At 53.1% G+C, this 57671-nt stretch carries 46 protein-coding genes, 1 tRNA gene and 1 riboswitch (2 of these 48 cut by a window edge); of the genes, 30 read left to right on the top strand and 17 right to left on the bottom strand.

The window, feature by feature from the left end:
* From ACLHIL_RS02450 to ACLHIL_RS02435, 4 genes are all read left to right on the top strand, one after another.
* On the top strand, window positions 1-100 hold the 3' portion of the coding sequence (locus tag ACLHIL_RS02450; RefSeq protein WP_411296356.1) for a siderophore-interacting protein. Its footprint begins 695 nt before the window's first position; only the last 100 of its 795 coding nucleotides appear in the window; its start codon lies off the left edge, out of view; its stop codon occupies window positions 98-100.
* Between the two features lie 59 nt (window positions 101-159).
* The gene (gene coaE / locus ACLHIL_RS02445) at window positions 160-1224 is read left to right on the top strand and encodes a dephospho-CoA kinase (protein ID WP_411296355.1); all 1065 of its coding nucleotides are present in this window, start codon (window positions 160-162) and stop codon (window positions 1222-1224) included.
* A 37-nt stretch (window positions 1225-1261) separates the two neighbouring features.
* A complete protein-coding gene (gene uvrB, locus ACLHIL_RS02440) occupies window positions 1262-3313 on the top strand; it encodes an excinuclease ABC subunit UvrB (protein ID WP_411296354.1) in 2052 nt (683 codons plus the stop codon).
* A 358-nt stretch (window positions 3314-3671) separates the two neighbouring features.
* Window positions 3672-4775 (top strand): TerC/Alx family metal homeostasis membrane protein, encoded by a 1104-nt coding sequence (locus tag ACLHIL_RS02435; RefSeq protein WP_411296363.1) that lies wholly within the window; start codon window positions 3672-3674, stop codon window positions 4773-4775.
* 124 nt (window positions 4776-4899) lie between these two features.
* Here the strand turns inward: ACLHIL_RS02435 and ACLHIL_RS02430 are convergent, their stop codons facing one another.
* A complete protein-coding gene (locus ACLHIL_RS02430) occupies window positions 4900-5883 on the bottom strand; it encodes a bile acid:sodium symporter family protein (protein WP_411296353.1) in 984 nt (327 codons plus the stop codon).
* A 110-nt stretch (window positions 5884-5993) separates the two neighbouring features.
* On the opposite strand from ACLHIL_RS02430, the gene uvrA reads away from it, so the two are divergent.
* The 9 genes from uvrA (at window position 5994) to secG (ending at window position 17711) form a co-directional block, all read left to right on the top strand.
* The gene (gene uvrA / locus ACLHIL_RS02425; RefSeq protein WP_411296352.1) at window positions 5994-8864 is read left to right on the top strand and encodes an excinuclease ABC subunit UvrA; all 2871 of its coding nucleotides are present in this window, start codon (window positions 5994-5996) and stop codon (window positions 8862-8864) included.
* Window positions 8857-10950, top strand: coding sequence for an excinuclease ABC subunit UvrC (gene uvrC / locus ACLHIL_RS02420; RefSeq protein WP_411296351.1), 2094 nt, complete (start codon window positions 8857-8859; stop codon window positions 10948-10950). The genes uvrA and uvrC overlap by 8 nt, the downstream gene beginning before the upstream one ends.
* Window positions 10951-10990: 40 nt before the next feature.
* Entirely contained in the window at window positions 10991-11944 is a 954-nt protein-coding gene (gene rapZ / locus ACLHIL_RS02415) for an RNase adapter RapZ (RefSeq protein WP_411296350.1), read from the top strand.
* Window positions 11945-11946: 2 nt separating this feature from the next.
* Window positions 11947-12888 carry a gluconeogenesis factor YvcK family protein gene (locus ACLHIL_RS02410; RefSeq protein ID WP_411296349.1) on the top strand — a complete coding sequence of 314 codons (942 nt, stop codon included), beginning with the start codon at window positions 11947-11949 and terminating at the stop codon, window positions 12886-12888.
* Between the two features lie 66 nt (window positions 12889-12954).
* Window positions 12955-13935: a DNA-binding protein WhiA gene (gene whiA, locus ACLHIL_RS02405; RefSeq protein WP_411296348.1), complete on the top strand. Its 981-nt coding sequence runs from the start codon at window positions 12955-12957 to the stop codon at window positions 13933-13935.
* Window positions 13936-14247: 312 nt separating this feature from the next.
* The gene (gene gap, locus ACLHIL_RS02400) at window positions 14248-15252 is read left to right on the top strand and encodes a type I glyceraldehyde-3-phosphate dehydrogenase (RefSeq protein WP_411296347.1); all 1005 of its coding nucleotides are present in this window, start codon (window positions 14248-14250) and stop codon (window positions 15250-15252) included.
* A gap of 125 nt (window positions 15253-15377) precedes the next feature.
* Complete coding sequence (locus tag ACLHIL_RS02395) at window positions 15378-16571, top strand: phosphoglycerate kinase (protein ID WP_411296346.1); 1194 nt, start codon at window positions 15378-15380, stop codon at window positions 16569-16571.
* Window positions 16572-17348 carry a triose-phosphate isomerase gene (gene tpiA / locus ACLHIL_RS02390; RefSeq protein WP_411296345.1) on the top strand — a complete coding sequence of 259 codons (777 nt, stop codon included), beginning with the start codon at window positions 16572-16574 and terminating at the stop codon, window positions 17346-17348.
* Between the two features lie 117 nt (window positions 17349-17465).
* Complete coding sequence (gene secG / locus ACLHIL_RS02385; RefSeq protein WP_411296344.1) at window positions 17466-17711, top strand: preprotein translocase subunit SecG; 246 nt, start codon at window positions 17466-17468, stop codon at window positions 17709-17711.
* 248 nt (window positions 17712-17959) lie between these two features.
* On the opposite strand, the gene tal is transcribed toward secG, so the two are convergent.
* Both tal and tkt read right to left on the bottom strand, forming a co-directional pair.
* Window positions 17960-19057 (bottom strand): transaldolase, encoded by a 1098-nt coding sequence (gene tal, locus ACLHIL_RS02380; RefSeq protein ID WP_411296343.1) that lies wholly within the window; start codon window positions 19055-19057, stop codon window positions 17960-17962.
* A 91-nt stretch (window positions 19058-19148) separates the two neighbouring features.
* Window positions 19149-21242: a transketolase gene (gene tkt, locus ACLHIL_RS02375; protein WP_411296342.1), complete on the bottom strand. Its 2094-nt coding sequence runs from the start codon at window positions 21240-21242 to the stop codon at window positions 19149-19151.
* A gap of 98 nt (window positions 21243-21340) precedes the next feature.
* Here tkt and xerD point away from each other — a divergent pair, with 98 nt between their 5' ends.
* The 10 genes from xerD to ACLHIL_RS02325 all read left to right on the top strand — a co-directional run bounded on the left by xerD (window position 21341) and on the right by ACLHIL_RS02325 (window position 32399).
* The gene (xerD, locus tag ACLHIL_RS02370) at window positions 21341-22309 is read left to right on the top strand and encodes a site-specific tyrosine recombinase XerD (RefSeq protein WP_411296362.1); all 969 of its coding nucleotides are present in this window, start codon (window positions 21341-21343) and stop codon (window positions 22307-22309) included.
* 17 nt (window positions 22310-22326) lie between these two features.
* Window positions 22327-23181 carry a ParA family protein gene (locus tag ACLHIL_RS02365; protein ID WP_411296341.1) on the top strand — a complete coding sequence of 285 codons (855 nt, stop codon included), beginning with the start codon at window positions 22327-22329 and terminating at the stop codon, window positions 23179-23181.
* Window positions 23181-23948 (top strand): segregation and condensation protein A, encoded by a 768-nt coding sequence (locus ACLHIL_RS02360; RefSeq protein ID WP_411296340.1) that lies wholly within the window; start codon window positions 23181-23183, stop codon window positions 23946-23948. Before ACLHIL_RS02365 ends, ACLHIL_RS02360 begins: the two co-directional genes overlap by 1 nt.
* The gene (gene scpB, locus ACLHIL_RS02355) at window positions 23941-24492 is read left to right on the top strand and encodes an SMC-Scp complex subunit ScpB (RefSeq protein WP_411296339.1); all 552 of its coding nucleotides are present in this window, start codon (window positions 23941-23943) and stop codon (window positions 24490-24492) included. The genes ACLHIL_RS02360 and scpB overlap by 8 nt, the downstream gene beginning before the upstream one ends.
* Complete coding sequence (locus ACLHIL_RS02350; RefSeq protein WP_411296338.1) at window positions 24489-25244, top strand: pseudouridine synthase; 756 nt, start codon at window positions 24489-24491, stop codon at window positions 25242-25244. The genes scpB and ACLHIL_RS02350 overlap by 4 nt, the downstream gene beginning before the upstream one ends.
* Window positions 25244-27025, top strand: a complete 1782-nt coding sequence (locus ACLHIL_RS02345) for a prephenate dehydrogenase (protein WP_411296337.1) — start codon at window positions 25244-25246, stop codon at window positions 27023-27025. The genes ACLHIL_RS02350 and ACLHIL_RS02345 overlap by 1 nt, the downstream gene beginning before the upstream one ends.
* A 25-nt stretch (window positions 27026-27050) precedes the next feature.
* The gene (gene der, locus ACLHIL_RS02340; RefSeq protein ID WP_411296361.1) at window positions 27051-28463 is read left to right on the top strand and encodes a ribosome biogenesis GTPase Der; all 1413 of its coding nucleotides are present in this window, start codon (window positions 27051-27053) and stop codon (window positions 28461-28463) included.
* A 35-nt stretch (window positions 28464-28498) separates the two neighbouring features.
* Entirely contained in the window at window positions 28499-28813 is a 315-nt protein-coding gene (locus tag ACLHIL_RS02335; RefSeq protein ID WP_411296336.1) for a DMT family transporter, read from the top strand.
* Window positions 28813-29157, top strand: coding sequence for a DMT family transporter (locus tag ACLHIL_RS02330; RefSeq protein ID WP_411296335.1), 345 nt, complete (start codon window positions 28813-28815; stop codon window positions 29155-29157). The genes ACLHIL_RS02335 and ACLHIL_RS02330 overlap by 1 nt, the downstream gene beginning before the upstream one ends.
* Window positions 29158-29378: 221 nt before the next feature.
* The gene (locus ACLHIL_RS02325) at window positions 29379-32399 is read left to right on the top strand and encodes a family 43 glycosylhydrolase (RefSeq protein ID WP_411296334.1); all 3021 of its coding nucleotides are present in this window, start codon (window positions 29379-29381) and stop codon (window positions 32397-32399) included.
* A gap of 127 nt (window positions 32400-32526) precedes the next feature.
* On the opposite strand, the gene ACLHIL_RS02320 is transcribed toward ACLHIL_RS02325, so the two are convergent.
* On the bottom strand, window positions 32527-32901 hold the full coding sequence (locus ACLHIL_RS02320; protein WP_411296333.1) for a hypothetical protein: 375 nt from the start codon (window positions 32899-32901) through the stop codon (window positions 32527-32529).
* 370 nt (window positions 32902-33271) lie between these two features.
* On the opposite strand from ACLHIL_RS02320, the gene ACLHIL_RS02315 reads away from it, so the two are divergent.
* Window positions 33272-36817 (top strand): beta-N-acetylglucosaminidase domain-containing protein, encoded by a 3546-nt coding sequence (locus ACLHIL_RS02315; protein WP_411296332.1) that lies wholly within the window; start codon window positions 33272-33274, stop codon window positions 36815-36817.
* A gap of 503 nt (window positions 36818-37320) precedes the next feature.
* On the opposite strand, the gene ACLHIL_RS02310 is transcribed toward ACLHIL_RS02315, so the two are convergent.
* Window positions 37321-37394, bottom strand: a tRNA-Pro gene (locus ACLHIL_RS02310).
* Between the two features lie 115 nt (window positions 37395-37509).
* Here ACLHIL_RS02310 and pepN point away from each other — a divergent pair.
* The 5 genes from pepN (at window position 37510) to ACLHIL_RS02285 (ending at window position 43220) form a co-directional block, all read left to right on the top strand.
* Window positions 37510-40056: an aminopeptidase N gene (pepN, locus tag ACLHIL_RS02305; protein WP_411296331.1), complete on the top strand. Its 2547-nt coding sequence runs from the start codon at window positions 37510-37512 to the stop codon at window positions 40054-40056.
* Between the two features lie 111 nt (window positions 40057-40167).
* On the top strand, window positions 40168-40617 hold the full coding sequence (locus ACLHIL_RS02300; protein WP_411296330.1) for an FHA domain-containing protein: 450 nt from the start codon (window positions 40168-40170) through the stop codon (window positions 40615-40617).
* On the top strand, window positions 40617-41372 hold the full coding sequence (locus tag ACLHIL_RS02295) for a MerR family transcriptional regulator (protein WP_411296329.1): 756 nt from the start codon (window positions 40617-40619) through the stop codon (window positions 41370-41372). Before ACLHIL_RS02300 ends, ACLHIL_RS02295 begins: the two co-directional genes overlap by 1 nt.
* 174 nt (window positions 41373-41546) lie before the next feature.
* Complete coding sequence (locus ACLHIL_RS02290; RefSeq protein ID WP_411296360.1) at window positions 41547-42062, top strand: MerR family transcriptional regulator; 516 nt, start codon at window positions 41547-41549, stop codon at window positions 42060-42062.
* Between the two features lie 804 nt (window positions 42063-42866).
* A complete protein-coding gene (locus tag ACLHIL_RS02285) occupies window positions 42867-43220 on the top strand; it encodes an RNA polymerase-binding protein RbpA (protein ID WP_411296328.1) in 354 nt (117 codons plus the stop codon).
* Between the two features lie 196 nt (window positions 43221-43416).
* Here ACLHIL_RS02285 and ACLHIL_RS02280 read toward each other — a convergent pair whose 3' ends face one another.
* The 5 genes from ACLHIL_RS02280 to ACLHIL_RS02260 all read right to left on the bottom strand — a co-directional run bounded on the left by ACLHIL_RS02280 (window position 43417) and on the right by ACLHIL_RS02260 (window position 50645).
* Complete coding sequence (locus ACLHIL_RS02280; RefSeq protein WP_411296327.1) at window positions 43417-44163, bottom strand: polyprenol monophosphomannose synthase; 747 nt, start codon at window positions 44161-44163, stop codon at window positions 43417-43419.
* 1 nt (window position 44164) lies between these two features.
* Window positions 44165-45691, bottom strand: coding sequence for an apolipoprotein N-acyltransferase (lnt, locus tag ACLHIL_RS02275; RefSeq protein WP_411296326.1), 1527 nt, complete (start codon window positions 45689-45691; stop codon window positions 44165-44167).
* A 358-nt stretch (window positions 45692-46049) separates the two neighbouring features.
* Entirely contained in the window at window positions 46050-48692 is a 2643-nt protein-coding gene (locus ACLHIL_RS02270) for a DEAD/DEAH box helicase (protein ID WP_411296325.1), read from the bottom strand.
* Window positions 48692-49696, bottom strand: a complete 1005-nt coding sequence (locus ACLHIL_RS02265) for a WYL domain-containing protein (RefSeq protein WP_411296324.1) — start codon at window positions 49694-49696, stop codon at window positions 48692-48694. The genes ACLHIL_RS02270 and ACLHIL_RS02265 overlap by 1 nt, the downstream gene beginning before the upstream one ends.
* The gene (locus ACLHIL_RS02260) at window positions 49689-50645 is read right to left on the bottom strand and encodes a helix-turn-helix transcriptional regulator (RefSeq protein ID WP_411296323.1); all 957 of its coding nucleotides are present in this window, start codon (window positions 50643-50645) and stop codon (window positions 49689-49691) included. Before ACLHIL_RS02260 ends, ACLHIL_RS02265 begins: the two co-directional genes overlap by 8 nt.
* 29 nt (window positions 50646-50674) lie before the next feature.
* Between ACLHIL_RS02260 and ACLHIL_RS02255 the strand changes: the two genes are divergently transcribed.
* The gene (locus tag ACLHIL_RS02255; RefSeq protein WP_411296359.1) at window positions 50675-51775 is read left to right on the top strand and encodes a DUF3866 family protein; all 1101 of its coding nucleotides are present in this window, start codon (window positions 50675-50677) and stop codon (window positions 51773-51775) included.
* 3 nt (window positions 51776-51778) lie between these two features.
* Here ACLHIL_RS02255 and hisG read toward each other — a convergent pair whose 3' ends face one another.
* From hisG to fmt, 7 genes are all read right to left on the bottom strand, one after another.
* Window positions 51779-52624: an ATP phosphoribosyltransferase gene (hisG, locus tag ACLHIL_RS02250; protein ID WP_411296322.1), complete on the bottom strand. Its 846-nt coding sequence runs from the start codon at window positions 52622-52624 to the stop codon at window positions 51779-51781.
* A 14-nt stretch (window positions 52625-52638) separates the two neighbouring features.
* A complete protein-coding gene (locus tag ACLHIL_RS02245; protein ID WP_411296321.1) occupies window positions 52639-52902 on the bottom strand; it encodes a phosphoribosyl-ATP diphosphatase in 264 nt (87 codons plus the stop codon).
* A 27-nt stretch (window positions 52903-52929) separates the two neighbouring features.
* Window positions 52930-53952: an ABC transporter substrate-binding protein gene (locus tag ACLHIL_RS02240; RefSeq protein WP_411296320.1), complete on the bottom strand. Its 1023-nt coding sequence runs from the start codon at window positions 53950-53952 to the stop codon at window positions 52930-52932.
* Window positions 53949-54716, bottom strand: a complete 768-nt coding sequence (locus ACLHIL_RS02235; RefSeq protein WP_411296319.1) for an ABC transporter permease — start codon at window positions 54714-54716, stop codon at window positions 53949-53951. The genes ACLHIL_RS02240 and ACLHIL_RS02235 overlap by 4 nt, the downstream gene beginning before the upstream one ends.
* Before the next feature lie 58 nt (window positions 54717-54774).
* A riboswitch (FMN riboswitch) is annotated at window positions 54775-54894 on the bottom strand.
* 193 nt (window positions 54895-55087) lie between these two features.
* On the bottom strand, window positions 55088-55744 hold the full coding sequence (rpe, locus tag ACLHIL_RS02230) for a ribulose-phosphate 3-epimerase (protein ID WP_411296318.1): 657 nt from the start codon (window positions 55742-55744) through the stop codon (window positions 55088-55090).
* Between the two features lie 4 nt (window positions 55745-55748).
* Window positions 55749-57170, bottom strand: a complete 1422-nt coding sequence (locus ACLHIL_RS02225) for a transcription antitermination factor NusB (protein WP_411296317.1) — start codon at window positions 57168-57170, stop codon at window positions 55749-55751.
* On the bottom strand, window positions 57163-57671 hold the 3' portion of the coding sequence (gene fmt, locus ACLHIL_RS02220) for a methionyl-tRNA formyltransferase (RefSeq protein WP_411296316.1). The gene runs 430 nt beyond the window's last position; the window shows 509 of its 939 coding nt (coding positions 431-939); its start codon lies beyond the right edge, outside the window; its stop codon occupies window positions 57163-57165. The genes ACLHIL_RS02225 and fmt overlap by 8 nt, the downstream gene beginning before the upstream one ends.

The following is a 57671-nucleotide window of genomic DNA, read 5'->3' as shown; positions in this document are numbered from 1 at the left end:
CTGCCCGCAGCTTTCCCATGAGAATATTAGTGTAGAAGGGTATTGGAAACTGGGAGTCAGCGGGCATGACCATCATGCGCAGCTCGATCCGGAGGAATAAAGAACTCCTCGAAAAGTATTCTTCCTTCTTACAGCAATAACTGATAGGAAAACGGCGCAATGTTAACACTGGCGATCACCGGCGGTATCGGCTCAGGAAAATCTACTGTGGCTCAGATCTGGAAAGAAAACGGAGCTACAGTCATTGATGCCGACGCTATTGCCCGTCAGATCTTATTACCAGGATCTGAGGTCGTCGATCGTATCGTGGAGCATTGGGGAGCGGACATTCTCACTGCAGATGGGCACATCAATCGTCCAGAACTAGCCCGCCGGGTTTTTCAGGATCCAGCGGCCCGCCATCAGCTTGAGATGATAACGCATCCAGCTATTAACAAACGTGTCGATAATGAATTCGCTGCCGCAGTGCAACGAGATCCACACGGAGTGGTGATCTACGACGTGCCACTGCTCGTCGGTTCGCCTCGTCAGTTTTCCCTACATGCCAATATTGCGGTGAGCACGCGCGAAGATGTGCGGGTATCGCGTCTTATCACATATCGAGGAATATCTCGTGAGGATGCCTGTGCCCGTATCTCCTCCCAAGTATCTGATAGCCAACGTGAACAGATTGCTGACGTGGTGATTCACAATAACGGTAGCGTTGATGAGCTACGGGTCTGTGTACAATACCTCTGGCATGAATGGGTTGAGCCATTCCGCCAACGTCTAATGCAGCCGTGCCTGCCTATCCCACAGCGCTCCAAAGATGACGCATATTCTTGTGATGGCGAGCCGAATGCCTCGGGCAGTGGGGGGTCCTCGCCCACTGCTACATCTGGTTGCGCTGCTTCGCTGCCGAAGCGCCCATCGGCCAGCGTGGAATATATCGAGGACAATCCCAATACTCACGATACGGGTTTTAGCTATCTGCCTTTTGGTGCAGGTAGCGGCAGCTGTATCGCAATACGCCACGACGCCGATCTTCATATCCGCCGTCTACAGTCGTGCGGGGCGTCGGCGCATATTGACGGAGACGGTCAGATCCGCCTTGCACACCTAAGCGCAGCCCATGCGAAGAATCTGGGCTGGGTGCCCAGTTGTGCTGATTCGAGGGTATTCGTCAGTGCTAATCCGTTTTCCCTATGGCTTGCGCACAGTTGTCTATCATCTCCTAGCAAATAATTTTTTCGATACGACGTGCGGCTATTAGCCTAGAGATATGCGCCCTGTTTCAGATCTTATTCGTCATGATGCGCCTTTCCACGTCATCTCGGAGTACCGGCCCTCGGGGGATCAGCCTCAGGCTATTGCCGAGTTAACTGAACGCATATCTGGCGGGGAATCGGATGTCGTTCTTCTGGGCGCGACGGGCACCGGCAAATCGGCGACGACTGCCTGGATGATTGAGCAACTGCAACGCCCGACCTTGATTCTCGAACCGAATAAGACGCTCGCTGCGCAAATGGCAGCAGAATTTCGGGAATTATTGCCCAACAATGCTGTGGAATACTTTGTTTCATATTACGACTATTACCAGCCGGAAGCCTACGTTCCGCAAACGGATACGTATATTGAAAAAGATTCTTCTATTAATGACGAGGTGGAACGTCTGCGCCATTCCGCGACGAATTCCTTACTGACCCGTCGCGATGTCGTTGTTGTGGCGTCAGTGTCATGTATCTATGGTTTGGGAACTCCGCAAGAGTATGTTGATCGGATGGTCCAGTTGCATGTTGGCCAGCAGTTGGATCGTGACGGGCTGCTGAAGCAGTTTGTTGGCATGCAATATACCCGCAATGATATGGCTTTCACTCGCGGAACTTTCCGAGTGCGGGGAGATACCGTCGAGATTATTCCGGTGTACGAAGAGCTAGCTGTCCGGATTGAATTCTTTGGTGATGAGATTGACCAGATTATGTTGTTGCACCCGTTGACGGGCAATATTATTCGGCAGGTAGATCACGCATATATCTTCCCAGCCTCTCATTATGTTGCTGGCCCGCAGCGGATGGAACGGGCAATGCGCTCGATTCAAGCGGAACTTGATGAGCGCTTGGCTCAATTCCGTGACGCAGGAAAGCTATTAGAGGCTCAACGGTTGGAAATGCGCACATCATACGATTTAGAGATGATGCGTAATCTGGGATCATGCGCTGGTATTGAGAACTATTCGCGGCATATTGATGGGCGTGGGCCTGGAACGCCGCCTAACACCTTACTGGATTATTTTCCTGAGGATTTCCTACTGGTGATCGACGAATCTCATGTTACTGTCCCGCAGATTGGGGCAATGTATGAGGGGGATATGTCGCGTAAGCGCACATTGGTTGAGCATGGTTTCCGCCTGCCATCAGCGATGGATAACCGCCCGCTGAAGTGGGCAGAATTCTTAGAACGGATCGGTCAGACGGTCTATCTATCAGCCACTCCCGGACCCTATGAACTCAGCAAATCCGACGGTGTGGTAGAGCAGATCATCCGTCCAACTGGTCTGGTCGATCCGGAGGTTATCGTCAAGCCAACGAATGGGCAAATTGATGATTTGTTGGAGGAAATCCGAGTTCGGACGGAACGCGATGAGCGCGTATTAGTCACAACTCTGACGAAGAAAATGGCTGAAGATCTCACGGATTATCTCGTTGAACGTGGGGTGCGCGTAGAGTATCTCCATTCAGACGTCGATACCCTGCGCCGTGTGGAATTGTTGCGGGAATTGCGTTTGGGCAAATATGACGTGCTCGTAGGTATTAACCTATTGCGTGAGGGGCTCGATCTGCCAGAAGTATCACTGGTGGCAATCTTGGATGCAGATAAGCAAGGATTTTTGCGCTCCACAACCTCCCTGATTCAAACTATTGGCCGTGCAGCTCGTCATGTTTCGGGGCAGGTCCACATGTATGCCGACGAGATAACGCCAAATATGCGTCAGGCTATTGATGAAACGAACCGCCGTCGGGAAAAGCAACTTGAATTCAATCGGGTGAATGGTATTGATCCGCAACCCCTGCGTAAGAAAATCTCTGACGTTACAGATATGTTGGCGCGAGAAGATATTGATACGGCACAGTTATTAGAAGGTGGGTATCGGCGCGAGAGCACGCACAAGATTGCGCTACCGTCGCATGATGGCGAAGAGATTGAAACCCTGTTGCAGGATCTGACGGAGCAAATGCATGCAGCCGCAGAACAATTACACTTTGAGCTTGCCGCTCGATTGCGTGATGAGATTGAGGATGTTAAACGAGAGCTGCGGCAGATCCGCCAGCGTTAAGTGTCATGTGTGCTAACTGGCTATATTTCGGGGTATGCCGATATATAGATGTCGATCTTTAGTGCCGACGATAGATCGCCATGCCGGATCTTTCGCAGCTGAAAAGATGTCATTGACCGCACAGAGGAGGAATACTGCCGCTGAGATGGTAATGGGTTAGGATCGTTTCTGCGGAGGGGAGTATTCCCATGCAACATCGATTCGTCAGTACGGCCTATGCCCGGATCGTGGCCACTATGTGGCGGGAAGAGACCTCCGGTACTTCGTCGTTCGTGTACCGGAAGGTGTGTACCCTATGGTTATTTCGTCATTTATGTCAGCGGCTACTCATGGCGCAGCTCAAGCAGCGCAGGAATCAATGGTCGTTCATCCGTGGGAGTGGCTGGCATTAATTGGGCTAGTTGTCGCTATGATCGCGTGGGATCTTCTCGGTCATGTGCGTAAGCCGCATGACCCAACAATTAAAGAAGCTGCCCTGTGGTCCAGTTTTTATATCTCTTTGGCGGTTATCTTCGGTGTTGTCGTCTATCTCAAGCATAGCCCGGAGTTTGCCGCGCAATATTTTGCCGGATATTTAACTGAAATATCGCTTTCTATTGATAATATCTTCGTCTTTATTATCATTATTGCGGCCTTTAGAGTTCCCCGAATTTATCAGCAAAAGGTGCTGATGTGGGGCATTGTGGTGGCCTTGCTGATGCGTTTTGTCTTTATCATTGCCGCGGCGACGATTATCGAAAAATTCGCCTGGACGTTCTTCATCTTCGGAGCCTGGATGCTGTACACCGCCATCGTTCAGGTACGCGACGGTATCGAAGAAGAAAAGAACCGCAACAACCCCAATGCGCCCGCCGCCTCAGAGGAGTATGAACCAAATTTCGTTACTCGCTTAGCCTCTCGGGTGTTCCGCGTAACTGACGGCTACGTCGGGCAGCGTCTGGCAATTCGCCGTGGCGGTAAAACCTGGGTGACGCCACTGCTCATGTGCGTGATCTCCATTGGATCAATTGATCTGATGTTTGCGCTCGACTCCATTCCCGCTATTTACGGTCTGACGAGTGAGCCCTTCATCGTTTTTGCCGCAAACGCCTTTGCCCTTTCCGGATTGCGCCAGTTGTTCTTCCTAGTGGATGGCCTATTAGACCGACTTATCTATCTGCATTTTGGTCTAGCGATGATCCTTGGGTTTATCTCGCTGAAACTCATCTTGCATGCGTGCCACGGGGTTGACGTCCTCACTGCGATCCACGAACCTTCCCCGCTGGTATCGACGATGATTATCATGGTGATTATTATCGTCACCGTTATTGCTTCGATTATTGGGGCGCGCCACCATGCCCGACGGGTACAGCACGCCTCACAGATCGGCCCCTTTGAGCCAACCGCTATGGATCTCGGAGAGCAGGCGACGGGCAAGGAAAACCCTGATTCGGCAACAGAAACAACCGCTAACGTCAATTAGCCTAAAGAATCACCGCGTAGCATGAGAAAATCGCCATCATGCCACGCGGCGATTTTGCATATCGGTTCAGCAACACGAGGCACAAAGGCGGCGTCACCGCTAAGCGATGCGCCCACATTCAGGGCTACTGCGCTATTGGCTCTGCGTCGCGCCCTAACCGTCGGGCAATAATTGCGCAGGTGATGAGCTGAACCTGATGGAAAATAATCACCGGAACGGCGATAGCGCCAACGAGTGCCGGATCGAACAGGGCTTTAGCCATCGGCAATCCGCTTGCCAGAGATTTCTTCGACCCGCACATCAACAAAACAATCTTTTCAGCGCGCGACAGCCCGATAAGACGCCCCGCATACCAAGTACTTGCCAACATAATGGCCAACTGGATTGCTAACACAATGAGGAGCAGAACAAAACCGCCAGGGGTAACAGAGGTCCACGCGCCATCATTTGTTGCTTTAACAACGGCAGAAAAGACCACGAGAATAATCGTTGAGTTATCCGTTATTCGGGTAACTGCTCGGTGCGCACGCATCCACGTTCCAGCAAAAGGTTGGAGGCACTGCCCGACAATAAATGGCAACAGTAGCTTGATGAGCACGGATTCAATGCCTCCAGTTGAGGCATTATCTAGATGCATGAAAAGCAAGACCAGGGCTGGAGTGAGAAACATGCCCAAAATATTTGAAATCGTCGCAGAACATACCGCACTGGCAACATTGCCGCGCGCAATAGAAACAAAAGTGACGGAGGATTGAACAGTGGAGGGCAGGAGCGATAGATAAAGCAATCCGGTAGCGAACGCAGTACCGATAAGAGAGTGCGTCAGACCATATAACGCGAATCCAACCAGCGGGAACACCAGATACGTCGCTACTAAAACAGCAGCTTGTAAGGTGATATTGCGCAATCCGGCAATTACTTCAGAGGTCGGCAAACGCATTCCATAAACGAGGAAAACCATTCCCACAGCAATATCGCCGATCTCGGAAAGAACATCATTTGCACCGGCAGAAACGGGAAGAAGCAAGCCGAGAATGAGTGCCAAAATAATGCCGGTGAGCAAGAAATCCGGACGAAGATAGCGAGGTAATCGGAAACGCGAAGCCATGGTGCTACTGTAAATCAGATTACTGGCAGTGACGATATACGCATCGCGCCGGTGGCGGAATTCATGGTCATACAGTCGTATTCGGCGCGGCACTTTTCTAAACTGTGGGAGTGCATGAATATATCCACGTTCAAGGTGCTCGGGAACACAATTTACGCAATGTCTCAGTTGATATTCCACGTGGGACGCTAACGGTATTCACTGGCTTATCTGGTTCTGGCAAGTCATCCTTAGCCTTTGACACGATTTTCGCAGAAGGGCAGCGTCGCTATGTGGAATCGCTGTCGGCGTATGCGCGTCAATTCCTTGGGCAAATGGATAAACCCGATGTGGATTTCATTGAGGGATTGTCACCAGCAGTCTCCATCGATCAAAAGTCAACAAATCGCAACCCGCGCTCAACGGTGGGGACGATCACCGAAGTCTATGATTATTTGCGGCTACTCTACGCTCGAGCTGGAACGCAATATTGCCCGGTGTGTGGTGAACTTATCGCAGCGCAAAGTGCGCAGAAGATCGTGGATCGGCTGCTGGATTATCCGGAGGGGACTCGTTTTCACGTATTGGCGCCGGTGGTGCGTGGGCGAAAAGGGGAACATGAGGATGTTTTCCGCTCCTTAATAGCCGATGGATATTCGCGCGCTCGGGTGGACGGCGAACTGATTCGGCTTGATGAGATTCCGAAATTAGCAAAGACGAAGAAACATACCATTGAGGTCGTTGTCGATCGGTTAGTAATCCGCGAGGGAATCCGATCACGGCTCAATGACTCTGTGGAGACGGCGCTACGCCTAGCGCATGGGCGGCTAATTATCGAATGTGTCGATCTCGCCCCAGATGATCCGAGTCGGGAGCGCAAATTCTCGGAGTTTCGCTCCTGCCCAAACGATCACGTCCTCGATATTGAAGAAATCGAACCGCGCACATTCTCCTTTAACGCTCCCTACGGTTCGTGCCCAGAGTGCGATGGGATTGGCTTTAAGGTTCAGGTTGCCGCTGATTTGGTTGTTCCTGACGAGGATCTCAGCATTAATGAGGGCGCGATTGTGCCGTGGTCCGTCACTGCGTCGGCAACTGCTCGTGATTACCACATGCGCCAAGTTGCCGCCCTCGGGGAATCACTCGGTTTTGATCTGGATACCCCCTGGAAAGAGCTGCCAGAACAAGCCCGAGAGGCCTTGCTGTACGGCCAGGATTACACCGTGCGTATGCGTTATCGCAATCGGTGGGGGCGCGAAAAAATATACAGTTCAGGATTTGAGGGGGTACTACATTTCGTGCGCCGTAAGCACGATGAAACCTCCTCGGATTGGTCGCGCGAGCGCTATGCGGGCTTCATGCGGGATGTCACGTGCTCTGCCTGTGGGGGAGCACGGTTACGCCCAGAAGTATTGGCAGTTCGTATCGGGGAACTCAATATCTTTGAACTCACCGAGCTATCTATCGCCGATGCGTTAGAGTACATCCGCAATGTGACGTTAGGGCAGCGGGAACAGCAAATCGCCAATGCCGTTCTCAAAGAAATCATTGATCGACTCGATTTCCTCGTTACAGTTGGTCTGGATTATCTGACGTTGTCGCGATCCGCTGGGACCCTTTCAGGTGGCGAAGCTCAACGGATTCGCTTAGCCACCCAGATTGGCTCAGGGCTTGTGGGAGTGCTCTACGTTCTCGACGAACCATCCATCGGCTTACATCAACGCGATAACGAGAAACTTCTTTCGGCATTATTGCGGCTACGCGATCTAGGCAATACGCTCATCGTCGTTGAACATGACGAGGACACTATTCGCGCTGCGGATTATGTTGTGGATATTGGCCCAGGAGCGGGTGAACACGGTGGAAACGTCGTTTATAGCGGTACACCTGACGGATTAGCACAGGCCGCTGATTCCATCACTGGCGCATACTTAACGGGCGCTCGGGCCATTGCGGTGCCCAGCCAACGCCGCAGTATCGATCCAGAGAAGATGTTAACGGTACAGGGGGCGCGGGAAAATAATTTACGCACAATTGACGTGCAATTCCCCGTGGGGGTCTTTACCACCGTCACCGGAGTATCAGGTTCAGGCAAATCGTCCTTGGTGAACACGATTCTGTATCGGGTATTGGCGAATAAACTCAATCGTGCGCAAACCCTGCCGGGGCGGCACACGAAAGTCACTGGTCTGGAGCATGTCGGTAAAGTTGTCCATGTAGATCAATCACCGATTGGTCGGACGCCGCGCTCAAATCCAGCAACATATACCGGCATGTGGGACGATATTCGCAAGTTATTTGCGCAGACGGAAGAAGCAAAAGTTCGGGGTTATGCTCCGGGGCGCTTCTCCTTCAACGTCAAAGGCGGGCGGTGCGATTCGTGCGACGGAGATGGCACCTTGAAGATTGAGATGAACTTCTTGCCAGATGTGTACGTCCCCTGCGAAGTCTGCCACGGCACGCGATACAACCGCGAAACCCTTGAGGTTCACTATAAAGGCAAGAACGTCGCTGACGTATTGAATATGACCATTAGTGAAGCGCGAGAGTTCTTCTCGGCTATCCCACGGATCACCAAATATCTAGAGATGATGGAATCTGTGGGCTTGGGATATATCCGTCTTGGGCAGCCCGCAACCACGCTTTCTGGAGGCGAGGCACAGCGCGTCAAACTCGCCACTGAACTGCATAAACGCTCAACTGGCCGCACGGTCTACATGCTTGATGAACCGACGACGGGTTTGCATTTCGAAGATGTGCGCAAATTGCTTTCTGTCCTGCAAGAACTGACGGATAAAGGCAATACCGTCATCGTTATTGAACATAATCTGGACGTTATTAAATGTTCGGATTGGTTAATTGACCTCGGTCCAGAAGGCGGGCGCAATGGGGGAATGGTGATTGCCGAGGGGACCCCCGAGGATGTAGCACGTGTGGCGCAGTCGCATACCGGTCAATATATCCGGCCCATTTTGGAACGGGCAGGGACGCTCCATGGCTGATCCGGCTGACTATCGCCCGCGTACTGGTGATATTCCGACCCAGCCAGGGGTGTATCGCTTTCTCGATGACGAAGATCGCGTCCTATATGTGGGAAAAGCAAAGTCGCTGCGCAATCGGCTACAAAACTATTTTCAAGATCCGGCTGGATTACATCCGCGTACTCGACAGATGGTATTCAGCGCTTCTCGCGTTGAATGGGTGATTGTTGGCTCAGAAATTGAGGCATTAACGCTGGAGTACGCCTGGATTAAAGAGTTTTCTCCGCGTTTTAACGTTATGTATCGGGATGATAAGTCCTATCCCTATTTGGCGGTGACGCTGCGCGAGGAATATCCGCGCGTGATGGTCACTCGTGGTGCACACCAGCGCGGAAATCGCTATTACGGCCCATACACAAAAGTGTGGGCCGTGCGTGACTCGCTTGATCTGCTGTTGCGCGTTTTTCCCGTTCGCTCATGTACGTCCGGGGTATTTCGTCAGGCACAACGGGCAGGGCGGTCGTGCCTGCTGGGCTACATTGATAAATGTTCAGCCCCATGTATTGCTCGAGTCTCGGCGGAGGAACACCGCCAGATTGTTAACCAACTCGTCCATTTTCTTGACGGCACCGGCGAGGAATTGATTAGCGAAAAACGTCAAGGGATGGCTGCGGCTGCGGCGAGTCAACAGTATGAATTAGCCGCAAAACTACGTGATGAGGCTGCTGCGCTAGAGACTATTGCGGAGCGGAACGCCGTCGTATTCGATTCAGATGTGGATGCAGACGTCTTTGGTTTGCAGTATGACGAGTTGGAAGCCTCAGTTCAGGTATTTTTTGTGCGCGGTGGTCGTATTCGCGGGCAGCGTGGCTGGATTACAACGATTGAAGATGAAGATGCCGCAGGGCTTATTCAGCAGCTTTTACTCCAGGTTTATGGTGAATACGCTGCTGGGAATTCTCGGACGGCTCCGCGCAGTCATGCCCGCTCGGTTGACGATATTGCGCATACCGCGACGGCAGCTATTCCTCGCGAGATCTGGGTACCAGTGTTGCCGGTTGATGACGCCGCTGTGAGCCAGTGGCTCACTCAAATCCGAGGTGCGAAGGTGCAGATCCGTACCCCGCAGCGCGGGGTAAAAGCGAATCTGATGGGGACCGTTCACGAAAACGCGGTGCAGGCCTTACAGCGGCACAAACTCGCGCGCTCGGGTGATTTAACTGAGCGTTCGCAAGCCTTGGAGGAATTGCGTGTCGGTTTGGGGCTGCCCCGAGCGCCATTGCGGATTGAGGGCTACGATATTTCGCACACTCAGGGGACGAATCAAGTCGCATCGATGGTGGTTTTTGAAGATGGTTTAGCGAAAAAGAGCGACTATCGGCACTTTATTATCCGAGGAGCAGACGGTTCTGGTGCCCGAGATGACACAGCCGCTATGGATGAGGTGTTGCGTCGGCGCCTGCGTCGGCTCGTTGCAGATACATCGCTGAGTAATACTCAGGTTGATGGTGATGACCCACATGATCTGTTGCATATTGCGAGATCAGCAGATACGCATCTTGCAGTGGGAGATAGCCCAGCCCTGCCCCAGGAATCAACCGACCTATCTCAATCAACTGGGGCAGCTACATCGCCTGAAAATGCAGAAATATCCGAGGCAACCCCGCGCCGGTTCGCCTACCGACCAGATCTCATTGTGGTTGATGGGGGATTACCTCAGGTTAATGCGGCGCAACGAGTGGTTGACGAGCTTGGTGCAGATGTTTGCGTCATCGGTTTGGCTAAGCGATTAGAGGAGATATGGCTACCCGGCGAAGAGTTTCCGGTTATTCTTTCGCGCTCTTCGCCGGCCTTACGTTTGCTACAGTATCTGCGCGATGAATCCCACCGTTTTGCCATTACCTTCCATCGGAAGAAACGCTCTCAGGCGATGCGGCGCTCAGTATTGGATGACATTGCGGGCTTAGGGCCGGTAAAACAGCAGGCGTTACTCAAGCGCTTAAAATCGGTGAGTCGGATTAAGGCTGCCAGCGAAGATGATTTATGTGCCGTGCCCGGAATCGGCCCACAGCTAGCTCAAACGATTTACCAATTTTTCCACCCGTGAGGGGGGAGCGCACGGCGAAAAAGAATGGCACGATAGAACTATGGATATTATCCCGCACGAGCACATTAACGATACGAGCAAGATTCCACGGATTGTCCCGCAGCTTGACCGCGAAGCGGTGCTCCCTCCGGTGGATGTCCCAGAGATCATTATTATCACTGGTATGTCTGGGGCGGGGCGTACTCGAGCAGCAGCGACGCTGGAGGATCTCGGATGGTACGTCGTTGATAACTTGCCACCCCGTCTGCTTACGGCCTTAGCTGGGTTGATGAGCCCGGCAGCTGGGGGTGTGAGCCAGTTAGCTGCTGTGGTTGATGTGCGCTCTCGCGGATATTTCCGTGAATTTGTCGAAGTGCTTGATAGCTTACAAGAGCGCAATCTTGACTATCGCATTATTTTCTTGGACGCGACAGATGACGTTCTGGTGCGCCGATATGAGTCCGTGCGGCGTCCTCATCCACTGCAAGGCGATGGGCGACTGCTAGACGGTATCGTCCATGAACGGCATTTGCTTAAAGATCTCCAACAGCGGGCAGATATTTATATTGATACGAGTAATTTGTCGGTGCATGATTTAGCGCGAAAGCTTCGCTCTAGCTTGGAACACGCAAAAGATGCCGGGACGCATGTGACAGTGATGTCTTTTGGCTTCAAATACGGGATTCCGTTAGATGCCGATCACGTGGCAGATGTGCGGTTTTTGCCTAATCCCTACTGGGTGAGCGAATTGCGGCATCTCACTGGTAAGGATCAGCCGGTGGCAGATTTCGTCTTGCATATTGCTGGAGCGGAGGAATTCATCACTGGCTACACCAAGGTCTTGGAGCCAATTTTCTCGGGGTATCGGCATGAGCTTAAACCTTATGTCACGATTGCGTTCGGGTGCACGGGAGGAAAACACCGCTCAGTGGCAATGGCAGAAAAATGCGCCCAGATTATGCGCGATAATGGTCATTCCGTGCGAGTAATGCATCGCGATTTAGGTCGGGAGTAGCGATGCGTGAGCGACGTGGGGCGCATGGGGCGAAGGTCGTTGCCTTAGGCGGCGGGCATGGGCTCTATGCTAGTTTGCGGGCTTTGCGGCTACTGACGAGGAATCTCACTGCGGTTGTGACGGTTGCCGATGATGGTGGCAGCTCCGGGCGTCTGCGCGAAGAGTTCGATATTTTGCCTCCCGGCGATCTGCGCATGGCTTTGTCTGCCTTATGTGATGACGGGGAGTGGGGGTTGACCTGGCGCGATGTGCTGCAATATCGTTTTGCCTCCGATGGTCCTCTCAATGGGCATTCTCTAGGGAATCTGCTACTGACCGGGGTATGGGATTTACTTGGCGATTCCGTTGAGGGTCTCGATCTCGTTGGTCGCTTATTAGATACCAAAGGGCGCGTTGTCCCGATGGCGGCAACCCCGCTGCGCATTGAAGCTGACGTGCTAGATGGAACGCAGACCCGTCGCGTCGTCGGGCAAGTTGCCGTGGCCTCGTCGGATAACGAAATCTCGAAAGTGTACGTCTTTCCAGAGAATCCGCCAGCTTTCCCGCAAGCATTGAGCGCGGTTCATGAGGCTGATTGGGTAATTTTTGGTCCTGGATCGTGGTACACCTCCGTCATTCCGCATCTGCTGGTACCGCAATTGCATGAAGCGCTGCGCAATACTGCGGCTCGACGCGCGCTGGTTATTAATTTGGTTCGAGATAGCGAAACAAAAGGTCTATCTCCGGCCGATCATATTCGATCTTTCCATGAACATTCCCCAGATTTACGCCTGGATGCGATCATTGTGGACGAAGATTCGGTCACGGATTGGGAAGATCTTTCGCACGCGGCTTCTGAATGTGGGGCAACTATCCACAGTGCCTCGGTGCGCTCTCGCCATAATGAAGCGTGTCACGATAGCCTGCATTTGGCGGCCGTTTTTCGAGAGCTACTCGACTCCTAACACTGATTACCGATATATTAACGACTCGTGCGGATTACTTGCGCGTGTGAACTATGAGGAGGATGTATGCCCGCTCTGACTGGACTCGTGAAAGACGAACTGTCGACGGTTGTTCCGCAATCCACCTCGTCGCTATCTGCAGAAGTGGCGATCATATTCCGATTCTCTGGTGGTCTGCAGATCAATAATGGTGTCGTATCACTGCAGGCAGAACTTGAGCATCCGGCGGTTGCTCGCCATTTGTGCGAGCTAATCAAGCGGCTTTTCAGTATCGACGCCGATTTGGTAGTTGTGCAGAATCCGGTTCGCCCAGGTAATACCTATGTGGTGCGTATTACGACCAACGGGGAGCGTATTGCTCGCCGTTTAGGCCTGCTTGATCCGCATGGTCGTCCAGTTCGTGGTATCCCGCCGCAGATCGTTGCGGGATCGAAAGCTGATGCTGCTGCCGCGTGGCGTGGAGCGTTCCTTGCCCGAGGAAGCCTCATCGAACCTGGTCGTAATTCTTCTCTGGAAATCGTGTGCCCCTCCTTAGAAGCGGCCTATGGCATTGGAGGTTTGGCTCGTCGGATGGGAATTCCGTATCGGGCACGGGAGGCTCGTGGCGCTTTCCGCATCGATATTCGAGAAGGGGATGCGATCTCCGATATGTTGACCCGCATGGGCGGTAACGACGCAGTGCTGCGATGGGAAGAGCTGCGCACTGAACGAGAAGTATTGGGGCAGGCAAACCGATTAGCGAATTTTGATGACGCCAATATGCGCCGTAGTGCAGATGCGGCAGTAGTTGCGGTTATTCGAGTAAAGCGAGCCTTTGAGATTCTCGGTGATGATATTCCGAAGAATTTACGAGAAGCTGGGGAGTATCGCATCGAGTATCCGGATGATTCGCTTAATATGCTGGGAGATCGTCTCAAGCCGCCGGTGACGAAGGATGCGGTCGCCGGGCGTCTGCGTCGGCTCAATACGATGGCTGATAAGCGTGCTGCCGAATTAGGTATTCCAGATACGATGGAAGCCGTTAACCGGATGCAACGCGGGCAATAAGTTCCGAGAGCGCAGGTAAGCGCTTTTCACGATAAGAGTACCTGTTATCTGCATGCGGTGCGCTTACCGGTGGATCTGGCTCGCGTATCCTATGAGCATTACCAGTCAAAAGTGATATTTCATGAGATCGGCTATTTTGCTGAGTGTGAAACACGCGGCAGCAATTGCCTAAGGTCCCTATAGTTCACGACCTTTTCGAGGTAGAATCGGTACGAAACGATGGGCGTCAGTGAATACGCTGAAGTCATCGTTGCGGGAGATTCCCGTTCAGATATCGACGACGTGTGGCACGTCCACACTAGGAGGACAAGAGTGACCATTAAGGTTGGAATCAACGGATTTGGCCGCATCGGGCGTAACTTCACCCGTGCAGCTCTCAAGAAGGGCGCCGATTTTGAAATCGTGGCAGTGAACGATCTGACCGATAACAAGACGCTCGCTCACCTGCTCAAGTACGACTCAATCCTGGGCACGCTCGAGGAAGAAGTGACGTACACCGATGATGAGATCAAGGTTGGCGATCGCGTTATTAAGGCTCTCGCAGAGCGCGAGCCAGCCAAGCTGCCGTGGGGCGAGCTCGGCGTTGATATCGTCATCGAGTCCACCGGTCGTTTCACCGATGCTGAAGCAGCCAAGGCACACCTCGAAGCTGGTGCAAAGAAGGTTCTCATCTCCGCTCCGGCGAAGAATGAGGATGTCACCATCGTTATGGGCGTGAACCACGAAGATTACGATCCGGAGAAGCACAACATCATCTCCAACGCTTCGTGCACCACGAACTGCTTGGCTCCTTTGGCTAAGGTTCTTAACGACGAATTTGGCATCATCAAGGGTCTGATGACGACGGTTCACGCATACACCGCCGATCAGAACCTCCAGGATGGTCCGCACAAGGATCTGCGTCGCTCGCGTGCAGCCGCGCTGAGCATCGTTCCGACCTCCACCGGCGCCGCGAAGGCTGTTGCTCTCGTGCTGCCCGAGCTGAAGGGCAAGTTCGATGGTTACGCACTGCGCGTTCCGACCCCGACGGGTTCGGCCACCGATCTGACCTTCGAAGCAGAGAAGGAAGTCTCGGTTGAGGCTATCAACGCTGCTGTGAAGAAGGCTGCTGAGGGTCCGCTCAAGGGCATCCTGGTTTACACCGAGGATCCGATCGTCTCCAAGGACATCGAAGGTCACCCGGCTTCCTCGATCTTCGATGCTGGTCTGACCAAGGTTATCGATGGCCAGGTTAAGGTTGTCTCTTGGTACGACAACGAGTGGGGCTACTCGAACCGTCTTGTTGACCTGACCGAACTGGTCGGCTCCAAGCTCTAAGATCACATCAACAGTGCCGTCAGAGTGCCCGCACATGAAAAATGTGCGGGCACTCTCTCAGAAAGCTGTGGTCATTGTGCCAAAGTCGGCATAATGGCACTACCTAACCTGTAAGGAGAAAGCATTTGAGGACTATTGATTCGCTCGGCGATCTTGCCGGCAAGAAAGTATTTGTGCGTTCGGATTTCAATGTTCCGCTTGATGACGAGAAGAACATCACCGATGATGGCCGTATCAAGGCCGCGCTGCCGACGATTACTCGCCTGGTTGAAGCCGGGGCACGCGTGATTGTTGCTGCCCATCTTGGCCGTCCCAAGGGGCAGGTCAAGCCAGAGTTCTCGCTTGCTCCGGTAGCTAAGCGCTTAGGGGAGCTGCTTGGTAAAGAAGTGAAACTTGCCGAAGATACCGTCGGTCCGTCGGCCAAAGAGCTCACAGCAGCTATGGAAGATGGCGACGTCGTCCTGTTGGAAAACGTGCGCTTTGATCCTCGAGAAGACTCTAAAGATGATGCACAGCGCGAAGAGCTGGCCCGCGAATATGCCGCTCTTGCTCAAGCCTTTGTTTCTGACGGCTTCGGTGTAGTGCATCGCAAGCAGGCTTCCGTATATGACATCGCCAAGGAACTGCCATCTGCGGCGGGCGAATTAGTGTTCAAGGAAATTGATTCCCTGTCGAAGGCCACTAAGGATCCCCAGCGCCCTTACACGGTTGTGCTTGGCGGTTCGAAGGTGTCCGATAAGCTCGGAGTGATTGACAACCTGCTCGATAAAGCCGATCGTCTCCTCATTGGAGGCGGCATGGCCTACACATTCCTTAAGGCAATGGGCAATGAAGTCGGCACGTCTCTCCTAGAAGAAGACTTCGTGGAGAAGGCAGCAGAGTATTTGACGAAAGCAAAGGAAAAGGGCGTTAAGCTCCTGCTGCCGGTCGATAACGTTACTGCGCCAGAATTCAATGCAGATGCAGCAGCCTCCATCTACGATACTGGCGAAATGCCAGAAGAAGAGATGGGCTTGGATATTGGTCCGCGCACACGCGAACTGTATGCCAAGGCGATTACTGAATCGCAGACGATCGTATGGAACGGTCCTATGGGCGTCTTTGAGTTCCCCGCATTTGCTAAGGGAACGATGGCGATCGCAGAGGCTATGCAAAACGCAGACGGATTCACCATTGTTGGTGGTGGAGATTCCGCGGCTGCTGTACGCACTCTCGGTTTCGACGAAGAAAAGTTCGATCACATTTCCACCGGCGGCGGTGCCTCCCTCGAATATCTCGAGGGCAAGGAGCTGCCGGGTATCGCAGTTCTGGAGGATTAAATGACTCGCACCCCATTGATGGCTGGCAACTGGAAGATGAACCTCGATCACCTTGAGGCAACGTCGTTGGTGCAGAAGCTGGCATGGACGTTGAAAGACCTCAAGCATGATTTTGCTACGGTGGATACCGCAGTGATTGTTCCATTCACTGATATCCGCTCTGTGCAGACTCTGGTTGACTCTGAAGAGTTCGACATTAGCTACGGTGCTCAGGACGTCTCCATCCATGAGAAGGGGGCATACACCGGAGAAATCTCCACTGCTATGCTCACCAAACTGGGCTGTACCTATGTTGTTGTCGGTCATTCCGAGCGTCGCGAATACCACGGTGAAACCAATACACTAGTTGGCCAGAAAGCGAAGAAAGTGCTTGACGCTGGCATGACTCCGATCATGTGCTGCGGTGAAGCTCTGGATATCCGCAAGGAAAACAAGCAGGTGGAATACGTTCTCGGGCAGATCGCCGAGATGCTTGATGGTTTATCTGAAGCCGAAGTAGCAAAATCGGTCATCGCCTATGAGCCGATCTGGGCTATCGGAACGGGCGAAGTAGCTACCCCGGAAGATGCTCAGGAAGTCTGCGGCGCCATCCGTGAAAAGATTGCGGAACTCTACGATCAGGCAACTGCTGATGCAGTGCGTATCCAGTACGGTGGCTCGGTTAAGTCCAGCAACGTCAAGGATATTATGGCTCAGCCCGATGTAGACGGTGCCTTAGTGGGCGGTGCTTCTCTGGATGCTGACGAATTCGCCAAGATCGTCACCTACCAGGCCTAAATTCCGCAGATAAAGCGAGAGAGCTATCACATAAGGGGGCTGATATACCATATCAGCCCCCTTATGTACCGTAGACTAGAGCAGGAATTTTCGGTTCAGAGAAAGTCGTGATTCACAGTGAAGGTGCTTCTCATTATTTCGATCGTATTGCTCGTCATTTCGAGCTTGCTCTTGATCGCGTCGATCCTATTGCACAAGGGTCGAGGCGGGGGCATCTCCGATGTTTTCGGTGGTGGTATTTCCACCTCGATGCGCTCCTCTGGCGTAGCAGAACGTAACTTGAATCGCATCACCATCGTTGTCGCGTTAGTGTGGCTGGCTTCGATTGTGATGATTGGGCTTATTACCAAGGTTCAATACTGACGCTTCAGTAGCAATACCGTAAACGATAATTGGTGGGCGGGTGATCTGCACAGATCACCCGCCCACCAATTATCTATATGTAAACCGCTGTTGTGGGGCATATAGGAGCAGTTCGCTATTTTGTACCCAGACGCCCCACAACAGGCAGATGATCACCTTTTCGATCATCCATAGCGGCACAGAACAGCACATGTTAGGTAGGGAAGAGCCATGCGAAAACGAGAACGATCCGGCACAGCTCCTACACCTCAGCGCATTTCATCGTGGACCGTTTGAATGAGATCCTCCCATGCCACTTCAAATTTCTCTACGCCCTCGTCCTCTAACCTGTGACACGTCCCCGGTAGATCAACTCCCAGCAAGGTTAGCTGGTGAAGCGTATTATGTGCCTGCTCAATAGCTGGCTGGACAGTATCACCAGCATGCAGATCGGCGTGATCCTTAACTGCCCATAAAGTCGCTTCCGGCATCGTGTTGACCACCGCAGAAGTCACCAACTGATCCACATACATCGTCGGAGAATAAGCTGGATTCTTCACTCCGGTTGAGGCCCACAAGAGACGCTGCAAGCGTGCCCCCTGATTAGCGAGCGTCTGGAACCGATCTGAGGATTCTACGTCGCGGAACACCTCATACGCGGTACGTGCCGATGCGATGGCCGCTTTGCCACGCATGGCCAAGGCACTAGGCCCACCAATTTCCTCAAGTCGAGCATCAACTGCAGTATCAACCCGAGAAATAAAAAACGACGCCACTGAATGAATCTGCGATAGATCCCGCCCCGCCCGCGCGGCCAGCTCCAGCCCCTCAAGATAAGCCTCAAGAACCTCACGGTAACGCTCTATCGAGAAAATCAACGTCACATTGACAGAAATTCCAGCCGCGATAGTCTCCCGAATTGCGGAAAGCCCCTCGGTCGTCGCCGGAATTTTAATCATGACATTCTTGCGGTCAACCCGTTCATACAGCTCCATAGCTTGCTCAACGGTTTGTGGGCCGTTATGCGCCAGACGCGGATCTACTTCAATCGAGACACGACCATCAACGCCATCCGTTTGCTCATACGTCTGAGCGAAAAGATCGCAAGCCTGGCGAACATCCGAGGTGGTTAATTCTGTAATAATTGCCTCTGCGTCCAAGCCCTCCTGAGCTAGCCGACGAATATCATCCCGATAATCATCAGCATCAGAAATGGCCGCTTGGAAAATCGCTGGATTCGTCGTCACTCCAACGACAGCATGATCGCGAATAAGCTCTGCCAAATTTCCGCTTGTTAACCGAGCGCGCGAAAGATCATCAAGCCAGATCGACACCCCGTGCTCACTCAACTCATGCAGCTTACTCATATTCTGAGGTCCTTTCTTTACTGACAGGTGGTATATGATGACGCCGCGGAGCCAATACCAAACAGACTCCGCGGCGTCGCCTCAACACATATTAGCGAGCGGCATCAATTGATTCTTTAGCGGCAGCAGCAACATTCTCTGCGGTAATGCCGTACTTCTTCATCAATAGATCACCAGAGGCAGACTCGCCGAAGTGATCGATACCGACGCAACGACCAGCATCACCAACAAGGGCCTTCCAGCCGAACGTCGATCCTGCTTCCACACTGACCCTGGCTCGAACCTCGGAAGGAATAACGCTTGCGCGGTAGGCTTCATCCTGCTCCTCAAACCATTCCAAACACGGCATGGAAACAACTCGAGCGCCAATGCCATCTTTAGCGAGCAATTCGCGGGCGTCAAGAGCAACGCTAACCTCAGAGCCACTTGCGATAAGCACGACATCAACCTTGGGGGCATCTGCCAAGACGTAGCCGCCCTTGAGGACGCCCTCTGCCGAGGCATACGTATCGCCTTCTGCTGACCCATCACCGCGCGCAATCACCGGCAAATTCTGGCGAGACAAGATCAGACCAGCCGGACGATCGCTCCGCTCCAAGATGCCGCGCCACGCCTGCGCCGTTTCGTTACCGTCAGCCGGACGAACGATATCCAATCCAGGAATCGCCCGATATGCCCACAGGTGCTCAATCGGCTGATGCGTCGGCCCATCCTCGCCCACGCCAACTGAATCATGAGTCCAGACGAAAATCGACGGAGACTTCATGAGAGCAGCTAACCGCACAGGTGGGCGCATGTAATCAGCAAAAACAAAGAATGTTGCACCATAGCAGCGGGTCAAACCATGCAAAGTAATGCCATTGATGATTGAGCCCATACCGTGCTCGCGAATACCGAAGTGCAGGTTTCGCCCAAACTCGTTACCCGAGAACATTTGCGAAGAACGATCCGCCGGAAGGAAAGACGGCTCACCATTCATATAGGTATTATTCGAACCAGCCAAATCAGCCGAGCCACCCCACAGCTCCGGCAGAACATCCTTGATTGCGTTAAGGACTTTACCGGAGGCAGAACGAGTAGCAACAGATGAGCCTGCTTCAAAGACGGGAAGTGCTTTCTCCCAGCCAGCGGGCAATTCGTGTGCGCACAAGCGGTCGAGAAGCTCTTTCTTTTCCGGATTCTTTGCGGCCCAGGCATCGAAGGATTCCTGCCACTGAGCACGCACCCGCTGTGCCTTATCGGCAGCCTGACGGCGAGTATGCTCAAGAACTTCCGGATCAATGTGGAAAGTCTTATCGGGATCCAAGCCGAGAAGCTCCTTCATCGCGCGGATCTCCGCATCGCCGAGGGCCGAGCCGTGAGCTGCGCCGGTATCCTGCTTAGTCGGTGCTGGCCAGGCAATAATGGTGGACAGGCGAATGATGGACGGCTTATCAGTGACAGACTTCGCCTCTTCGATAGCGTTAAAGAGGGCTTCGAGATCTTCGTGATACTCTCCGCCACCACGCCAATCAACGTGCTGGGTATGCCAGCCGTATGCCTCGTAGCGCGCTAGGACGTCCTCCGTGAAAGCAATCGTGGTGCGATCCTCAATTGAGATGCGGTTGTCATCCCAAATTAAGATCAGATTGCCAAGCTTTTGGGTGCCAGCCAGTGAGGACACCTCAGATGTAACGCCCTCTTGCATACAGCCATCACCAGCGATGGTGTACACAAAGTGGTCAAAGGGGCTCTGCCCGGCCGGAGTATCGGGATCAAGCAAGCCGTGCGCACGACGAGCAGCCATTGCCATGCCTACTGCTGAGGCCAAGCCCTGACCCAACGGACCTGTTGTGATTTCAACGCCCTTGGTGTGGCGGTATTCCGGATGGCCTGGGGTCAACGATCCTGCAGTGCGAAGTGCGGCAATATCTTCCATCTCCAGCCCGTATCCGGCCAAGAAAAGCTGGACGTATTGGGTAAGCGACGAGTGACCAGCGGATAAGACAAAGCGGTCACGACCAAGCCACATATCGTCGGAAGGATCGTTGCGCAGCACCTTTTGGAACAGGAGGTAAGCGGCAGGGGAGAGCGAAATTGCCGTACCAGGGTGACCATTACCGACTTTTTGCACGGCGTCAGCGGCCAGTGCGCGCCCGGTATCGACGGCCTTCTGATCGAGGTCGCTCCATTCAAAGGTTGTCATCAGTTCTCCTTTATTTTCGTCAGTGAAAAACACGCTGGGGTGATGCGCCCTGCATAGGATTAGCCTAGCGTGTTAACGTGCCTAAAGAGGTGACTAAAGTGCGAAATGTGGGGAGTAATCTCAAGGCGGATGATTCCACCGCGTCATTTGAACGCGACATCCGCCAGTATCTGGCGCATTTAAGCGTAGAACGCTCGCTATCGCCGAATACGATAGCTGCTTACCAGCGCGATCTGAGCCACTACGTCAATCATTTATGTGCCCGTCAACGACACGCCTTTGCCGAGGTAACAGCCGAGGATGCGGCTGCCTTTGTGGATTATCTATGCGGGGCAGACGGGCGCAAACCGATGGCTGCATCCTCTGTTGCGCGCATGATTACCGCCATTCGCCGCTTACATGAGTTTTTATTCGCAGAAGGCCGTACTCCCAGCGATCCCACAACAGATCTGCATCCTCCTAAACAAGGGCAGCGTCTGCCGAAAGCTATCACCATTGACCAGATGACCCAGCTTTTAGATACTGCCAGCGCGTCAGATACACCAATATCGCTGCGCGACCGCGCCCTATTAGAGATTCTCTATGGCACAGGTGCTCGTATCTCGGAGGCAGTGGGATTGACTGCCGATGATATTGATTTAACGACAGCCAGTATTCGACTCTTTGGTAAGGGTCGCAAAGAGCGCGTCTTACCCTTAGGCAGATATGCCATTGACGCAATAGAGGCATACCTGGTGCGTGGCCGGCCAGCACTAGCCTGCCGCGGGCGCGGCAACACCACTATTTTCTTGAATAAACGCGGCAACCCACTCACTCGGCAATCGGCATGGATAGCCATTCACGCGATCGCTGAGCGTGCTGGAATACCTGGTATTTCTCCGCACACATTCCGTCATTCCTTTGCCACTCATTTATTACAAGGCGGGGCGGATGTACGCATAGTGCAAGAGATGCTCGGCCATTCCTCGGTGACTACCACACAGATATACACAAAAGTCACCCGAGAGACGTTACGCGAAACATATATTTCGGCCCATCCCCGTGCCATGCATACCTCGGGGGCGTAATCCGGTAGATTAGATATGTGACACCAGTACAGACAGATCTTTTCAATGAACTAGATCCGGAGCGTGACTTCCCGCTACCCGGTGACCTCAACACGCATGGGCCAGCTCGGATTATCGCCATGTGCAACCAGAAAGGTGGCGTCGGAAAGACGACGACCTCCATCAATCTTGCGGCTGGTCTTGCGGAATACGGGCGGCGGGTTTTAGTGGTCGATTTTGACCCTCAAGGAGCGGCATCCGCCGGTTTAGGCGTCAATACGATGGCGCTGGACCGCACGCTATATAACGAAATGGTGGCCACGAAACCGGATGTCACCCGTATTATCCATCCTATTTCCGAAAACCTGGATCTATTGCCGGCGAATATCGAGCTATCGGCGGCGGAGATCCAGCTCATTAACGAGGTCGCGCGGGAGCAATCCCTTATGCGGGTTCTGCGTCCAGTCCTCGGGGAATACGACGTTATCATCGTCGATTGCCAACCCTCTTTGGGATTACTGACGGTGAATGCGCTGACGGCTGCTCATGGCGTCATTATTCCTCTGGAAGCAGAGTTCTTCGCTATGCGCGGCGTCGCGTTGCTGGTGGATCAGATTGAGCGCGTCCAAGATCGGCTTAACCCGCAGTTGGAAATTGATGGCGTGTTGCTGACGATGGTTGATACTCGCACACTTCACGCCCGCGAGGTAATCTCCACAATTCGGCAACAGTTCGGTGATCGCGTATTCGATACGCAGATTCCGCGAACTGTCCGTTTCCCCGACGCGACGGTAGCTGCAGAACCGATCACCAGCTATGACCCGAACTCAAAGGGCGCGCAAGCCTACTTGCGCCTAGCTCGGGAGCTTATTTCGCGAGGTGGTGCGCCGTAGTGAGCGCGCCGATTCGCGAAGATCTGTTTAGCTCTGATGAGTTCGCAGTTGATCTCGATGTGTTTTCGGGACCTTTTGCCGTCCTGCTATCGCTGATTACCAAGAAAAAACTTGATATTACCGAGATTGCCTTGGCAGAGGTAACAGACGAATTTCTGGCTTTTATCCAGGCGCAAGACGACGCAGATATTTCCCAGCTCTCACAGTTTCTCGTGGTTGCAGCCACATTGCTTGATCTGAAAGCGGCGCGATTGTTGCCCCACGATGAGGACGAGGAAGAAGATCTCGAATTATTGGGGGCGCGCGATGTGCTGTTTGCAAAACTATTGCAATATCGGGCGTTCAAAGACGTATCGATGGATATTGCCCAGCGGTTATCTGAGCAATCTCTGGCCTATGCTCGGATCGTCCCAATGGAAGATGAATTTCGCGCATTATTACCGGAAGTGGAGTTGCCGTTGACGGTCGTGGATTTGGCGATCTTGGCAGCACGTCCGTTCACTCGTCAGCCCACCGAAGTCATGATGGACCATCTTCACGATCCACTCGTCCCGGTAGATACCCAGGTGGCATATCTGCGCCAACGGTTAGTGCGAGGAGATCGGGTGAGTTTTACGGAGTTGTGCCGAGACGCCCGCTCAATCCCCACAGTCATTTCCCGATTTTTAGCACTCTTAGAACTGCTGCGTGATCGCGAAATTCGAGTGGAACAAGAAGGGCCATTGCAACCGTTATTTGTCATTCGAGTAGGAAAAGACGATGAATAAATTTCAACGCGGGGCACTGGAAGCGATCCTTATGGTGGCGCCAGAGCCGGTATCTGTTACGCGGCTTGCACAGGCGATTGAAGCCAGTGAAGCAGATACTGACGCTTTATTGCGTTCCATGCAAACACAGTACTGTGCTGATGAGCGGGGATTTCAGCTTCGAGAAGCCGCGGGCGGCTGGCGAATGTATTCTGATCCGCGATATGCCCAGATCGTTGGGGAATTCGTCACTGCCGGTCAATCAGCCCGACTATCGGTTCCCGCCTTGGAGACTCTCGCAGTTATCGCCTATCGTCAGCCCATCACCCGAGCACAAATCGCCGCAATTCGCGGGGTAGAGGTGGATTCAGTGGTGCGCACCTTGGTCACTCGCGGATTAGTGGAGCAGGTGGGAACGACCGCTGCAACTGGCGCTGGGTTATTTGGCACAACCGCACTCTTTCTTGAGAAAATGGGGATGAACTCGTTAGACGAATTAGCACCTTTGGCGCCCTACCTGCCAGATGACGCCATATTAGACGATATTGAAAAGGAGATGCGATGAGCCGCACTGCGCACAATGTGCATGAACCAAGCGGGGAACGCTTGCAGAAAGTTCTTGCCCATGCCGGAGTAGGATCGCGTCGGGCGTGTGAGGAACTCATCGCCAGTGGGCGAGTGAGCGTCAATAATGTTATTGTTCGTCAGCTAGGTATCCGCGTCGATCCGGAAACTGCCATCATTCATGTCGATGGTAACCGAGTACAGCTTGATGATTCCAAGGTGACGTTAGCGCTGTATAAAGAACGTGGCGTCGTTTCTACAATGAACGACGATCAAGGTCGCCCGTGCCTGGCCCACTATGTTGCTGATCGCTCGCAACGGCTTTTTCATGTGGGGCGTCTTGATGTGGATACCGAAGGTATTTTATTGCTGACCAACGACGGGGAACTGGCACACCGGCTTACCCATCCATCCTTTGAGGTATCTAAGACGTATATCGCTCGGGTAATGGGGGCGGTTGCTCGGGGTCTGCCGCGTGTTCTGGAAAATGGGATCACCTTGGATGATGGGCCGATTCAGGCTGATCGGGTTGTTATCCGAGAGGTAGGCGCGAAGTCATCCATTATTGAAATAACGCTACATTCTGGCCGTAATCGCATTGTGCGACGCATGTTGGAAGAGGTCGGGCATCCGGTCATTGAACTGGTGCGCACTCAATTTGCCAATATTCCTATTGGGCGGTTAAAGCCGGGGCAGGTGCGTACTGTGGGTGGTTCCGAATTGGGCGCGTTAATGTCCCTGGTGGATCTGTAATGGAGACCTTACTTACCCCGTCACCAGTACTTGTCATTGGTACTGGGTTGTTAGGGACGTCCATTGCATTGCGATTGCGCCGAGCAGGGGTGCAGGTCTTTTTAGAAGATGCCTCTCCTGTTGCCGCGCAGCTTGCGCATGATTTAGGTGCTGGCAGTTGCGCTGCCGCAACTGATCCGCAGCTCGTTATTGTCGCGGTCCCACCGGATGTGACAGCTCGAGTGGTGTGCCATGCCTTAGATCGTTTCCCGCAAGCTGTGGTGATGGATGTGGCGTCGGTGAAAACCGTTATTGCTCAGGAGATTGCCACACATGCGCAGGCGAATCGCTGGATTGGTTCACATCCGATGGCAGGTCGGGAGCGCTCTGGAGCAATCGCAGCAGATTCGGATTTGTTCGTGGGGCGTCCGTGGGTAGTTATCTCGGATGAACGCCACTCGGCGCATACTCGTCAGATAGCTCGCGGTCTTGTCATTGATATGGGCGCGACTCCGATTGAGCTAGATGCACAGGAGCACGATCAGGCTGTTGCGGTGATCTCCCACATGCCTCAGATAATGAGTTCTTTGGTGGCGGCCGCGCTGTGTGAGGCGCCGTCGCATGCTTTAGATTTAGCTGGGCAAGGTTTGCGGGACGTGACGCGCATTGCCGAATCTGATCCGTTGCTGTGGACGGCAATCATCCAGGGGAACCGACGTGAAATCGTGCGGATTTTACAGGATATTCATGCCCGTCTGGCAGCGGTGATTGCGGGGTTAACCGCAGAACCGGCTCGGTTAGATCGTATTTCTGCGGTGATTGCTGACGGGAATCGCGGAGTTGGGCGGATTCCTGGTAAGCATGGTGGCGCCCGTGCACATTACGGTGAGGTCACGGTACTTATTCCCGATGAGCCAGGAATGCTCGGTCGGCTATTTGCTGAGATTGGCGAGATCGGGGTCAATATTGAAGATGTCGAGATTGAACATTCGGCACGTCAGCCAGTGGGTCGGGTTATTATTTCCGTACACCCGCATCAGGTTGCCCCATTGGAACGGGGTCTGGATTCGCGAGGATGGCGAGTAGTGATGAGTGAAACGAAAGCGGCGTTAGTTATTGCCATTGATGGCCCATCAGGGTCAGGAAAATCAACAGTGGCGAAAGCGGTTGCACATCGACTTGGCTTGGCATATCTGGATACGGGAGCAATGTTCCGTGCGGCAACCTGGTGGGCATTGCATAACGGGATTCCGCTTTCGGATCACGACGCTGTTGTAGCTGCTGTATCCGAGATGCCGTTAGCTATTGAACTGGATCCGTGTGCTCAGCGTTTTATCTGTGATGGTGTCGATATTACGGAGGAGATCCGTACTTCTGCGCTATCAAAGGTGGTTTCTCAAGTGGCAGTTAATCTGGCGGTCCGAGCTGAATTAGCGCAGGCTCAACGGGATATTATCGCCGCTGAACAAACACCTGCGGGATATGCAAACGGGCGCGGTATTGTTGCGGAAGGTCGCGATATAACGACGGTTGTTGCTCCGCAAGCGCCGGTACGAGTGTTACTGACGGCTTCAGAGCAGGCTCGGTTGGCTCGCCGCGCGTTAGAGAATCAGGGATCAGCCGATGAGCAGGCGATTGCTGCAACTCGCGATGAGATCATTCGTCGCGATCAACAAGATTCGACTGTGTCGAACTTTATTACTGCCGAAGATGGTGTCGTCACGATAGATTCGTCAAACCTCACAATTGATGAGGTCGTCGATGCTGTTATTTCCTTGATTCCGGAGAAGTACCGTGACTGAAGAATTAGATGACCGCCGCTATGGCATGATGCGGGCCAGCCTGGATGATTACGAGCTTGATGAAGACGATTACGCCCTCCTGGCAGATGATTATGAGCTAGTAGAACATGCCGCGGTTGCTCCGCGTCCGGTGTTAGCGATTGTCGGTCGCCCCAATGTTGGTAAATCGACGTTGGTGAACCGCATTGTCGGTAAACGGGTTGCGGTAGTGCAGGATACGCCTGGGGTGACGAGAGATCGGGTGTATTACGACGCGCAGTGGGCCGACCGAGATTTCACGGTGGTTGACACTGGGGGATGGGAGATTGACGTCACGGGGATTGACCGCTCAGTGGCAGTGCAGTCTGAGATCGCTATCGAGAATGCGGACGCAGTACTTCTGGTTGTTGACGCGACGGTTGGGGTTACTGATGCAGATGAGCACATTGTGGATCTCATTCGTCGTTCGGGAAAACCTGTTGTATTAGCCGCGAACAAGGTCGATTCTCCACAACAGGAAGCAGATGCGGCATATTTGTGGGCTTTAGGGCTGGGTGAACCGTTTCCGGTTTCGGCGTTGCATGGGCGAGGCTCTGGTGATCTTCTTGATCAGGCAATGCGAATTTTACCGAGGCAGTCCCAGGTCAATTATGAACGCCCAGGGGAGGGTCCTCGTCGAGTGGCTTTAGTGGGGCGCCCGAACGTCGGGAAATCGTCATTGCTCAATATGCTAGCTGGGCAAAATCGAGTTGTTGTGGATGATCTCGCTGGCACGACGCGAGATCCAGTTGATGAGCTTATCGAACTTGATGGTCAGGCCTGGACGTTTGTTGATACTGCAGGTATTCGGCGTCGGGTTCACTTGCAGCGCGGGGCAGATTACTATGCGTCTTTACGGACGCAGCGGGCGATTGACAGTGCCGAATTAGCATTGGTGTTAATTGACGCTTCTGTGGAGATCACCGATCAAGATCTGAAGGTGATGCAAAGCGTCATTGATGCCGGTCGCGCTATGGTCCTGATTTGTAATAAGTGGGATCTTGTTGATGAGGAGCGGCGCCGCTACCTTGATCGGGAGATTGAACGCGAATTAGTGCAGATGCCGTGGGTTGAACGGATTAATATCTCTGCGAAAACTGGCTGGCATACGAATCGTTTGACTCGTGCGATGGAGAAGGCCTTGGAATCGTGGGATAAGCGTATCGCCACCGGGCAGTTGAATTCGACGTTGGGGGAATTGATTTCTGCTCATCCGCATCCTGTGCGGGGTGGGCGTCAGCCGCGTATTTTGTTTGCGACGCAGGTCAGCGTGCAGCCACCTCGCTTCGTCTTGTTCACTACTGGGCATCTCGATCATGGGTATCGTCGTTTCATTGAGCGGCGGTTGCGTGAGCAATACGATTTCACGGGGTCGCCAGTTGAAATTGCCGTGCGTGCCCGGGAACGGCGTAAGCGATAATCCGCGTAGATAGTCCGCGTAATTTTTAGATATTTATGGATTGGGTTATTCTCGTCGGTTCTGGGATGTGTGAAACGATCTGGGCGGTGGCTTTAAGCCGCTGTGCAGGATTTCGCCGATTATGGCCGACGCTTATCTTCGTGGGTGCTTCGGTCGTCTCTATTGCGGGTTTGGGTTTCGCGATGCGTTCTATCCCGACGGGGACGGCCTATGCAGTGTGGACGGCTACCGGCGCCTCTATGACGGTTGGGTATTCCCTTGTTACTGGCGAGGAGAAGGCCTCAATTATGCGAATTGGGCTGCTGCTTGCCTTGGTGGCTTGTGTCATCGGTTTGAAGGTTGTGTCCTGATGATGCCGTGGGTAATTCTGGGCTTATCTGGTGTTTGTGAGGCCATTTGGGCGAGTGCACTGGGAGCCTCTGCTGGTTTTACTCGCCCGATTCCCCTGGTGATATGTGCAGTGGCTATGGTTGTTTCTCTGTTGGGCTTGGCGCGCGCAATGCGGTTTATTCCGACGGGGACGGCCTATGCAGTATGGACGGCGATTGGCAGTGCCTTGACGGTCATTTATGCGATTGTGCGCGGTAATGAGCCGGTAACTGTGGCAAAAGTTGTGTTTTTGGTAGGCATTATGTGCTGTGCTACTGGCTTGTCTATGACAGGTCGGCACGAATCGGAGCAAGACGCCCAATAATAGGGCTATAAGTTATATCTGTAATATGCCGGTGCAATTTATTAGATATGTGTACCTGTGCTGGTGTGGTGGAAAGCAATATTCTGCGCCTTGCGTCGGCGCCTGGATCTAGTAGTTGCTGACGCCGCAGTACCACTATCCGAAAGGGCTTTCGTTTTATTAGTGGGAATGCTAAAGTGCCAGGTGAACAAGGTTGTTCCCGGTTGTGAAATGAGAATGAAATGAGTGCACGTTTTTCTCGCCGTTTCCTCGCCACCACTGCAGCCTTCCTGCTATCAGGAATAGGCGGCGTCAGCGTAGCAGCAGCGGATTCTGGGCAGACGCCACCTGCGCCTACCCGTTCCATTACCTCAGACGGTAACCCAATCATTCGGGACGGATCGCTATATACAGCCGATGCGGCGATGCTTGTGGACGGGGATCGGCTCTACATCTACGCCGGTCGAGATAGCGCGGCGCCGGATTACGGATCGTTTGACATGACGGAGTACGTGGTCATGTCAACGAGTGATGTTGCCGGTGGGCATTGGGATATCTGGGAAGGCAATCTGCGCCCTGCTGAGGTCTTTAGCTGGGCTTCCGGTAAGGGAGCGTATGCTGGGCAAACGGTTAAGGGGCGCGACGGCAAGTACTACTGGTACGTTCCTATTGAATCGCAAGATACGTCTGTGCCTAACCGTATGGCGATCGGTGTAGCTGTCTCTGATTCTCCTGTGGGGCCGTGGCGCGATGCCATTGGCAAGCCACTGCTCGCTTGGCGAGATGTCTTTGGAGATGCGACGAACGGGCAGGAAATCATTGATCCGCATGTATTAATAGACGGCGACCATACGTATCTGTATTGGGGATCGTGGTACACCGCGCGAGTAGTGGAACTCGCCCCCGATATGGTGACTCGGGTGGGGGATATTCAGACAATGACGGGTCTGGATTCGTTCTTCGAAGCCCCGTGGATAACAAAAAAGGGCGATACCTACTACCTGTTATATGACTGGAAGAAGGGCGGATCGCAGTGTACTCCGTCGAACTATCAGGCCTGTATCGCCTACGCGACCTCGAAAAATCCCCGCGGCCCGTGGACTTTCCAAGATGTGATTGTGGGTGGCACATCCGCAACAACAATGCATCCGGCACTCATCGAATTTAAGGGGCATTGGTACGTCACTTACCAGACCAAAGACGCGGTTAACGGTGGTCACTTCCGCCGTTCTGTCGCCATTGATGAAGTGACGTGGAATGGCGACAAAATCAACCGTGTTACCCCGACGCGAGCAGACGATCCAGCATGGCGGTTAACAACGAATATTGCCCCAGATGCCCGCGAGGTAGCGGCGTCGTTTACCGAGCAGCCGCCTATGCGCCTTGCCGCACTGAATGACGGGCGGGCACCTGCAGCGTTATTGCCACCAGATCAGTGGGGGAACTATCGCGGGGTAACGAATACAGTTCCTTCCGATTGGGTGCTTTACTCGTGGGATAGTGCGGTGACGATCACCGGCATGGGAGCAATGTTCCATCGCGATGGGAACTGGATTCGCCCGCCCGCGTCCTACACTGTGGATTATTTGGGCACTGACGGTAACTGGCATCCCGTTGCGTTACGAAGCACTCCGCGCGAAGTGGATACCTGGAATCAGATTGATTTTGCTGAGCCAGTGACCGCGTATGCATTGCGCATGACCTTAACTGGTGAAGCGGAAGGTCCGTATTATCATTCGGTTTCCATCTCAGAGTGGGAAGTATATGCTGCACCGACGGGTAGCCCGCAGCTTTCTCCGGTGGTAACTAAGGTCGGCACGCCGCCACCTATGCCTGAGGGGATTCGTCTCGGAGAGCAATGGCGGTCAGTGCGCTGGGAGAAGATTGATCCTGCGTCTTATGCCCAACCTGGTCAGTTTACGGTTCGCGGGCGAGTCCTCGGATATGACACGAGTTATGTGACGCAGGATGTGACGGTAACGGCTTCTGGGCAACAGCCGGACACCCCGGATACGCAGGCGCCAACCTTGGCTTTGGGTACTATTGCGCAGGCGAGTGCCGACGGGTGGTATCGCACTGCCGTACCGATGTGTGCTTTAGGAAATGATGACCAGGATTACGCGCTGTCATATTCTGGCACTGTGGATGCTCAGCCCTGGGTAGCGCAGGAACCAGCTCACCAGCACTGCGTGTCAATTACGGGTGACGGGACGCATACGATTACCGCCATTGCGCGTGATCGTCACGGCAATACCTCCTCGTCGGTAAGCCAGAGTGTGCGCATTGATACGGTGGCGCCGACGGCGGAGGCACAATTGCGTGGCCGCTCAGCAGTTGTGAATGCTCATGACGAGCTCTCTGGGGTTCATTCAATGATGTATCGCTTTGATAATGGGCCGTGGCACTCAGGTGATGTAGGAGCGGAGATTGCCCCGCCAGACGGCATGCAGCACGTATTGGGCTATCACGTCTTCGATCGTGCGGGCAATATCGCTTCCGGAGAGTTGACCATTCCTTTTGATCCGAGCGCGCCAATGACCGGCAATATCGCACCCTATGCCAGCCCATCTGCGTCATTTACTGCGAGTTGGAATACCGTGTCGGGGTTGAATGACGGGACGATGGCTCCGGGCATGGCTGATCCAGCTTTGCGCGGTAAAGAGTGGGGAACTTGGCCACAGGTAGGGGAGATCTCCGCCACCTTGCAGTGGCCGCAGGCAGTTACCGTTGGATCGGCTGCGGTGTGGTGGTTTAGTGATTCTCCTGATGAGGCCAATGCCGGCATGATTCCGCCACGTGAGTGGAAGATTCAGTATCAGCAGGGGGATCAATGGGTTGATGTAGTTCTCGATCCAGGGCAATCTTATGCGCGGGAGCGCGATGTGTTTAATACTGTGAAGTTTGCGCCGGTTACTACCTCGGCGTTGCGGGTTGTTATGCAATCCTGGGGCGCCCATGAGGGTGAAGGTTCGCCGGGCATCTGGGAACTTCAGGTAATGGCTGCGGAGAATCAACCGACGCCATCACCTGCACCACAACCGAATCCCTCCCCAGATCGTCCGGTGCCTGCGCCGCAACCGCAGCCTGCGCCAGGTAGCTCACCACAGTCAGGCGAACAGGTGATTGCCTCTCATGAAGCGCCTAGTGCTTTGCCGCATACCGGCGCGCAGCTTGCCGGTATGGCGATTGCTGCACTGGCAGTTCTGCTCGTTGGTAGTGGACTGTGCGCCGTGCGTATTCGCCGAAAGGTCGCGATGTCGTAGCTGCAGGGTGTGCTAAGCAGCAAGTTAGCAGCGGCTAACTGTTAGGCAATTGGTGCTGTATGGTGTTGGGGCTGCGCAAGAACAGCGCGGCCCCAACACCACATACATACATGCACGCTTCCAGGTACTATTTGAGGTTGCCGTCTCTCGCCGCTTCTTCGTCGGTATGTAATCCATAAGGATGCTCAAGTGGTAGTATCGGGCGATTGCCAATAGGCATTTGTGTATGAACTAGTGCGGAAACGTATAACAGTTCCAGTGTGCACGCTGATGGGCTATCGGGGATAAGCCCGCAGACTACAGCAATCCGTATCGCAGACTCGGTTTCTTCAAGGATTGTGCGCGCCCCAAAACAGCGCGGTGAACCAACAGCAAAGAAGATACGCACGTGGTGGTCATCGATTATCTCGCTGTGTTGCCACGGTGTTACTACTTCATGATGTAGATCGAAACGCGGCTCGATATCTTGCTCAGTATCTCCAATATCTTCGGTATTGTTCACTAATTTTTCTTTCCAGTTAGGGGCAGTAGTTCTGCTGGTCGATACGTCACTCGTCGTAAGGATATGGGACTTAAGGCTAAGTGACAGTAAACGCTGCCCAGATTATTTAACGATAACAAAAGGGGTTTAATTAACGGCTAGCTATGCGCTAGCAGAGTAAATACGCCAAAAATACGTCCTGTTTAAGGCGAGAGAAACAGAAACAGACTTACCGCTTTAGAGGCTGTGTCAGGTTAGTCCACGAATGTCGGAAAACCCTCAGTAATCAGTCGGAGTTGCTGCTTTTGCCTTATTTAACAGTGTTGTTACTGTCACAAGCGGGCACTAAGATGGGAGAGTCCTTTACTGCTACGACAGAAACAATGAGGTTATGAAACGAGCACGTTCATTGCTATCTGTAATCACGGCCGGCGCACTTGCTTTTGGTACGCTCTATTCAGGGCTAGTCGGCAGTGCTGCGCCAGCACATGCAGATGATTCAGCTTCCACGTCACAGATTTTGCCCACGCCGCAATCTGTGGCTGCGTCAGCGACTCCGGTTGCATTATCGGGAACAGTGGCGGTCACGGGTACCGGCATGGCAGACGCAGCAACCGCAGAAAGTATCCAGGAGCTCGTTCGTGCTGCAGGAGGCACGATCGCAACTGATGATGCTGCTGCACAAGTTATTATTGGCACTCTTGGTGATCCTGCCGTCGCCGACGCTCTGAAAAAGGCTAATGTTGAGAACTCCTCAGCTTTGGTCGCAAATGGGTACGTGTTAACCACAGCGCTCATTGACGGCGTTCCCACGGTGATCATTGAAGGAAAAGATGCTGCCGGAACATACTACGGAACTCAAACCGCGCGGCAGATGCTCAATGGAGGCTCGCTGACGGGTACCGTCCGTGATTGGCCGTCAATGCCGATCCGTGGTGTCATTGAAGGCTTCTATGGGCAGCCGTGGTCGCATCAAGCTCGGCTAGATATGTTGGAGTTCTCGGCAAAGCACAAGATGAACACCTATATCTACACGCCGAAAGATGATCGCTACCTGCGTGCCCAATGGCGCGCGCCCTACCCAGACGCAGAGCTAGCAAAGATTCGCGAACTGGTCGATCAGGCCAACCGCTATCACTTAGATTTCGTCTTTGCGATCTCTCCGGGTAACGATATTTGCTATTCGAAGCAAGAAGATTACACGGCGACGATCAATAAGTTTGAGCAACTGCGTAGCATTGGTGTGCATTCTTTCTATGTGGCGCTTGACGATATTAGCCCGTACCTGAAGTGCCAGGAAGATTTCGCGGCTTTCCCCTCACGCGGTCCGTGGACCCAGTTAGCAGATGCGCAGAGCTACTACTTGAACAAGATCCAGAAGGAGTGGATTGTTCCGAATAAGCTCAATCCGCTGATGATGGTTCCAACTAACTACAATGGTTCCGCACGTGATCCATTTAAGACGGCACAAGGTGAACGTCTTGATAAAGACATCCGGATGCAGTGGACGGGTGAAGGTGTGTTCTCCAAGGAAGTAACTCGATCTTCCGTTGATAGCGCTCTCGTCACCTACAACACGCATCACATGTTTATTTGGGATAACTTCCCCGTCAACGATGGCGATCGTAACCGACTATTCCTCCAGCCACTGTTTGGGCGAGATCAAACCCTGCATGAGGTGTTGGACGGATTCACCTCAAATCCAATGATCCAGCCCTATGCCTCCTGGATTGCACTCCAAGGTTTTGCTGATTACACCTGGAATACGCCAGGATTCAAAGCGGATTCCTCACAAGAAGCGATTTTGCGCGAGCTGGCAGGCACAGATCCTAAGGTCCATGAGACCCTCGATGCTTTTGTGGATCTAAACCAGTACTGGGAATCCCATGATCCAGATTCCAAGCGAGCACCGAAGCTCAGCGTTGATCTAGCTGAGTATGAAAAGCATTTGGGTACTGACGGGGTGATCTCGAATACCGCCTCCTTGACCACTGCCAAGCAGCAACTGGCCAAGCGCCTTGAGGTTATCCGTCAGGCTCCGGAAACGCTGAAGAAGATGGCTGTTCCGGGATTCTATAACGACGCTGAACCGTGGATTCGTGCGGCTGCCGAATGGGCAGAGGCCTCGTTGAAGGCATTGGATGTGCGGGAAGCGGCGCAGTGTACGGATATGAAGGCTGCGGCCGAGGCGTATGCGAGTATGCGCCAGCACGTTAACACCGCTCGTCAACCAGCAGTTGATGACATGGATTCAAACTTCGTTTTGAAAGAAAAGTCGATTATCCCTAAGGTTGGCGACGGCAAGTTTGATGAGATGGTCGATGGAGCGAAGAGCTCTCTGGAGAAACTCCTCGATTTGAAGGCTGTTGATCTTGGCGCTGCCCCAACAGTTAAGAGTGATTTCGGACATTACGATAAATATGTGCCAGAGAATATGCTCGATGGCAATACTGAGACAATGTACTGGTCCAATGCGAGCCCCGATGTTGGTCAGGGTGTCCAGGTTGATTTGCAGGCAACGAAGTCGGTTTCCGCCATTGTGTTGCACCAAGGGAAATCCGATACGGATACCGGCGGCGACGTGGTGACCTCTATGAAGGTTAAATCCTCCATTGACGGTCAGAAGTGGGATGAAATCGGAACGTACAACGATCTGGCAAAGGTAGAAATTAAGCTCGATCAGCCGAAGGAGATGCGTTACGTGCGTTTTGAATCGGCCGTCAAGTCTAATAAGTGGTGGCAGATCCGGGAAATCATTTTCGCTATCTCTGGTGGAATGCCGATGACAACGGATCTTCCGCTGCAGGTGGGCGCTGAAGCGCCGATGGCTTTTGACGCAAACCTCAATACGGCGATGCTTGCTACCGGAGTACCTGAGAAGGGTGGTCATCTTACTTACACGCCGACGTCTGCCCAGGATGCAAAAGCTGCCGTGCTACTAGGTACGGCAAAGGGCAAGGCGCAGATTAAGCAGGGTAGTGGGGAATGGACGGACCTCGGTACCGTCTCCGCGGATAGCCCGTTCTTTGCATGGCCAATCACGGGTGGAAATGTTACCGGGCTGCGCCTGTTGGTAGATCCGGATTCACCAGCCCCGTCTATCACGGAATTTGGTTTACGTTCCGAGGCTTTGCCGCAGGCGAAGTGTGCTCCTATTTCGGTAGCACCCGTACAGCCAGAGCCTCCGAGCTACGCACCAAAGATCACTGGCCCGTCGGATCCGGTTGCAGTTAAGACCCCCGTTACTATTACGGGAACTGGTTTTGCTGCAGACGAGGACATCGACTTTGTCATTATGATTCCGCGGGCCAATGATGCGAGCGGAGCTACTGATCCATTCCCGATCGGCAAGTGGCCAGCAGATGAGAAGGGCGACGTAACCTTTACCTTCACGGTTCCTGGCGATTTGGCTCCTGGCACGTACACGATTCAGGCACTGGGGACGACGTCAAAGGCTCCTGCGACAACGCAGTTGACGGTTAAAGGAGCAGATGTTGTTCCACCGGCACCGACGATTAATCCCAGCTTGGATGTGCCCGCACAGGCGTCACCTGGGCAGGCCATCGCGGTTTCCGGTAGCGGATTCGCCCCGAATCAGCAGCTTGTATTGCGCCTGACGCCGATGACGAATCCGGATAATTCGGCACAGCCGGCGAAACCGGCCTTCTCTCAGACCCTTACAGCTTCTGCAGACGGTACGTTCCGAGTGAACCTTCCGTTGGACGCTGCTTTGGCGTTGGGGCTATACCGTGTAGAGGTAACGGGAACATCCCCAGATGTTGTGGTTGCTAAGCCGCTGAAGCTGGTTGCCCCTGAGGCAAAGCCCGCACCTGGGCTATCACACACTGGCGCGAGCGTTTTGTTCGTTGCGATCTTCGCAGCGATGTTGATCGCAGGGGGAGCAGTCCTCACGTTGCGCGCTAGCCGTCAGAAGTAATACGCAAGCTAATTTTGCTTGATGTGGTGGGGAAAGGTTTTCTTTCCCCACCACATGTATATATGCGCCCAATACGTGGCTTATACTGCCTCGCTCTTTGCGACGCCGATACGCTAGCCAACTCGGTATATCGACGTATTGATTGCGTTAGAGGCGGTTGCTGCTGATGCTATGTATCAGAAGATTGCGTATGTTCGGTAACGGCTTGACCAGGGCAGAATTACTGCACCCCAATAGCAGCGCGCACAAGAGCTCACTGAGCTCCAGAGAAAGCTACTCGGGGCCGCTTGCGACCCGCGCACAAGAACCCGTACTGCAAGCCCACGGGCGTATAGGTAATGCGTTGAGAATGGAAAGAAGATCTTTATAAACAGCAGCGGCACGAGATGGCATGCCGTTGGGTGAGGCCTCGGGAATCTTTTCATTTTAGATCTCTTTTACCCCCCCTCACTTCTAAAACAGAAAGCCCTGAACCACTTTTCCTAGTGATTCAGGGCTTTTCGTCGGGCTAGCGGGATTTGAACCCACGACCCCTTGACCCCCAGTCAAGTGCGCTACCAAACTGCGCTATAGCCCGTACGACGCCTCTCATCTTATCTGACGTCGGGCGTGTAACCAAAATGTAATTCCTATCGGCAATGTGACATCACATTAGTTTTGCATCATCGAAATATGCGCGATTAAATGGGGAGGTGAATGATAATCTTTCCCGTCTTGAGGCTCAACAGCGCGCTCAACACGTCAACATCCACGAGTATTTCATTGATCTGGACGTGCGAGATGCGGTCCTGGATACCCCGTATTTTGACGTTCTTTCCCGTATTAATCTGCATTGTGATACGGCATGTGATACCTTTCTCGATTTCGTCGGTCATGAGGTAAGCGCGGTTGCCATTGACGGCATACCGCAGCCGATCGTTTTTGACGGGGCGCGTATCGCCGTACAGTTACCTAGCGGGGATCATTCCGTATCCGTGCGAGCACGTGGGGTGTATTCCACAAGTGGGGAAGGCCTACATCGCTTCACGGATCCAGAAGATAACGAGACGTATCTTTACAGCCAATTCGAGCCTGCCGATGCTCGTCGGGTATTTCCTAATATTGAGCAACCCGATATGAAGGCCCAGTTCACTATCAGCATTGCAGCTCCGGCACATTGGATCGCGTTATCCAATCGCAGCGCTATTCACGTCGAATCCTGTGAGGCTAATAGCGCCGGAATGGCCTGTCAGCGTCATTCGTTCGCCCAGACGAAGCGGATGTCTACCTATCTCACGGCCTTCATTGCTGGTCCATATCATCGTTTCACTGACCAGGTAGATGTTGATGGGCAACAGATTGATCTAGGGTTCTATTGCCGGAAAACCTTGGCACAATACTTCGATTTCGATGATATATCGACGGTGACGAAGCAAGGTCTGCGATTATTGCCGCACACCTTTGACTATCCCTATCCGTGGGGGAAGTACGATTCGGTTTTCGTTCCGGAGTACAACCTCGGAGCAATGGAGAATCCTGGCTGTGTGACCTTCTGTGAAGATTCGTATATCTTCCGCGGGGAGTCCACCCGTGCGCAACGCGCTGGACGAGCAAACACTATCCTGCACGAGATGAGCCACATGTGGTTTGGAGATTTAGTTACTCCGCAGTGGTGGGATGATCTGTGGTTGAAAGAGTCTTTTGCCGAATTTATGGGAGCGTGGGCCAGCGTTCAGGCCACTCAATACGTTGAAGCATGGGAGAATTTTGCCGGTAGTCGGCTGATGTGGGCCTTGAAGAATGACCAGTACCCAACAACCCATCCTATTGTGGCTGATATTCCAGACTTAGAGGCTGCTGATCAAGCTTTTGATGGGATCACCTATGCAAAGGGCGCGGCTGTCTTGCGTCAACTTGTTGCCTGGGTTGGGGAAGAAGCCTTTTTCGCCGGTGCTCGTCAGCTTTTCCGGAAACACGAGTTTGCAAACGCCACCCTCGCTGATTTCCTTGACGCTTTATCGAGCGTATCCGGCAGAGACGTTCGCACCTGGGCGGCGCAGTGGTTGGAAACAGCAGGCGTCTCCACGGTTCAAATTGAACGGGAAGAATCTGGTGTGCGCCTGACTCAGATTGGTGATGACCCGCTCACTGCCACGCCGATTCGTCGTCCACACCGTCTGCGTCTTTCCCGATGGACTCGTTGCACTGGTGGCGAGGAGGGAGACTCGCGTAACCTGACGCGCCGTGGGAGTTGCGAGATTGAGCTGGTCGATAGCGTCGTTGTGCCGTGGGAGGAGTTAGGCGGTCGTGATTGTGAGTTGCTCTTAGCAAATGACGAATCCCTGTCGTATATCAAGATTGCTTTGGATCCGCAGTCTGTTGCGGCTGCTTTAGAATGTGAGCTGGATAATCCGCTGTCTCGTTCGGTGCTGAGTGGAACGTTGTGGAATATGGTGCGCGACGGGCGCCTCGATCCGAGCACCTATCTGAATTTTGTGCTGAATTCCGCGCCGGATACTCCGTCTGATCTCCTTAATACTCGCCTGAGTACTGCATTAAGTGCCTTGCGCTCGTTTACGGATTGCCAGGTTCGCACGCAGTTACTTGACGAGTTCTTCACTCGTGGCTGTGCTGTGCGTGAGGAGGCCACAGGTGATTCCCGACTGATTTGGACTCGGATATTAGCCCGTATTGGGGAGTCACTGCCGCATCGGGCTGAACAGTTACGCGCAATTCTCAGTTCAGTTACCGATGCTGACGTGCAGTGGAAGTATCTGACGGCGTTGGCGGCGATTGACGCAATAGACCAGGCAGAACTGGATGCGCAGTTGGCACGCACCGGAGCAGCCTGTGATGTCGTTGCACATCGTGAGGCTGTTGCGTCGTTGCCTGGGCATTGTGCTCACGCATTTGCTGAGATTCGTGGGGGAAAGCTTTCTAATGACCACGTTTCCGCTTTGATTGACGCTATGGTGAAGCCGTTGCGTTATGCGGAACGTTGTGCGGCAGTAGGCGATTATTTCGCTATGGTAAATCAGGTTTGGGCAGATCATTCTCAAGAGATTGCCGAGCGCATTATTTATGGCTTGTATCCCTTTAGTGACGATGTGCCGGGCGAGGAGAATGTGCAAGAGCGTGCGGCTAGGCAGTGGCTGAACTCAGTGGATGCGGCACCGGCTTTACGTAAGGTCATTCTGGATTGCCATGACGATCATCTGCGTATGTTGCGTGCTCAGCGGGCGTATCGAGCCACTGCCTAAGCACGTGTGGTAGTGCAGGCTTTGTCAATCCGTGAACAAAATGAGATCCGCCATGACACGAGCAGCGTCGTCGGATACAGTTAAAGGAACGAAGATACGAGGAGCATTCCAATGGCAGATTACGAGGTTCACCCGCACGGTCAAGATCCGACGTCAACCTCACGATTAACAGCCGTTAGTGCTGCTAGCGTTGATTATCAGCCAGCGCGTCATGGTCTTGATGCTGAAGATATTGCAACCATCAAAGCGTTGCCAGCAACGTCGGCGCTGTTGATTTCGGTTGCTGGTCCGAATATGGGTGCTCGTTTCTTGTTGAATGCCGATTCTACGACGGTTGGGCGGCATCCGAAGTCGGATATTTTCCTTGATGATGTGACCGTCTCGCGTAAACATGCGCTGTTGTTGCGTTCTGGTCAGGATTTCTTTGTACGAGATTCTGGTTCACTTAATGGCACATACGTCAATATGGAGCAGGTGGAAGAGGCAAAGCTGGAAGACGGAGACGAGGTTCGTATCGGTAAGTTCCAGCTAACGTTCTACTCAGCACCTAAGGTCAGCTAATGACGCCAGCATTTTCAGTTTCTGCTGCTCGTTCACCGCAGGGAGCTTTTTCTTGGCCGCATGAGGTTTCTCATGTGCCCACGTTGAAGATTGGTGAGCTTATTGCGCAATTGCAGGGGGAATTTCCGTTTTTGGCAGCCTCAAAGGTGCGGTATTTTGAGTCTCAAGGGCTGATTGAGCCGCATCGAACGGAATCAAACCAGCGGTTATTTTCTTCGGCAGATGTTGAGCGCTTGCGGTTTATTCTTATTGAGCAGCGGGATAGGTATGTGAGCTTGCCGCAGATCAAGGAGATGCTTCGGCAGTTGGATATGGGCTTGGTTGCTCGGGAGCATCCAGCTCGTATGAGAGCTGTTTCCAGTGGGGAAGTGGTGCGTCCAAGTCCGGGTGCTCGTTTGCATAAGGATGAATTAGCTTCGCTTACTGGCGCGTCACTAGCAGATATTGAGGAATATATCGCTATTGGTTTTCTGCAAACTGACGCTCGTGGGCGTTTGACTGCTCAAGCTGTTGATATCGTGCGCTATGCCATGATGTTAACTGAGCAGGGGATGGATTTGCGGAGTTTGCGGCAGGTTCGCACGGCCGCACATGCGCACGCTGTTAATGTCGTGCAACTATTGGCTACTGAGCGTGCTCGAAACACGCCGGTAGCACGCGAACGGGTTGCCAACGAATCTGCAGAATTCGCTGGAATGCTGTCACATCTGTATCGTGCATTACTTTTTGAAAATATTGACGTGGAGCTTCGCTAAGAACGCAATAGTTAAAGTTATACTTGAGACACGGCTATACGACACACTGAGCGAAACTCAACTTCGCAATGGCGCAATCCACGCAGGATAGGCGCACTGCGGAGACACACGAATGAAGGAGGGGACGTGAGCGACGCAGCAGCACGCAACGTTCATCCGCAACTTACGCAGGGGATGCTGTTTGGCGAACAAACTTCTCATCAGGATGCTGACTGCGGATACCGCGGTCCGGCGATTTGCCGCGCCTTGGGGATTACCTACCGCCAGCTAGATTACTGGGATCGTATTGGTTTAGTAGAACCGACGATCCGCTCAGCTCATGGATCTGGTTCGCAACGGCTATATTCTTTCCGCGATGTTCTCGTCCTAAAAGTCATTAAGCGCCTGTTGGATACTGGCATTTCACTACAGCAACTGCGTAAAGCTATTGCTCAGCTAGAGTCCTATGGGGTAGCAGATCTGGCGTCAATTACCTTGATGAGCGATGGCGCTTCTGTGTATTTGTGCACGTCAGACGATGAAGTTATTGATTTGATTAACGGCGGTCAAGGGGTTTTCGGCATCGCAGTTGGTCGAGTGTGGCGAGAAATTGAGTGTGAACTTTCGGAAATTCCCGCCGAACATGCCGAAAATAGCGCTATAGTAGATGAACTAGCGTTGCGCCGCCAAGCGCGACGTGACGCGATGTAATAAGAGTCCACGTGCGTGCTCCTCGCACATGCACGTGGAATAAGGGGTCGCCTTTGTGCGGCCCCGTCTTTTATTTCCGCGCTTTATGCTGGTCACGCCCCGCAGAGATAAATATGCCAATAAGAAAGCGCAAGTATGCGGTCAATCAGCAAGCGTCGTCGCTAGATGGATTCATCTGCGTCGCGATGGCTGGAGAGATTGCACCGGAGGATCGAATACCAGAGCACGTAGCTTACCTTTGGCAGTATTGCAGGTATATCTTGTCGGCTCGCTGTTGATGTTATCTGCGTTGATTGATGTAGATGTCTTACGTGATGGATGTCAATACTGTTGGCAATGCGACTAAAGCTGACGGTTGGATCTGAGAGTGAATTAGTCGTAAAAAATACGGCTCGCTCATATACGTCACGAGCATACGAGTTGGCGCATGGGAGCAAGGATATGTTCAATGCGGCGCCGGCATGCATTTGTCGTCGGGTAACGTTTTCGGATTCGTTCATGTTCGTACAAGGCATGAAATGTGGCAAAGCAGTAAGTTTTAGGTCTGCTTCCGTCTGTATACGGTCTGCAGGGTAGCGGTGGCGGGTTAATAATCTCTGAGTTGATAACTACATAAAAGCACCCGTTCCGGGTTTCTCGTTTTCCCACTGCTAATTTGTCATAATGTGCATTATCGGATCTTTAGATATGTTGACAGAATCTATATAGGCCTATCTTTCCTTAGAATTTAGCCATTAACGCCCCTGTGAAACCGACGTTTGTGCCGAGCAATATAATTTATGTGTATTGATTTAGGAGGAACACATGGCAGAACGCTCACTGCGCGGAATGCGCATCGGCGCACACTCACTCGAATCAGATATTGGCGTCTCCTTCGTCGCACGACGCCAGGAAGCCTACACCTGCTCAAATAACCACACCTTTAACGTCACTTTCGCTTCAGAAGCGGAAGCACCACAGACCTGGGAATGTAAATGCGGAGCGCCTGCCGAGCTCGTCGGCTCAGCAACCGACGATGACGCAAAACCAGCAAAACCACAGCGCACACACTGGGATATGCTCCTGGAGCGTCGCTCTGAAGAAGAATTAAAGGTATTGCTCGAAGAACGCCTAGCGTTGCTACGTGCAGGCAAACTACATACGCGCCGGCACAGTTAACCGCGTAGATCCTGCCGCCAGCGCGCAATGAGATGTAATCGGTAGTCAATGTGGGGTGTGTGATTGGTACAATATTATACCAATCACACACCCCACAACTACACCTAGCTCTTGCCGAGAGCACCCTGCAAACAGCAATTACCCTCAACGGGCAAGCTACACGCAGATTTGCCACGCCACCTTCCTCACTGCAGAGCTATCGAGAAGTAATCCGGCGACGTAGCTGCGACCAGCGCCTGCGCACTCCCAGAGAGGTTGCGTGCACGAAGGCCTCGCCAATAATGCGCGACGACATCTTCGATACCCCTAAGGTTCGATTCGTGAAAGAAATCGGGACTTCGACAATACGAGCTGCTAGTTGTTCAGCTCGATACGTCATATCAACCTGAAAGAAATATCCATGCACGGATACGTCATTAAAATCTATCCGACGCAGCAAATCCGTGCGATAGACACGAAATCCTGCCGTCACATCACTAACGGGCAAGCCGGTAAGTGCTCGCACATACCTATTTCCAGCACGAGAGAGTACCTGGCGATACTTTGGCCAGTTCACCACTTCCCCACCGGCAACCCACCGAGATCCAATCACCAATTCAGGACTATCCGGCGCCACAGCGCGTTGCAATAATGCAGGCAACTGCTCCGGCTGGTGCGATCCGTCGGCGTCCATCTGACAGGCAAAATCATATCCTCGGGCTATCGCCCAACGAAAACCAGCAAAATACGCATCTGCCAATCCAGTTTTCTGTTCGCGATGTAGCACAAAAACCGCAGCATTTGCGTCTGCACACTGCTGTGCATACTGCCCGGTACCATCCGGAGAGGCATCGTCGATGATCAAAATATCGCACTGTGGAACGGCCCGTCGCGTGCGCTGCAGAATATCAGGCAAACTCTCCCGCTCATTGTACGTCGGGATACAAATGAGAATACGAGTCATATCAGCGCTTTGCCTTTCGTTGCACCCGAAGCTCAAGTAAGGCAGCTACACTCACGCCAAGAGAAGCTGAGGCTCCGAGAATCCACACCACCCACCACCGCTGGAGGTACGTCTGGGTCGCTGGCGTCAACTGAGTATGGCGAGCCACCTGAATAACACGAGCATCAACACTGAGCGGCGCAGTGCGATACTGTGTTACTGATCGCGAATTACTCGCCCCGGAAACCCCGGATGTCGATACTTGAATCGCCGTCCGTCCATGCTCTCGGGCTCGAAAACGAGTGATGTCGAACTGCTGATTCCCAAGCTCACTCTTCCCAAATGACGCATTATTCGTCGGCACAACAATGAGCTCAGCACCGGCTTTAACTGCCCGAGCAACAATCTCCTCATCTGCGATTTCAAAACAGATCGGCACTGCCAGGCGAATCGTGCCATGTACCAAAGGAACATCCAGAACGGCTATCCCATCACCGGGCAACATATCCTTGCTAATACGGTCAACTGCCGGGGCAAATGAACGTATCTGCGTTCGCAGTGGAACATATTCCCCAAATGGGACGGGATGTTGTTTGCGATAATACGCTATCGGACCGCGATGCGGGACAATAACCAGCACATCGTTATACCGCCCATCAGGTTCATAACGTTGCGTCCCCATCACCAACGGGACGCCAATATCATTGACCAGGTTCATCACCTGTGGACCCAGCTCCGGATCAACACGAATGTCTCGATCAGACGAGGATTCCGGCCATAACACCAGATCCGGTTTCGTTGATAACCTCGAAAATAACTGACGGGTTTGGGCAATGTGATTTTCCGTGACAATACGCGCCTTATCTGGTGTCGAATCGTCAGGAACCCCGCCTTGAATAACGGCAACAGATATTGTGGCGCCGACCGGGCGCACTCCACCTGGAATAATAGCTGGCACGACGATAAACACCCCGGCCAGCCCCACCGCACAACTGCTCGCTAAATACGAACGACTAATCCCCTCAACAGCGATAACCGCAGCCATAACACAGACGAAGGCAATAAGGGCAGTTGAGCCATACGGCGCTAGCGAAGCCATCGGAGAATCAACCAGAGCAAATCCCAGTCTGCCCCACGGCATCCCGCCAAGAGGCCAACAACAACGTAGCTGCTCTATTGCCGTCCAGATAGCCGCTGCACATCCTGCGCGCACGGCGATGCGGTATGGGCGCGGCACATTAGGCGCGACGCGCGAGGATAAGGCCCACAACGCCGCACATAGCGAGATATAGCAGGATTCAACGCCAGCTAATGCCACAAGCGCTATCGGCGTTTGCGCCGCGACTGCTGCCCAAGAAAACAATGGCATAAAGTAGCACAGCCCGGTCAACATGCCCAGGCACGCTGCTCGCCCAACCCGTTGACCGCGCACCGCCCACCATAAAAACATGAGGGCCGGAACAATCAAGGCCCACCATCGCAACGGAGTATTGGCAGCATATAGCCCACAACCGGCAAGGATGGCGAGCACGATTCTCATATAGGCCATCTTAGTACCTGCTGTATGCTGTGCCGAAAATACGAAAACTCTATAGATGTGAAAAACGCAGGCACATATAGGATCCCTCGGACCGATATATCACTCGTTTTCTATCGGATCTCACTGTGCCTGCGTCCAACACCTCTCATAGGGTACGCACAGCACGAGTATGCGGGCAAGCGGACTTTAAGACCGTGCCCAGAATCACCAGACCACCTGCACAAACAGTAGAGAAAACTGAAAAGATGTTGGCGTGTCGTATTTCTGGGTGTGTTTCCATAAATATCACAGACCGCCAATTTCGCTTCCCATACGACAACTACACATCCCTCTTTGCGCACACGCAACACTGATATGCCAGAGACTCTTACAGCCACGTCCATTTAGTGATTGCCAGCCGCGCCTGATGAGCTGTAGACGTCAGATACTCGCTTGCTTCAACCATCTCAACCTGCCCCAACAGATCAATAAGCCGTCGATTAGCAGAAATAAAATCACCGACAACAAAATTTCCAGCACGCAGCACATGCTCCAACTGCGCCCCCTCTGCCCAGGCACAAAACGCATCCATTGCGCCGGTAAACAGCTCTGGAGTACGAGTAATCCCCTGTTGTGCTTCAATAGCAGTCAGATACTCCTGATCGCGTTCAATAGCGCGCCATGCCCGTCGTAACGCAGGGCGCGTCGGCATCCCGGAACCCAAACGCCGATCCGCAAGAAAAACAGACATCACGCCCGCAAACTCTGCAGGGGTCAGATCACGCAACTGCGCCTGCGCCAACGAAAGGCAGATCAATAAATCTGCTTCCGAATGAACTCCCCGCAATAGCTGCGCTCCCCCAGCTAATTTCACTCGCCCAATGCGAGGTGCAATATCTGTAAAATCCGCTGTATCTTTCGGAATACCCTGAATATAGCCCAGATACCCCAACACTCGAACTGTGGCATCGAACTCTTTCGCCACTGAATCGTCAAAGGATTCGGACTGTTCCTCAAGGTGAGCAAGCTGCCGATGTAACGTCACCCATTGTGCCGCATATTCAATATGATCTGCTCGATGTGGGCATTGATGTACCGGATGGTTATGAACAGCCGGATCACAAACATCCGCAAAACGATCCCACGACATCTCAAGATCAGCATCAGCGCCCCACTCAAAACGATCCCGAACAAGGCGATCAATCCGCGAGGCAATATCCCGACGAACCTCCCGATCTTTGACCGAAATACCGAAAGGTAAATCAATATCAGCAACTTCGCGCAATGCCGAAGAAAGATCGTCAAAGTACAGCCAACGCAATGCCCCCGATACATCAATAATTCGCAGCCGTTTACTACCAACTGATAACACCACTGCGTAATCTAGCTCGCCGTGGCACGCAAAAGCATATACCCGACCAGTGCGAACACCGTTCCACGATTCAATAATCCGAAGCCGGTACGCTTCTTTTGCTCGACGACGCGCCGATTTGCTGGCGCGCCCGCCACGTTCGCGGGCGCGAATGTAATCGAGAACATCGCCGTACTCGCACATATCCTGCAAGGATTCCTCTAGCTGTGCAAGCCGTGCGCGCAGTCGGGCAATTCGCCCACGCATCTGCCCAAGATCAGCATTGCGCTGAAACTGTGCAAAGGAAGTCCCCATAATAGCTCGCGCCTGGGCGTAGTCATGGTAGGCCAAAAGATTAACAACCGAATTATATGAAGGGAAAAATGCGGAAAGGAGCGGATCTACTCGACCAGAACCCAAATCAGCCAGATAATCGACATCAAGATCAGAACTATGCATAACAACTGCATGCCCCACCTGATCTCGCCCACGACGACCAGCACGCCCGATGAGCTGGGTATATTCAGTTGCTGACAGATCAACAAAATCAGCGCCATTCCATCGCTTCGTCTCTTCTAAAACAACAGTGCGCACCGGCATATCAATACCTAATGCCAAAGTGCCCGTCGCATAGACCAGCTTCAGCAAGCCAGCTTCCATGAGATCCTCAGCCAGCTCCTTCAATGGCGGAAAAATACCCGCATGATGAGCGCAATATCCACGCCGCATGGCCTGTGCCCAATACTCAAAACGAACCGTCCGTCGATCCTCTGCGGTTAATGCAGCTCGCAATGTACTAAGCCGCTGCCCGATCTGTTTCTGCTGAGCCGAAGTAGTTAACGTTATATCTGCCTCCAGGAGGTCACTGACCGCCCGATCACAACCTTTACGCGAAAAAATGAACTCAATTGCCGGCAACAGATCATGCCGCCCCAATATATCGAGTATGCGTTTACGGCGAGAAAAGCCAATACGCCCCGATCTGCGCTCCGACATACGTTCATCGGCCCGCCGTAAAGCCGCAGATACCTCCCCCGACGAACCATACAGCGGCAATAATTTATGACCAACCGCCACATGCTGTTGCAAAGGAACCGGACGCACCTGAGAGACGATCACCTCAACCTCGCCGCGAACCGAGGTCAACCAGCGGCTAAACTCCTCCACATTCGCAATCGTCGCTGACAGCGAAACCAGGCGCACCTGAGCCGGCAATTGCAAAATGATTTCTTCCCATACCGGCCCCCGAAACGGATCTGCAAGATAATGAACCTCATCCAGGACGACGTATCCCACATCCGAAATCATGTCGTCATGAACAAACAACATATTGCGCAAGACTTCCGTGGTGACCACAAGAATCGGCGCGTGGCGTCGGATCGTCTGATCTCCGGTCAATAAGCCGACGTGTTCCGCTCCGATACGCGAACACAGATCCCGAAATTTCTGATTAGATAGCGCCTTGATAGGTGCAGTGTAAATACACCGCTGCTCCCGCGCTAAGGCCAATTCCACCGCATATTCCGCGACCACTGTCTTGCCTGATCCCGTCGGGGCACATACCAGAACATCATGGCCAGCCTCTAAAGCCCTCATAGCCTGACGCTGAAAATCGTCAAGAATTATCCCCCGCTGGGCATAACGATCAATAAAAAAGCGGGCAATATGAGAATCAGTCATCAGATCGTCTCATCCTGGTTATCCTCAAAATATTGACAATAATCACGCGCATACTCGCCCAAGGCATCAGCCACATACGTCGGTTCAATACGAAGCAAATCTGGACCCAACTGAAGCGCCAATGAAAACAGCCAAGATAGCCGCGCCACAGGAAACGTTATCTGGATATTCTCCCCAACAAAACGGCAACGCGCATCCGCGATCTCCTCCGCCAACCAGCGCCCTGCCGACCTACACGTCAGCGTCACATCCACCCCACAAAACCGAGCAGCACGAGCAGAGCGATTCACCTCATTTCGCGTCTTTTCTGACACAACAATATCAGTGCATAGCTGCGCATGCGCTATCCGGTCAATACGATAATGGCGCACCGACCGAGAAATAGTTGCCTCCGTCGTGATCCTACGCGCCACCAGGTAAGCTCGCCGATCAAGAAGAATCTGAGTGGGAAGAATACGGATACGCTCCTGAACTGGCCGGTCAACCCTCGGAGTATCGCGGCTTTTAAGATAGACAATATCGAGCGCAAGCCGACGATTGATTGCCTCTAACACCGTATGCATAACAGGTGAACGATTCGCCAGCAACGGCATCATCCACAACACCTGCGCGTACCCCGCCCGCTCTAAAGCGTCAAGAAGAACATGGCGCACATGGATCAACTCGTCATACGCCGATGAATGTTCTGAAACAACCGACAACAACTGACCAATAACAGTCAGCACACATACCACATCAAACAACGAAAAATATGGCGCCAGATGAGACTCATCAGTCAATAAAACGACAGGTTCATCTAACTCGGATAACTGATAATCCAAGTCCACCAACGTTGAGTAGAAACCAGATTCTTCCTGACGTTCTAACGTAGCTAGCTGAGTCAAGGCGAGCTGCACATCCGCTATGCGCATCTGTAGCTCACGGGCAATCTCCCGAATTGACATATCCTTACGCGCCAACTTCGTCAATATGGCAATTTTACGAGCCAACTCAATATCACTCATCAAATCGCCCCACCCGCTGAGTAATGGCACGAATATGGATCATCCTGGCACGGAAATCGGCAACTAATGACGGCGGAGCACACAACACAGTATCTGCGCCATAAAATACGAGATCCTCATACAGCTCCCGACGATCAATGGCACAAAACCTACACACAAATCCCCCGCCTGCGGCTGGTCGCACCTCATCAGCCCGTTCCAACAGCGGAATATAGCGAAATGCTAACAGTGTTGCCGCCACTGGATCGAGTGCAGATTTTGAGGCAGAACCATCGCGATCTTCCACCGTCTGTGCTAATTCTTCGATCCCACCAACAATACGAGACATCTTATATACCCGTTGACCATCTTCCACGCTCGGCTCACACTGATAGCCCCGAAGGTAGAACGATCCTCGAATATTCCCAATCTGATACGGCTCAACAACATAAGAACGAACCTGACAGTGGCGCGTTGAGCAATATTGAAACCGGATCCGTTTGCGATGCTGGATTGCCGCGAGCACTGACGCAACTCCGGCATACCTCACGCTGGCAACATCTATCGCGTCAGAAAAATCGCCAGGATCGTCACCGTATCCCAATAACTTCGTAATACTTGCTCGCGAAGGCGCGGTATGCCAGGCGGCACTACGGCAGATATAGCGAATCGCACTGAGCGTGCCAATATGTGCTGAAGAAAGATCTATAGGGTTGCACTCCAGGAAAAACTTCCCATCATGAGAGGAAATAAGATAGCCGCTCTGGCGCAACTGGCGAATATCGTTGTATATCGTTGTCGAGTTCGCTTCGCGATAAACCGGCAGCCGCAGCAGATCCGCTATCGTCACCGACCCTGATTGTAAAGCGAGCAATAACGCCGGAAGCCGATCCCCTTTACGATACCCGACGTACTCCGGCTCCTCATCACCAATCGCATAACCGGATGAGGGTTCTGGCGTTGTGCTCATACTTGCCACCTTACTAAAGTGAAAACGTGATGATGTGGAAAAGCGCACGGGTAATACGAGTAGCGCAAGAGTGGGGTCAATGCCGTGTTTACGATCTGGTATGCGATGACGGCACACAGGTACGCGCAATTGGCTATGTTCCCCTGGTCGGGCGCGCCGATATTGGTGAGGAAGTCCTGATAACGAGTGCCACCCTGGCAAAAAATCTCGGTACGGGCGGATTCGCTATGATCGCGGCCATTCCACACGCGCTTCCGACGGACAATCATCGTATTGGACATATTGTTAAAGCTCGTTACACCCCTTTGCAATACACCGTTCTCAGCGTTGACGAGCCAGATTCCCCGCACTACCCCATCTTGTGCGATGCGGATTCCATTGACGCAATGCCCGTTATCTGTGCGGATCTACATTCTGCTTTGCCGGCAATCATCGCTGGCATCCGCTGTGCGGCACCCCAGGCTCGCATTGCCTACATTATGACCGATGGCGGGGCCTTGCCGGCATGGTTTTCCCACACCGCATGGCAACTGCGCGAAAATGGTCATATTATCGGCACTATTAGCTGTGGGCAGGCCTTCGGCGGAGAGCTGGAAGCCGTCTCCATCCATACCGCGTTACTGGCAGCTCGGCTAGTATGGCATGCCGATATTGCTATCGTTGCACAAGGTCCAGGCAATTTAGGAACCGATACCCGATGGGGATTTTCTGGGGTGGCAATCGGCGAAGCATTGAATGCAGTTTATGCTTTACACGGTCATCCTATTGCCTGTGTACGCGCCTCCAGCGCCGATAGCCGTCAGCGCCATTGGGGAATATCCCACCACACTATGCGTGTACTAAAAGACGTTGTTCGTGTACCAACCACAGTAGTTAACGTCGATCTTCCACACATGGATCCTGCGCTACATGCACGAATTACCGAACAATTTGTAGATTTAGCCAGCATTGCGCATCTGAGATTCGTCAGTATGCCTGGTGAGGATCTGACTGCCGCGCTGATAAATCCGCCCGCTCCCCTGCGCACTATGGGACGCGGATTCGCTGAAGACCCACTATCCTTCTACATGGCCGGAGCATCTGGGTACTATGCTGGGCAGCTCCTGCACAATGCGGAACTACCCAGCTAGTCCCTAAATCCGACAAGTCACAATCGGAGTCACTAAAATACCGCGCGCGCCATGCGCATATAGCTCATCCATGACGTGATTGACTGCAGCGCGTTCCACCATCGTTCGCACTGCCACCCAGTTATCGTCATGCAATGGTGCAATAGTCGGAGAATGATAACCAGGAGTGACGCTGATAGCTGCGTCCAGATTATCCTTCCTGACGTCGTAATCAACCAACACATAGTTTCGCGCTGTTATCACACCGGCCAACCGACCATCCAATACCCGCAGCTCATCACTAATTTGCGCGTCTGCTCGACGGATTAAAATGGCCTCAGATTCCAAAAGTGCCTCTCCGAATACCTCCATACCAGCCGCATGTAAGGTCGTTCCCGTCTCCACGACATCTGCAATCGCATCTGCAACGCCTAGGCGTACCGAGGATTCGACTGCACCATCGAGATGGACAACCTGGGCGGAAATCCCATGCTTGGCAAGGTACTTCGTAACCAAAGTGTCATAGGAGGTGGCAATTCGTTTCCCCGCAAGATCCGTCAACGTCATATTCTCGCCATGTGGCGCGGCAAAACGGAAGGTCGCGCGGGCAAAACCCAGAGGGCGATGCTCGTATGCCGAGGCGCCAGAATCAATTAACAGATCGCGTCCAGTGATTCCGACATCAACCGTCCCAGCTCCAACATAGACCGCAATATCACGTGGGCGAATATAGAAAAACTCCACGTCGTTATCCCGATCAACTAATACCAGTTCTCGGCTTTCTCGGCGCTGACGGTAGCCTGCCTCCCGCAACATCTGCGAGGCAGGCTCAGCCAAAGAGCCCTTATTTGGTACCGCGATACGTAACATCGGACTATCTCACCTCACAAAAACCGATAAACGTCATCTATCGTCAGACCACGAGCAATCATCATGACCTGTAGGTGATATAACAACTGCGAAATCTCCTCAGCAAGTGCCTCATCAGATTCATACTCGCCAGCAAGCCACACTTCACCCGCTTCTTCGATGATCTTTTTCCCAATATGGTGCACCCCGCGATCAAGTTCCGCGACAGTCAAAGAACCATCTGGGCGTTTATGTGCTTTATCCTGCAGTTCGGCAAATAAATCGTCAAAGGTTTTCATGCCTTGAGGATACCTAAACCTGACGAATTACTTGCCACCTGCCCACTGGTCAAGAACTGCCGTCGTATATGCTGGCAAATCTGGAACGCGGTCAATGACCTTTGACTGCTTCAAGAACTGTGCCATCGCCTCCCAGGTTGCGGTATTTTGTGAACCAAATACCGACGATCCGGTGTACAGCGCTAACGTGGCATCTAGCACCTGACCTGCCCGTGCTCGCTGCGCAGGGTCACGTAACGAGGGCACATAATGCGCCACAATATCCAAGGCCTCATCGCGATGTTCTGAAGCGTATTCACACGCCTTTTGTAAAGCGTGGAGAATTTTGGCAAAAGCTACTGGATTGATCGCATCACGAGGCGAACCTAACCCCACCCCAACTAGCGGCAAATCGCCAGCGACCAACGGAATCTCACGAATATCCATCCCGGAATCTCGCATGACAACCGCGTCATTATTTGTAAAACCAATAATTGCGTCCACCTGACCGCTAGCTAAAGCTGCCGCCTGAGTGTAGCCAATATATTGCACATCGACATTCGCTAACGAATATGACTGCATCATGGCCAGCAAACCATAATAGTTTTCCCCATACGGACCAGGCAGCCCGACCGAATGACCGGCAAGATCTGCTGGCGAATGGATCGGAGAATCCTGGCGAGTAATGAGCACAACCGGATAGCGCTGATACATCGTCGCCCAGTTAACGACGTCAATTCCCGTGGAAGCTGCCTGCAGCATTTCATCGCCGCCCGCAAAAACAATATCTTCTTCACCGTTACTCATCGCACCAAATAGCGCTTCTTGAGCGCCGTGATGACGCAACGTAATATCAAGACCTTCATCGGCAAAAAACCCTTTGTCATGGGCGATATACATCGGCGCGAATTGTACGTCGGGAATATAGGTTAACCCAATGGTGAAGGCACCCTCGGATGATCCCGATGCAGAATGTGCCTCAGAAGTATTCTGCTCGCCGGCTTGATGAGCTGTTGCGGAGCAGCCCACTAAAAGTGTGCATACGCTGAGGAGAGCCGCAATCTTTTTCATGATGACCTTTCTGTAACTATTGAGATTGTCCAGTTCTCCACTGCCAAAATCACGACGTAGATAGCTACAGCAATGAGAGCCAAAATAGCAATCACGGCAAACATGCCAGTCAGATCATTGAGATGATGTGCAGACGATAGCGCGATACCTAAACCATTGCGCCCACCAATCACCATTTCACCAACAACAGCGCCGGTAATTGAGAGCGTGAATCCATTACGCAGCCCAGCGATGATGAAAGGCGCAGCAAGCGGAAGCTCTATTGATGACAATAGACGCAGCCCTCCTGCCCCATCGAGGCGAGCAGCGCAGATAACATCTGGGTCGATCCCGCGGATACCCGTCGTCGTCGTAATGACAATGGGGAAAATGACCATGAGCGTACACAGTGCGACAATTGGAGCTTTTCCGTATCCCATCCACACCACCAGAAGAGGTGCGAGAGCCACTGCAGGTATTGCCTGCGAGGCTGCAAGGTACGGGTGAATCGCTGCGGAAAACAACCGAGCATGTGCCATAGCACATCCGAGCGGTACGCCAATGCACCCGGCCACTATGCATCCAAGGAAAGCTTCGCTGAGCGTTTGGTAACTTGCTTCTCGCAAATATCCGTCAGTAAAACCGAGGATAATTCGTTGGCAGACCTCACACGGATCAGGAAGCACGAATGGAGCAATCATACCCGTTGATGTGGTCAGCACCCACGCTGCCAATACGAAAACACCGACAAGGCCTGGGGCCAGCCAGCGGGTATGTGATCTCATCGTCCTCTCCCGGATACACGCACCGGGGCACAGGACATGCGGGCAGCAAGAACTGCCCACCTTGCTCCTCCCATCCGGACTTTTACCGTCGGTCGAGGAATTTCACCTCGTCAACCAGCTACGCTGGGTCGCGGACTATCACCGCCGGTTCAGACTTACACTGACCCCGGAGCACATTGCGTACCTCACCAGTGTAGCGCATACAGGTAACGAGGCCGAAGTCAGTCATTCCCATAGCACTGCACGTATTGTGTCTCTTTTTATCTGGGCGAATAACCTGTACCTACACCCACGCACGGCAATGAGGCGGATCGCACTTTAATTGCCATGCTTCATCTCAGCTAGGGATAAGAACTAATGCACGCTAAGGACTAATGCGCATGGCCGGTAGCTAAAGCACGCAGCGCCGCCACTTCAGCATAAGCATCCGCTGCTCGATACACTGCCGAACCAGCAACAAAGGTATCCGCCCCGGCTGCTGCAGCAATCTCAATAGTCTGGCGTGAAATCCCACCATCAACTTGAATCCACACATCCAGCCCCGAGGAATTTACTGCTTCTCGAGTGCGCGCCACCTTCGGCATCATTGACGATAAAAATGACTGACCGCCAAAACCAGGCTCAACCGTCATAATGAGGATCATGTCGAATTCATGGAGAATATCGACGTATGGTTCAATGGCCGTTGCCGGCTTCAATGCCAGCCCAGCGCGTACCCCCATCGCCCGCAACTCACGCGCCAGGCGAATGGGAGCAGCTGCCGCCTCTGCATGAAAGGTCACTGATTTAGCGCCCGCTTCGGCAAATGCCGGCGCCCAATGATCGGGATTATTAATCATCAGATGTGCGTCAATGGGAATCTCACTAACCCGAACAATGGATTCGACGATCGGTACTCCCATTGTCATATTGGGCACAAAGTGGTTATCCATAACGTCAACGTGCGCCCAATCGGCATTGCGGATCTTATGCAGCTCATCTGCCAAATGAGCGAAATCGCAGTTGAGGATCGAAGGATTAATTCTCATGACGTTAATGTACCTTCTTCGTGACTAATGCGAGGAACATTGCATCGCTACCGTGGAGATCTGGCCATAGCTGAAGGTACGGCGTACTGCCCACAATAGGACGCAAGGCCTGTTTTTGTGCATAGGATCGAGCATCGACAAGGGCAGCATCCGGACGGGCAGCTAAGAACGTCTCCATCACATCCAAGGTTTCTTTCCCGTATGGAGAGCACGTGCAATATCCCAAGAGGCCACCTGGCGCCAGAGCCTGCCATCCTGACTCTAGTAAAGCTAATTGGGTTCGCGTCAGATCTAAAGCGTCACCGGCTTCTTTACGCCAGCGCGATTCTGGGCGACGGCGCAAAGCACCAATGCCGGTACACGGGGCATCAATGAGAACTCGATCAAAGAATTCCGGCTGCTCTTGCCCAATATCTGCGCCATCGCCACACCGTAACACCACCGAATCTGACCACGGCGCAACCGCCTTTTCTACCAGCCGCAACCGATGCTCATGAATCTCGTTGGCATAGATTTTCACCTGCGGATTACTGGCCGCTAAGGTTGCCGCCTTTCCACCTGGCCCGGCACACATATCTAGCCATCGGTTATCGGGACGGGAAGGATGGATTGGCGCGCTACTGAAGGTTCGGGCAACAAGCTGTGAGCCTTCATCTTGCACACCAGCCAGGTGATCTTGCACTGCGAAGATCCGCCCTGGATCTCCTCCTTCTAAAATCACCGCGCTATCAACGAGTTCTCCTAAATGCCAGTGCATACGCCCGCGCTCAATATCGCGCCCGAGATCTTCTCGGGAGATGCCCCGTGCAACAAGGGCGACGTCTGTCGGGGTGTTATGTGCCCGCAATACAGAAATGAGATCGCGCGTTGAACGCCCATGTGCCGCTAGCGCACTAGCTAACGCACGAATAATCCATTGCGGATGAGAAAACCACTCCGATAGGAAAGCAACCGAGTTAACTTTCCCGCCCGCATCGGCGACGAGTTGCTCCTGCCATTGCTGTATGTTGCGTTCGCTGACCCGACGCAACACTGCGTTAATAAAACCAGAGGCCCCTGATCCAACCACTGCCCGAGCAAGGTTCACGCTCTCGTTAATGGCGGCATGCGGCGGCGTGCGCAGTTCTAAAAGTTGATGCGCTCCCATTCGCAGTAGCACTCGTACCGGAATATCAATATCAGAGCGATCCATACAATGTCGGAGAATTGCGTCCCACCGACCAGATAACCGCAATGTGCCATAACATAAATTCGTGGCGAAGCTGGCGTCTTGCCGATTCATTCGGGCTGCGGAAAGCGCCTTAGGCAGAGCAATATTGGCATAAGCTCCTGCCATCTCCACATCACATAGCACCTCAAAGGCGATACGCCGAGCACGATCTGCCGGTTTACGGCCCGGACGCCAGTTCAGGGGGCGCTCACTCACCAGTATTCTCCTCTGCTTCGTCAAAGATCAGGTGGTCACTGCGAAGCCCGCGCCACCACTGTGTCGCTGCCATAACTGACTTCCCCGCCGGAGCAACATCCCCTAAACGCAAAGCGGTCGTCGCAGTCCCTACCAGGATATTTCCATCGCGTTCGACGACATGCCCCGGTGCAATGCCTGCCTCGGTAGTTAAGCTCACCGGCCCAATCTTCACTCGCCGATTGTTCAGCATCGTCCACGCGCCAGGAGCTGACGTCCATCCCCTAATGCGTGCTTCGATATGTGCCGCGTCAGCTTGCCAAGAAATACGAGTATCAGCACTTGTTATTCGTGGCGCATAGCTGATCTCCCCAGTCTGTGCGCGCAGGTGCGCCCGCTGCCCCTCAATATCTCCTAGTACGTCGCTTAACTGTATAGCTCCACTGATTGCCAGTTCTGCCAACAAGGTATCTGCGCTATGGTGTGCCTCAATGGCAGTGCGCCGGCAATCGTATATCGGGC

The organism is Trueperella sp. LYQ143, from assembly GCF_046599595.1.
Taxonomy (GTDB): domain Bacteria; phylum Actinomycetota; class Actinomycetes; order Actinomycetales; family Actinomycetaceae; genus Trueperella.
Note: the sequence above shows the minus strand (reverse complement) of the source record. Positions and strands in the feature narration are given on the sequence as shown.

Coding starts and splice junctions, on each gene's coding strand:
- hisG (WP_411296322.1), bottom strand. CDS start 52,624: ATGTTACGTATCGCGGTACCAAATAAGGGCTCTTTGGCTGAGCCTGCC.
- ACLHIL_RS02410 (WP_411296349.1), top strand. CDS start 11,947: ATGCGTGAGCGACGTGGGGCGCATGGGGCGAAGGTCGTTGCCTTAGGC.
- ACLHIL_RS02285 (WP_411296328.1), top strand. CDS start 42,867: ATGGCAGAACGCTCACTGCGCGGAATGCGCATCGGCGCACACTCACTC.
- uvrB (WP_411296354.1), top strand. CDS start 1,262: ATGCGCCCTGTTTCAGATCTTATTCGTCATGATGCGCCTTTCCACGTC.
- ACLHIL_RS02280 (WP_411296327.1), bottom strand. CDS start 44,163: ATGACTCGTATTCTCATTTGTATCCCGACGTACAATGAGCGGGAGAGT.
- ACLHIL_RS02265 (WP_411296324.1), bottom strand. CDS start 49,696: ATGAGTGATATTGAGTTGGCTCGTAAAATTGCCATATTGACGAAGTTG.
- scpB (WP_411296339.1), top strand. CDS start 23,941: ATGAATAAATTTCAACGCGGGGCACTGGAAGCGATCCTTATGGTGGCG.
- ACLHIL_RS02430 (WP_411296353.1), bottom strand. CDS start 5,883: ATGGCTTCGCGTTTCCGATTACCTCGCTATCTTCGTCCGGATTTCTTG.
- ACLHIL_RS02255 (WP_411296359.1), top strand. CDS start 50,675: ATGATGTGGAAAAGCGCACGGGTAATACGAGTAGCGCAAGAGTGGGGT.
- ACLHIL_RS02295 (WP_411296329.1), top strand. CDS start 40,617: ATGACGCCAGCATTTTCAGTTTCTGCTGCTCGTTCACCGCAGGGAGCT.
- ACLHIL_RS02325 (WP_411296334.1), top strand. CDS start 29,379: ATGAGTGCACGTTTTTCTCGCCGTTTCCTCGCCACCACTGCAGCCTTC.
- der (WP_411296361.1), top strand. CDS start 27,051: ATGATGCGGGCCAGCCTGGATGATTACGAGCTTGATGAAGACGATTAC.
- ACLHIL_RS02245 (WP_411296321.1), bottom strand. CDS start 52,902: ATGAAAACCTTTGACGATTTATTTGCCGAACTGCAGGATAAAGCACAT.
- ACLHIL_RS02330 (WP_411296335.1), top strand. CDS start 28,813: ATGATGCCGTGGGTAATTCTGGGCTTATCTGGTGTTTGTGAGGCCATT.
- ACLHIL_RS02290 (WP_411296360.1), top strand. CDS start 41,547: ATGCTGTTTGGCGAACAAACTTCTCATCAGGATGCTGACTGCGGATAC.
- rapZ (WP_411296350.1), top strand. CDS start 10,991: ATGGATATTATCCCGCACGAGCACATTAACGATACGAGCAAGATTCCA.
- ACLHIL_RS02260 (WP_411296323.1), bottom strand. CDS start 50,645: ATGAGCACAACGCCAGAACCCTCATCCGGTTATGCGATTGGTGATGAG.
- ACLHIL_RS02315 (WP_411296332.1), top strand. CDS start 33,272: ATGAAACGAGCACGTTCATTGCTATCTGTAATCACGGCCGGCGCACTT.
- tkt (WP_411296342.1), bottom strand. CDS start 21,242: ATGACAACCTTTGAATGGAGCGACCTCGATCAGAAGGCCGTCGATACC.
- tpiA (WP_411296345.1), top strand. CDS start 16,572: ATGACTCGCACCCCATTGATGGCTGGCAACTGGAAGATGAACCTCGAT.
- tal (WP_411296343.1), bottom strand. CDS start 19,057: ATGAGTAAGCTGCATGAGTTGAGTGAGCACGGGGTGTCGATCTGGCTT.
- ACLHIL_RS02235 (WP_411296319.1), bottom strand. CDS start 54,716: ATGAGATCACATACCCGCTGGCTGGCCCCAGGCCTTGTCGGTGTTTTC.
- ACLHIL_RS02240 (WP_411296320.1), bottom strand. CDS start 53,952: ATGAAAAAGATTGCGGCTCTCCTCAGCGTATGCACACTTTTAGTGGGC.
- ACLHIL_RS02350 (WP_411296338.1), top strand. CDS start 24,489: ATGAGCCGCACTGCGCACAATGTGCATGAACCAAGCGGGGAACGCTTG.
- uvrC (WP_411296351.1), top strand. CDS start 8,857: ATGGCTGATCCGGCTGACTATCGCCCGCGTACTGGTGATATTCCGACC.
- rpe (WP_411296318.1), bottom strand. CDS start 55,744: ATGAGAATTAATCCTTCGATCCTCAACTGCGATTTCGCTCATTTGGCA.
- coaE (WP_411296355.1), top strand. CDS start 160: ATGTTAACACTGGCGATCACCGGCGGTATCGGCTCAGGAAAATCTACT.
- ACLHIL_RS02300 (WP_411296330.1), top strand. CDS start 40,168: ATGGCAGATTACGAGGTTCACCCGCACGGTCAAGATCCGACGTCAACC.
- ACLHIL_RS02270 (WP_411296325.1), bottom strand. CDS start 48,692: ATGACTGATTCTCATATTGCCCGCTTTTTTATTGATCGTTATGCCCAG.
- ACLHIL_RS02345 (WP_411296337.1), top strand. CDS start 25,244: ATGGAGACCTTACTTACCCCGTCACCAGTACTTGTCATTGGTACTGGG.
- whiA (WP_411296348.1), top strand. CDS start 12,955: ATGCCCGCTCTGACTGGACTCGTGAAAGACGAACTGTCGACGGTTGTT.
- ACLHIL_RS02335 (WP_411296336.1), top strand. CDS start 28,499: ATGGATTGGGTTATTCTCGTCGGTTCTGGGATGTGTGAAACGATCTGG.
- ACLHIL_RS02435 (WP_411296363.1), top strand. CDS start 3,672: ATGGTCGTTCATCCGTGGGAGTGGCTGGCATTAATTGGGCTAGTTGTC.
- lnt (WP_411296326.1), bottom strand. CDS start 45,691: ATGGCCTATATGAGAATCGTGCTCGCCATCCTTGCCGGTTGTGGGCTA.